At 71.5% G+C, this 54,938-nt stretch carries 55 protein-coding genes, 1 tRNA gene, 1 pseudogene and 1 CRISPR repeat array (1 of these 58 running past the window's edge); of the genes and pseudogenes, 18 read left to right on the forward strand and 39 right to left on the reverse strand.

What is annotated here, in order from left to right:
- The 6 genes from PUR26_RS13650 to PUR26_RS13675 all read right to left on the reverse strand — a co-directional run.
- Nucleotides 1–481 (reverse strand): glycoside hydrolase family 19 protein (locus PUR26_RS13650; protein WP_329872486.1); only part of this gene is annotated, 481 nt, incomplete at its 3' end.
- A gap of 142 nt (nt 482–623) precedes the next feature.
- On the reverse strand, nt 624–887 hold the full coding sequence (locus tag PUR26_RS13655) for a hypothetical protein (RefSeq protein ID WP_329872488.1): 264 nt from the start codon (nt 885–887) through the stop codon (nt 624–626).
- Complete coding sequence (locus tag PUR26_RS13660; RefSeq protein WP_329872489.1) at nt 887–1,225, reverse strand: hypothetical protein; 339 nt, start codon at nt 1,223–1,225, stop codon at nt 887–889. The genes PUR26_RS13655 and PUR26_RS13660 overlap by 1 nt, the downstream gene beginning before the upstream one ends.
- A 183-nt stretch (nt 1,226–1,408) precedes the next feature.
- A complete protein-coding gene (locus PUR26_RS13665) occupies nt 1,409–1,597 on the reverse strand; it encodes a DUF397 domain-containing protein (protein WP_329872490.1) in 189 nt (62 codons plus the stop codon).
- A gap of 13 nt (nt 1,598–1,610) precedes the next feature.
- Nucleotides 1,611–2,465: a helix-turn-helix domain-containing protein gene (locus PUR26_RS13670; protein WP_329872492.1), complete on the reverse strand. Its 855-nt coding sequence runs from the start codon at nt 2,463–2,465 to the stop codon at nt 1,611–1,613.
- A gap of 120 nt (nt 2,466–2,585) precedes the next feature.
- On the reverse strand, nt 2,586–3,869 hold the full coding sequence (locus PUR26_RS13675; RefSeq protein ID WP_329872493.1) for an adenylosuccinate synthase: 1,284 nt from the start codon (nt 3,867–3,869) through the stop codon (nt 2,586–2,588).
- Nucleotides 3,870–4,044: 175 nt separating this feature from the next.
- Here PUR26_RS13675 and PUR26_RS13680 point away from each other — a divergent pair, with 175 nt between their 5' ends.
- Nucleotides 4,045–4,860 carry a diacylglycerol kinase gene (locus tag PUR26_RS13680; RefSeq protein WP_443077068.1) on the forward strand — a complete coding sequence of 272 codons (816 nt, stop codon included), beginning with the start codon at nt 4,045–4,047 and terminating at the stop codon, nt 4,858–4,860.
- A 61-nt stretch (nt 4,861–4,921) separates the two neighbouring features.
- On the opposite strand, the gene PUR26_RS13685 is transcribed toward PUR26_RS13680, so the two are convergent.
- The gene (locus tag PUR26_RS13685) at nt 4,922–5,485 is read right to left on the reverse strand and encodes a GbsR/MarR family transcriptional regulator (RefSeq protein WP_329872495.1); all 564 of its coding nucleotides are present in this window, start codon (nt 5,483–5,485) and stop codon (nt 4,922–4,924) included.
- Between the two features lie 92 nt (nt 5,486–5,577).
- Here PUR26_RS13685 and PUR26_RS13690 point away from each other — a divergent pair, with 92 nt between their 5' ends.
- Complete coding sequence (locus tag PUR26_RS13690) at nt 5,578–6,486, forward strand: ABC transporter ATP-binding protein (RefSeq protein ID WP_329872496.1); 909 nt, start codon at nt 5,578–5,580, stop codon at nt 6,484–6,486.
- Nucleotides 6,483–8,090, forward strand: a complete 1,608-nt coding sequence (locus PUR26_RS13695) for an ABC transporter permease (protein ID WP_329872498.1) — start codon at nt 6,483–6,485, stop codon at nt 8,088–8,090. Before PUR26_RS13690 ends, PUR26_RS13695 begins: the two co-directional genes overlap by 4 nt.
- 103 nt (nt 8,091–8,193) lie before the next feature.
- Here the strand turns inward: PUR26_RS13695 and PUR26_RS13700 are convergent, their stop codons facing one another.
- From PUR26_RS13700 to PUR26_RS13775, 16 genes are all read right to left on the reverse strand, one after another.
- Nucleotides 8,194–9,399 (reverse strand): cytochrome P450, encoded by a 1,206-nt coding sequence (locus tag PUR26_RS13700; protein WP_329872500.1) that lies wholly within the window; start codon nt 9,397–9,399, stop codon nt 8,194–8,196.
- A gap of 33 nt (nt 9,400–9,432) precedes the next feature.
- Nucleotides 9,433–10,092 carry a response regulator transcription factor gene (locus tag PUR26_RS13705; protein ID WP_329872501.1) on the reverse strand — a complete coding sequence of 220 codons (660 nt, stop codon included), beginning with the start codon at nt 10,090–10,092 and terminating at the stop codon, nt 9,433–9,435.
- The gene (locus tag PUR26_RS13710) at nt 10,089–11,435 is read right to left on the reverse strand and encodes a sensor histidine kinase (RefSeq protein WP_329872673.1); all 1,347 of its coding nucleotides are present in this window, start codon (nt 11,433–11,435) and stop codon (nt 10,089–10,091) included. The genes PUR26_RS13705 and PUR26_RS13710 overlap by 4 nt, the downstream gene beginning before the upstream one ends.
- 182 nt (nt 11,436–11,617) lie before the next feature.
- Nucleotides 11,618–12,493 carry an alpha/beta hydrolase gene (locus PUR26_RS13715; protein WP_329872502.1) on the reverse strand — a complete coding sequence of 292 codons (876 nt, stop codon included), beginning with the start codon at nt 12,491–12,493 and terminating at the stop codon, nt 11,618–11,620.
- An 88-nt stretch (nt 12,494–12,581) separates the two neighbouring features.
- Entirely contained in the window at nt 12,582–13,895 is a 1,314-nt protein-coding gene (kynU, locus tag PUR26_RS13720) for a kynureninase (protein ID WP_329872503.1), read from the reverse strand.
- Entirely contained in the window at nt 13,888–14,733 is an 846-nt protein-coding gene (locus PUR26_RS13725) for a tryptophan 2,3-dioxygenase (protein ID WP_329872504.1), read from the reverse strand. The genes kynU and PUR26_RS13725 overlap by 8 nt, the downstream gene beginning before the upstream one ends.
- Before the next feature lie 105 nt (nt 14,734–14,838).
- Nucleotides 14,839–15,738 carry a DUF3152 domain-containing protein gene (locus tag PUR26_RS13730; protein ID WP_329872506.1) on the reverse strand — a complete coding sequence of 300 codons (900 nt, stop codon included), beginning with the start codon at nt 15,736–15,738 and terminating at the stop codon, nt 14,839–14,841.
- A 171-nt stretch (nt 15,739–15,909) separates the two neighbouring features.
- The gene (locus PUR26_RS13735; RefSeq protein WP_329872508.1) at nt 15,910–16,323 is read right to left on the reverse strand and encodes a DUF3151 domain-containing protein; all 414 of its coding nucleotides are present in this window, start codon (nt 16,321–16,323) and stop codon (nt 15,910–15,912) included.
- A gap of 157 nt (nt 16,324–16,480) precedes the next feature.
- Nucleotides 16,481–17,977, reverse strand: a complete 1,497-nt coding sequence (locus PUR26_RS13740) for an MFS transporter (protein WP_329872510.1) — start codon at nt 17,975–17,977, stop codon at nt 16,481–16,483.
- 128 nt (nt 17,978–18,105) lie between these two features.
- Complete coding sequence (locus PUR26_RS13745) at nt 18,106–19,284, reverse strand: MalY/PatB family protein (protein WP_329872512.1); 1,179 nt, start codon at nt 19,282–19,284, stop codon at nt 18,106–18,108.
- 54 nt (nt 19,285–19,338) lie between these two features.
- Nucleotides 19,339–20,481: a class II fructose-bisphosphate aldolase gene (fbaA, locus tag PUR26_RS13750; protein WP_329872513.1), complete on the reverse strand. Its 1,143-nt coding sequence runs from the start codon at nt 20,479–20,481 to the stop codon at nt 19,339–19,341.
- Nucleotides 20,482–20,553: 72 nt separating this feature from the next.
- On the reverse strand, nt 20,554–21,102 hold the full coding sequence (gene pyrE / locus PUR26_RS13755) for an orotate phosphoribosyltransferase (RefSeq protein ID WP_329872515.1): 549 nt from the start codon (nt 21,100–21,102) through the stop codon (nt 20,554–20,556).
- Between the two features lie 24 nt (nt 21,103–21,126).
- The gene (locus tag PUR26_RS13760; protein WP_329872675.1) at nt 21,127–21,885 is read right to left on the reverse strand and encodes an aldose epimerase family protein; all 759 of its coding nucleotides are present in this window, start codon (nt 21,883–21,885) and stop codon (nt 21,127–21,129) included.
- Between the two features lie 62 nt (nt 21,886–21,947).
- Nucleotides 21,948–22,955 carry an SRPBCC domain-containing protein gene (locus PUR26_RS13765; protein WP_329872517.1) on the reverse strand — a complete coding sequence of 336 codons (1,008 nt, stop codon included), beginning with the start codon at nt 22,953–22,955 and terminating at the stop codon, nt 21,948–21,950.
- Between the two features lie 60 nt (nt 22,956–23,015).
- Nucleotides 23,016–24,659 (reverse strand): polyamine aminopropyltransferase, encoded by a 1,644-nt coding sequence (locus PUR26_RS13770; protein WP_329872518.1) that lies wholly within the window; start codon nt 24,657–24,659, stop codon nt 23,016–23,018.
- A 50-nt stretch (nt 24,660–24,709) separates the two neighbouring features.
- The gene (locus tag PUR26_RS13775) at nt 24,710–25,231 is read right to left on the reverse strand and encodes a DUF2617 family protein (protein WP_329872519.1); all 522 of its coding nucleotides are present in this window, start codon (nt 25,229–25,231) and stop codon (nt 24,710–24,712) included.
- A gap of 774 nt (nt 25,232–26,005) precedes the next feature.
- Here PUR26_RS13775 and PUR26_RS13780 point away from each other — a divergent pair.
- Nucleotides 26,006–27,211 carry a pyridoxal phosphate-dependent aminotransferase gene (locus tag PUR26_RS13780; protein ID WP_443077069.1) on the forward strand — a complete coding sequence of 402 codons (1,206 nt, stop codon included), beginning with the start codon at nt 26,006–26,008 and terminating at the stop codon, nt 27,209–27,211.
- A gap of 78 nt (nt 27,212–27,289) precedes the next feature.
- On the opposite strand, the gene PUR26_RS13785 is transcribed toward PUR26_RS13780, so the two are convergent.
- Together PUR26_RS13785 and PUR26_RS13790 are read right to left on the reverse strand one after the other, a co-directional pair.
- Nucleotides 27,290–27,640 carry a hypothetical protein gene (locus PUR26_RS13785; protein WP_329872522.1) on the reverse strand — a complete coding sequence of 117 codons (351 nt, stop codon included), beginning with the start codon at nt 27,638–27,640 and terminating at the stop codon, nt 27,290–27,292.
- On the reverse strand, nt 27,637–28,122 hold the full coding sequence (locus PUR26_RS13790) for a prevent-host-death family protein (protein ID WP_329872523.1): 486 nt from the start codon (nt 28,120–28,122) through the stop codon (nt 27,637–27,639). The genes PUR26_RS13785 and PUR26_RS13790 overlap by 4 nt, the downstream gene beginning before the upstream one ends.
- A gap of 233 nt (nt 28,123–28,355) precedes the next feature.
- Between PUR26_RS13790 and PUR26_RS13795 the strand changes: the two genes are divergently transcribed.
- Nucleotides 28,356–29,606 carry a hypothetical protein gene (locus tag PUR26_RS13795; RefSeq protein WP_329872524.1) on the forward strand — a complete coding sequence of 417 codons (1,251 nt, stop codon included), beginning with the start codon at nt 28,356–28,358 and terminating at the stop codon, nt 29,604–29,606.
- Nucleotides 29,607–29,634: 28 nt separating this feature from the next.
- Here PUR26_RS13795 and PUR26_RS13800 read toward each other — a convergent pair whose 3' ends face one another.
- Nucleotides 29,635–30,183: a YbjN domain-containing protein gene (locus PUR26_RS13800; RefSeq protein ID WP_329872527.1), complete on the reverse strand. Its 549-nt coding sequence runs from the start codon at nt 30,181–30,183 to the stop codon at nt 29,635–29,637.
- A 91-nt stretch (nt 30,184–30,274) separates the two neighbouring features.
- Between PUR26_RS13800 and PUR26_RS13805 the strand changes: the two genes are divergently transcribed.
- Nucleotides 30,275–30,589, forward strand: coding sequence for a hypothetical protein (locus PUR26_RS13805; RefSeq protein WP_329872529.1), 315 nt, complete (start codon nt 30,275–30,277; stop codon nt 30,587–30,589).
- A gap of 112 nt (nt 30,590–30,701) precedes the next feature.
- On the opposite strand, the gene clpB is transcribed toward PUR26_RS13805, so the two are convergent.
- Nucleotides 30,702–33,311 carry an ATP-dependent chaperone ClpB gene (gene clpB / locus PUR26_RS13810; RefSeq protein ID WP_329872531.1) on the reverse strand — a complete coding sequence of 870 codons (2,610 nt, stop codon included), beginning with the start codon at nt 33,309–33,311 and terminating at the stop codon, nt 30,702–30,704.
- A 235-nt stretch (nt 33,312–33,546) separates the two neighbouring features.
- On the opposite strand from clpB, the gene PUR26_RS13815 reads away from it, so the two are divergent.
- Entirely contained in the window at nt 33,547–33,960 is a 414-nt protein-coding gene (locus tag PUR26_RS13815; RefSeq protein ID WP_329872533.1) for a pyridoxamine 5'-phosphate oxidase family protein, read from the forward strand.
- A 434-nt stretch (nt 33,961–34,394) separates the two neighbouring features.
- Here PUR26_RS13815 and PUR26_RS13820 read toward each other — a convergent pair whose 3' ends face one another.
- Entirely contained in the window at nt 34,395–34,712 is a 318-nt protein-coding gene (locus tag PUR26_RS13820) for a (2Fe-2S)-binding protein (protein ID WP_329872534.1), read from the reverse strand.
- Nucleotides 34,713–35,027: 315 nt separating this feature from the next.
- Here PUR26_RS13820 and PUR26_RS13825 point away from each other — a divergent pair, with 315 nt between their 5' ends.
- Nucleotides 35,028–36,014 carry a helix-turn-helix transcriptional regulator gene (locus PUR26_RS13825; RefSeq protein ID WP_329872536.1) on the forward strand — a complete coding sequence of 329 codons (987 nt, stop codon included), beginning with the start codon at nt 35,028–35,030 and terminating at the stop codon, nt 36,012–36,014.
- A 309-nt stretch (nt 36,015–36,323) separates the two neighbouring features.
- Here the strand turns inward: PUR26_RS13825 and PUR26_RS13830 are convergent, their stop codons facing one another.
- The 5 genes from PUR26_RS13830 to dnaK all read right to left on the reverse strand — a co-directional run bounded on the left by PUR26_RS13830 (nt 36,324) and on the right by dnaK (nt 41,295).
- Nucleotides 36,324–36,959 (reverse strand): DUF4232 domain-containing protein, encoded by a 636-nt coding sequence (locus tag PUR26_RS13830; RefSeq protein WP_329872538.1) that lies wholly within the window; start codon nt 36,957–36,959, stop codon nt 36,324–36,326.
- A gap of 169 nt (nt 36,960–37,128) precedes the next feature.
- Nucleotides 37,129–37,581 (reverse strand): heat shock protein transcriptional repressor HspR, encoded by a 453-nt coding sequence (locus PUR26_RS13835; RefSeq protein WP_329872540.1) that lies wholly within the window; start codon nt 37,579–37,581, stop codon nt 37,129–37,131.
- Between the two features lies 1 nt (nt 37,582).
- Nucleotides 37,583–38,770: a molecular chaperone DnaJ gene (gene dnaJ, locus PUR26_RS13840; RefSeq protein WP_329872542.1), complete on the reverse strand. Its 1,188-nt coding sequence runs from the start codon at nt 38,768–38,770 to the stop codon at nt 37,583–37,585.
- 30 nt (nt 38,771–38,800) lie between these two features.
- Nucleotides 38,801–39,454, reverse strand: a complete 654-nt coding sequence (gene grpE, locus PUR26_RS13845) for a nucleotide exchange factor GrpE (protein ID WP_329872544.1) — start codon at nt 39,452–39,454, stop codon at nt 38,801–38,803.
- Complete coding sequence (gene dnaK / locus PUR26_RS13850) at nt 39,451–41,295, reverse strand: molecular chaperone DnaK (protein WP_329872546.1); 1,845 nt, start codon at nt 41,293–41,295, stop codon at nt 39,451–39,453. The genes grpE and dnaK overlap by 4 nt, the downstream gene beginning before the upstream one ends.
- Nucleotides 41,296–41,796: 501 nt before the next feature.
- On the opposite strand from dnaK, the gene PUR26_RS13855 reads away from it, so the two are divergent.
- The 3 genes from PUR26_RS13855 to PUR26_RS13865 all read left to right on the forward strand — a co-directional run bounded on the left by PUR26_RS13855 (nt 41,797) and on the right by PUR26_RS13865 (nt 45,953).
- Complete coding sequence (locus PUR26_RS13855) at nt 41,797–42,324, forward strand: sugar transferase (protein WP_329872548.1); 528 nt, start codon at nt 41,797–41,799, stop codon at nt 42,322–42,324.
- Between the two features lie 80 nt (nt 42,325–42,404).
- A complete protein-coding gene (locus tag PUR26_RS13860; protein ID WP_329872550.1) occupies nt 42,405–44,663 on the forward strand; it encodes a (Fe-S)-binding protein in 2,259 nt (752 codons plus the stop codon).
- A gap of 345 nt (nt 44,664–45,008) precedes the next feature.
- Nucleotides 45,009–45,953, forward strand: coding sequence for a Yip1 family protein (locus PUR26_RS13865; RefSeq protein WP_329872552.1), 945 nt, complete (start codon nt 45,009–45,011; stop codon nt 45,951–45,953).
- 101 nt (nt 45,954–46,054) lie between these two features.
- Here PUR26_RS13865 and PUR26_RS13870 read toward each other — a convergent pair whose 3' ends face one another.
- The gene (locus PUR26_RS13870) at nt 46,055–46,552 is read right to left on the reverse strand and encodes a phosphoribosyltransferase (RefSeq protein ID WP_329872554.1); all 498 of its coding nucleotides are present in this window, start codon (nt 46,550–46,552) and stop codon (nt 46,055–46,057) included.
- Nucleotides 46,553–46,555: 3 nt separating this feature from the next.
- On the reverse strand, nt 46,556–47,131 hold the full coding sequence (dcd, locus tag PUR26_RS13875; RefSeq protein WP_329872556.1) for a dCTP deaminase: 576 nt from the start codon (nt 47,129–47,131) through the stop codon (nt 46,556–46,558).
- A gap of 468 nt (nt 47,132–47,599) precedes the next feature.
- Here dcd and PUR26_RS13880 point away from each other — a divergent pair.
- A tRNA-Gly gene (locus PUR26_RS13880) sits at nt 47,600–47,670 on the forward strand.
- A gap of 512 nt (nt 47,671–48,182) precedes the next feature.
- Here the strand turns inward: PUR26_RS13880 and PUR26_RS13885 are convergent.
- Nucleotides 48,183–48,620, reverse strand: a complete 438-nt coding sequence (locus PUR26_RS13885) for an NUDIX hydrolase (RefSeq protein ID WP_329872558.1) — start codon at nt 48,618–48,620, stop codon at nt 48,183–48,185.
- Nucleotides 48,621–49,043: 423 nt separating this feature from the next.
- Between PUR26_RS13885 and PUR26_RS13890 the strand changes: the two genes are divergently transcribed.
- Together PUR26_RS13890 and PUR26_RS13895 are read left to right on the forward strand one after the other, a co-directional pair.
- Nucleotides 49,044–49,292, forward strand: a complete 249-nt coding sequence (locus PUR26_RS13890; protein WP_329872560.1) for a type II toxin-antitoxin system CcdA family antitoxin — start codon at nt 49,044–49,046, stop codon at nt 49,290–49,292.
- A pseudogene (locus PUR26_RS13895) lies at nt 49,289–49,689 on the forward strand (PIN domain-containing protein). Before PUR26_RS13890 ends, PUR26_RS13895 begins: the two are co-directional and overlap by 4 nt.
- Before the next feature lie 392 nt (nt 49,690–50,081).
- On the opposite strand, the gene PUR26_RS13900 reads toward PUR26_RS13895, so the two are convergent.
- Nucleotides 50,082–50,297 (reverse strand): DUF6243 family protein, encoded by a 216-nt coding sequence (locus PUR26_RS13900; protein WP_329872561.1) that lies wholly within the window; start codon nt 50,295–50,297, stop codon nt 50,082–50,084.
- Between the two features lie 848 nt (nt 50,298–51,145).
- Entirely contained in the window at nt 51,146–51,640 is a 495-nt protein-coding gene (locus PUR26_RS13905; protein ID WP_329872563.1) for a DUF5994 family protein, read from the reverse strand.
- Between the two features lie 280 nt (nt 51,641–51,920).
- On the opposite strand from PUR26_RS13905, the gene PUR26_RS13910 reads away from it, so the two are divergent.
- From PUR26_RS13910 to PUR26_RS13925, 4 genes are all read left to right on the forward strand, one after another.
- The gene (locus PUR26_RS13910) at nt 51,921–52,475 is read left to right on the forward strand and encodes a DUF5994 family protein (RefSeq protein ID WP_329872565.1); all 555 of its coding nucleotides are present in this window, start codon (nt 51,921–51,923) and stop codon (nt 52,473–52,475) included.
- Between the two features lie 4 nt (nt 52,476–52,479).
- Nucleotides 52,480–52,683 carry a hypothetical protein gene (locus PUR26_RS13915; RefSeq protein ID WP_329872567.1) on the forward strand — a complete coding sequence of 68 codons (204 nt, stop codon included), beginning with the start codon at nt 52,480–52,482 and terminating at the stop codon, nt 52,681–52,683.
- Nucleotides 52,684–52,784: 101 nt separating this feature from the next.
- Nucleotides 52,785–53,036, forward strand: a complete 252-nt coding sequence (locus PUR26_RS13920) for a hypothetical protein (RefSeq protein ID WP_329872569.1) — start codon at nt 52,785–52,787, stop codon at nt 53,034–53,036.
- 75 nt (nt 53,037–53,111) lie between these two features.
- A complete protein-coding gene (locus PUR26_RS13925; protein WP_329872571.1) occupies nt 53,112–53,402 on the forward strand; it encodes a hypothetical protein in 291 nt (96 codons plus the stop codon).
- Between the two features lie 206 nt (nt 53,403–53,608).
- On the opposite strand, the gene PUR26_RS13930 is transcribed toward PUR26_RS13925, so the two are convergent.
- On the reverse strand, nt 53,609–54,439 hold the full coding sequence (locus tag PUR26_RS13930) for a hypothetical protein (protein WP_329872573.1): 831 nt from the start codon (nt 54,437–54,439) through the stop codon (nt 53,609–53,611).
- Between the two features lie 230 nt (nt 54,440–54,669).
- A CRISPR array of direct repeats spans nt 54,670–54,938; the repeat unit is 29 nt; unit sequence GGGGTCATCCCCGCATGCGCGGGGAGCGG (it continues 193 nt past the right edge of the window).

The raw sequence follows: 54,938 nt of genomic DNA on the forward strand, positions 1-54,938 counted from the left end.
GGTAGTTGGCGGTGTTCTGCTCGACGATGTGGACCAGGCCGCCCGTCTCGTGGTTGACGTTGGCGAGGAAGGCCGCGGCCTCCTGCTTCTTCACCGTGTCGCTGCCGGTCTTGGCGAAGCCCGGGTAGGCGCTCAGCGCCGCCGTCAGGCCGCTGTACGTGTAGAACGCGTTCCGGTTCGGGAACATCTGGTTGAACTGCGCCTCGCTCACCACGAAGTCGGGCGAGGGCCCGGGGCCGGTGCCGCCACCGCAGGTGCCCTGGTCGGACCAGACATCGGCCGCACCGGGCCGCTCGTTCTGGGTCCACCACTTCGCCAGCCAGTTGTGGCCGTTGTACGAGGCGGTCTTGCCGCCCGTGTAGACGGTGGAACTACTCCAGGCGGACGCGCAGTCGGCGGCGGACGCGGAGGCGGGGAGGAACACGGCGAGCCCGATGGCCGTGGAGAGCGCGGCGAAAAGTGTCAGCAGACGTCGAAGCATGGAGAGACAGCCCTTCGATGGGGGATGGTCCATACCAAAACGCGAATGGTCTGAACCTGTCAAGGTCTAGACCAAACTTGCCGACGGACGCGTCCGCGCCCTCCAACAGGGCTGGAGGGCGCGCGCGTCGGGAGACCGGCCGTCACGGCCGCCGGGGCGTGAGGACCGCCTTGCGGCAGTCCGGCACGTCGGAGGGCGGAATGATCAGCTCGGCGGTCGTGTCGTCCAGGGCGTAGCAGAGCTGGGCGTGCAGCACCTCCGCCTCGGCCGGGGAGAGACGCAGTGCGGCATCGGACTCGAAGGCGCCTTCACGACGGAGCCAGAGGTCGATGGCGATCGACCCGTCGGCCTCGCGCCGCACGGGCTTTCCGGGCACACGGCTCACCAGCACCTGGAACGCGCCCATCAGACCGCCACCCCCAGCGGCACACCGACGGTACGGCGATGGATGGCCCAGGGCCCGATGCCGATCCCGTCGAGCGCGCGGGCGAGGGCAACCCGCCGGCCGTACCGCTCATGCGAGACGGGATACGGGTGGACGCGCCGGCCCGGGCAGTGGAGCGGCGACACCGGAGCCAGGCCGGGGACGGGCGCCTCCACGGCCGGCGCCGGCGCCGGCGGCGCGGACGGCACGGGTCCGCACGGGGCCCGGAAGGGCCGGAACACACGCCGGACGAACACGGCGAGCCGGAGAACCGGGCGCACGACCGCGCGCACGAGGTCCGGCCGGATACGGTGGGACATGCTGACGCTCCTGGGTTGAGCCGTTGGCCATGCCCCGGGGTGCTGCTGACACCGCCGGGGCGTCTTGTGCCACACCGTGCTCGTCCAGCTACGGTGTGCTACCCCAGACTAGACGCAACGTAGCCAGCGCATCAACATTGATGCCGAATTGGTCCGTGCTGGCATATTCCGATATGACGCCCGTCAGACGAAGTCGTCGAACTCTCCGGCCCTGGCGCCGTCGAGGAAGGCTCGCAGCTTGGCCGGTGAGGTCCGGACGATCACTCCTGGATCGTCGCTCTCCCTGACCAGCACCTCGCCGTCCACCAGCGCCAGCTCGATGCAGTTGCCCCCCTCCCCGGAGAAGGACGACTTGCGCCACTCAATGTCCACGACCCTCACGCCTTCACAATTCGTGCAGCACGGTGCGAATGAAGTCACGCGAACTCCTCGGGTCCAGAGCTCTCGTCTCCATACGACCGAAAACGGCCTGGTAGTTGGTCAGGTGGGTTGACGAGTCCAGGAACGCGAGGCCGTTCGGTACATCGATCTGTACGGTATCGAGCTGCCGCACCGGCCCGCTGGCGTACAGGGTCGCACTGGCCGCGCTGGGGAAGCCACCGGCCGAGAAGGGAATGACGCGCAGGGTCACCGACTCCCGTTCCGCGTGGACAAGTACATGCTCCAGCTGGCGACGCATCACGGCACGGTCGCCGAACAGCATGCGCAGCGCCGCCTCGTGCAGGAGAAACGTGCACGGTGGAGGATTCGGACGGTCGAGCACTGTCCGTCGTCGCATCCGGAACTCCACCTGCAACGCCATGGCCTCAGGGGTCAGCGGCGGCATGGCCTCCCCGAAGACCGCCCGGGCGTAATCCGCCTGCTGCAACAGACCGGGCAGGTGTGTGATCTGCACGTGCCGCAGGGCTGCGGCATGGTGTTCCAGCTCGGCAAGGTCCAGCATGGACGTGGCGATGGAGTCGCGGAACTCGTCCCACCAGTTGGGTACCGCCCGCTCCCGGGCCATGGCGGCCAGGGCATCCACGTACGCCTGGTCGGGACAGGCGTAGTTGGCCGCCCAGACCCGTACCCGATCGGCACTGACCCCGAAGCGGGCGGACTCGGTGTTGCTGATGGCGGTCTTGTCCACGCGGTGCAACGCGGCGGCCTCGGTGGCGGACATCCCCACCTGCTCGCGCATGCGCCGGAGCTCGGCTCCAAGCCGCCGCTGCCTGGCGGTGGGCGGCTTCCTGACGGGCATGACGGCTCCCCATGGACCGATGGACGTGCGGAAACGCGTTCCGCCCCTCGCACCCACCCTAGTTCGCACGAAGGCGGCCGGTGGTCGTGAGACCACCGGCCGCCTTCGTGAACCCGGCTCCTAGAGGAAGGAGTTGATCTCGATCGTCTCGGTGCGGCCGGGGCCGACGCCGATCGCGGAGATCGGGGCGCCCGACATCTCCTCCAGCGCCTTCACGTACGCCTGCGCGTTCTTCGGCAGGTCGGAGAAGGTCTTCGCCTTGGAGATGTCCTCGGACCAGCCCGGCAGGTACTCGTAGACCGGCTTCGCGTGGTGGAAGTCCGTCTGGGAGTAGGGCAGCTCCTCGACGCGCTTGCCGTCGATCTCGTACGCGACGCAGACCGGGATCTGCTCCCAGCCGGTCAGCACGTCCAGCTTGGTGAGGAAGAAGTCGGTCAGACCGTTGACCCGGGTCGCGTAACGGGCGATGACCGCGTCGAACCAGCCGCAGCGGCGGTCGCGGCCGGTGGTGACGCCCCGCTCGCCGCCGATCCGGCGCAGCGCCTCGCCGTCCTCGTCGAAGAGCTCCGTCGGGAACGGGCCCGCGCCGACACGGGTCGTGTAGGCCTTGAGGATGCCGATGACCCGGCTGATCTTCGTCGGGCCCACTCCGGCGCCGGTGCAGGCGCCGCCCGCGGTCGGGTTGGAGGAGGTGACGAAGGGGTACGTGCCGTGGTCGACGTCGAGCAGCGTGCCCTGACCGCCCTCGAAGAGGACGACCTTGCCCTCGTCGATGGCGTCGTTGAGGATCAGCGTGGTGTCGGCGACGAACGGCCGGATCTGCTCCGCGTACTGGAGCATCTCCTCGACGATCTTGCCGGCCTCGATCGCGCGGCGGTTGAAGACCTTGGCGAGGAGCTGGTTCTTCTGCTCCAGGGCCGCCTCGACCTTCTGCTCCAGGATGGACTCGTCGTAGAGGTCCTGGACGCGGATGCCGACGCGGTTGATCTTGTCGGCGTACGTCGGGCCGATGCCCCGGCCGGTCGTGCCGATCTTGCGCTTGCCGAGGAACCGTTCCGTCACCTTGTCGAGCGTGACGTTGTACGGCGTGATGAGATGCGCGTTACCGCTGATCAGCAGCTTCGACGTGTCGACGCCGCGCTCGTTCAGTCCGCTCAGCTCGGAGAGCAGGACCGCCGGGTCGACGACGACACCGTTTCCGATCACCGGGGTGCACCCCGGCGAGAGGATTCCGGAAGGGAGAAGATGCAGCGCGTACTTCTGGTCGCCCACGACGACCGTGTGGCCGGCGTTGTTGCCGCCCTGGTATCGCACCACATAGTCAACAGATCCACCGAGGAGGTCGGTGGCCTTTCCCTTGCCCTCGTCACCCCACTGAGCACCGAGCAGCACAAGTGCGGGCACAGGCGTACACCCCTTCCGGGCGGGGCATGTCCAAGGCCAAAGGCAGTACAAACGTCGTACGTCGCTGTACGACACAACCTGAGCCGTCGAACCGGGTGCCCCGGAATAGACGAAGCCCCTGGCGCAATAGCGCAAGGGGCTCTTGCACAAAGATGCTACCCGAGGAAGGACCGAGGTGTCGGCTCCCGACCAGCTGATGGTGGTCATCGACCCGGTCGCGCGCCGCTGCGACGGCGAGTCCGTGAGGATCGCGAAGGACGTGCTGTGTGCCGGAGCGGCGGTGAAGGTGTGTCTTCCGGACAGCCCGGAGGAGTTCTCCCGGGCTCTCGCGCGACGCGGCTCGCGCCGTCCGGTCGTCATAGGCGACGACCGGGCTCTGCTGCGGGCGGTGGCCCAGCTGCACCGTGACCGGGAGCTGTCCGACGGCGCCGTGTCGCTGGTCCCGGTGGGGCCGCGCGGCTCGGTGGAGCTGGCCCGGTCGCTCGGTGTGCCGCCGGACGCGGTGGCGGCCGCGCGGGCCGTGCTGGACGGCGGGGAACGGCGGCTGGACCTGCTGGTCGACGACAGCGACGGCGTGGTGGTGGGCGGTCTGCGGGTTCCGGCGGGCCCCTCGCCCCTGTCGGCGGTGGAACCGCCGACCGTGTGGGACACCTGCCGGTCGCTGGTGCGCACCCTGGTCCGGCCCGCCCCCACCGTGCCCGCGATACGCACCCACCGGCTGCGGGTGGAGGCGGACGGGACCCTGCTGAGCGACCTGGACGACCCGGTGGAGGGCGTCACGGTGATCTCGCGCGGCGGGGTCGCCGAGGTGGTCGTACGCCCCCGCGCCGCCGCCCCGGTACGGGTGGACGCGTCGGCGGTCACGATCTCGGGCACCTCGTTCCGCTACCGGGCCGACGCCCTGGTGACGGGCCCGGTGTGGACGCGTACGTGGACGGTCCTGCCGTCGGCCTGGTCCCTGATGGTCCCGGTGCGGCCGGCGGGCCGCTGAGGCCGGGCGCCGGCCGCACGGGCCCCGGGCCCCCGGGCCCCCGGGCCCCCGGGCCCCCGGATCAGGACGCGTCCCGCGCCGCCCGGTGCTCCCGCCAGCGGTCCATCATCGCGACGATCTCCGTCTGGAGGAACTCGAAGAACTCGGCCGTCTCCGCGACCCGCGTCCCCGCCGCCGTGTTCTCCCCCAGTGTCTCCGCGCCGTCCCGCAAGGTGTTCCCCCAGCGGGAGAGGACCTGGTCACGGCGGGCGAAGGTCTCGTACCAGAGCTCGTTGTGCAGGACGTAGCGGTCCCGGCGGGAGCCCGGGTCGCGCTCGCGGCTGACCATGTTGACCTGGGTCAGGTACTGGATGGCGCCGGAGACGGCGGCCGGGCTGATCCGGAGCTGCTCGGCGAGCTCGGCCGAGGTCATCGCGGCGTCCTCGGAGGCGAGCAGGGCGGTGAAGACACGGGCGGCCATGCGCTGCATTCCGGCCGCGGTCAGCTCGCCGGCGAAACGCTCCACGAAGCGGCCGACCGCCTGCTCGTCGCGCTCGCCCCGCCCGCCGCCGCCGTCCCGCCCGGCCCCCGCGTCCGGCCCCTCCCGGTCCTCGCGGCCGCCCCCGGCGTGCCCGTTCGTCGCCATGCCCTCATCGTCTCCCGTCGTCCGCCGCACCCCCCGACTTTATACGGTTCCTTAACTTCACAAGTTTCTGAATTCCGCGTACGTTCTGAAACATGACGAAGGCAAACGTCGCTGTCGACGTATCCGGGCTGCACAAGACGTTCGGGCGGACGCGTGCGCTGGACGGCCTCGACCTGACGGTCGAGACCGGCGAGGTCCACGGCTTCCTCGGCCCCAACGGCGCCGGCAAGTCCACCACCATCCGGATCCTGCTCGGACTCCTGCGCGCCGGCTCCGGCACCGCCCGGCTCCTCGGCCGGGACCCCTGGCACGACGCCGTCGCACTGCACCGCCGCGTGGCGTACGTGCCGGGGGACGTGAGCCTGTGGCGCAACCTGTCCGGCGGCGAGGTCATCGACCTGTACGGCAGGCTGCGCGGCGGCCTCGACCGGACGCGGCGCGCACGGCTGACCGAGCGGTTCGAGCTCGACCCGACGAAGAAGGGCCGGACCTACTCCAAGGGCAACCGCCAGAAGGTCGCCCTCGTCGCGGCCTTCGCCTCGGACGTCGACCTGCTGATCCTGGACGAGCCGACGAGTGGCCTCGACCCTCTGATGGAAGAGGTCTTCCAGCAGTGCGTCGCCGAGGAACGCGACCGGGGGCGGACCGTGCTGCTCTCCAGCCACGTGCTGAGCGAGGTCGAGGCCCTGTGCGACCGGGTCAGCATCATCCGGCGGGGCCGGACGGTCGAGTCCGGCTCCCTGGCCGACCTGCGTCACCTCACCCGCACCAGCGTCACCGCCGAACTGGCCGGGCCGCCCGGCGGGCTGGCCCGCCTGCCCGGCGTCCACGACCTCGACGTCCGGGGCAACCGGGTCAGGCTCCAGGTGGACACCGGCGAACTGGACGCGGTGCTGCGCTCCCTCACCTCGTCCGGCGTGCGGTCGCTGACCAGCACCCCGCCCACCCTGGAGGAGCTCTTCCTGCGTCACTACACGGCGGACGAGGCGGTCGCGCGATGAGCACGCTCTCCCTCCCCCTCGCCGGGACCGCCGCCCTGACCCGGCTGTCCCTGCGCCGCGACCGGCTCGTGCTGCCCGTCTGGGTCCTGGTCGTGGGCGCCCTGGCCGCAGGGGGGACGAGTTCCCTGGACGCCCTGTACCCCACGCCCGCCCAGCGCGCCGAGGCCGCCGCCACGATGACCGCCAACAGCTCGATGAGGTCGCTCTACGGGCCGGTGTTCGGCGACTCGGCCGGCGCGCTCGCCGCCTGGCGGTACGGCACCCTCATGGCGGTGCTGGCCGCCGTGATGAGCCTGATCGTCGTCGTCCGGCACACCCGGGAGGAAGAGGAGACCGGCCGCCAGGAGATGCTCTCGGCCGCCGTGGTGGGCCGCCGCGCGCCACTGACCGCGGCGCTGCTCACCGCCCTGGTCGCCAACGCCGGCATCGCGCTCGTCGTCCTCGCCGGTCTGGCCGGCCGGGGTGCGGAGGGGGCACTCGCTCTGGGTCTCGCCGTCGGCGGGACCGGCATGGTCTTCGCCACGACGGCGGCGATCGCCGCGCAGCTCTCCGAGAGCGCGCGGCTCGCCAAGGGCATGACGGCCGCGGTGCTCGGGCTCGCGTTCGTCCTGCGGGCCGCGGGCGACGCGGGGCCGGCCGGGGACGCCCCGGGGGGAACCGGGGCCGCCGGCTCGTCGGTCCTCACCTGGCTGTCGCCCCTCGGCTGGGCCGAGAACGTGCGCGCCTTCGCCGGCGAGCGCTGGTGGGTGGTGGCGCTGATGACGGTGGTGGCCGGAGTGCAGGCCGCGGTGGCGTACGCGCTGGCCGGGCGGCGCGATGTCGCGATGAGTTTCCTGCCCGCCCGGCCGGGGCCCGCCGAGGGCCGGCTGGCGACGGCCGGGGCCCTGGCCCTGCGGCTCCAGCGCGGGGCGCTGCTCGGCTGGGCCCTCGGCTTCCTGGTCGCCGGACTCGCCTTCGGCGGCATGGCCGAGGGCGCGGCGGACCTGGTCGGAGACAACGAGCGGACCAGGGAGATCGTCGAGCGGATGGGCGGCCGGACCGGTCTGACCGACGCGTTCCTCGCCACCATGGTCGGCATGTTCGGGATGGTGGCCGGGCTGTACGTCGTCGGTTCGGTGCTGCGGCTGCACGGCGAGGAGACCTCCCAGCGCGCCGAACCCGTCCTGGCGAACGCGGTCGGCCGGCTGCGCTGGGCGGCGGGCCATCTGGTCGTCGCGTTCGGCGGCGCCGTCGTGATCATGGTCGCGGCGGCGGCCGGGCTCTCCCTCTCGTACGGGCAGGACCCCGGCCCGATCCTGGGCGCCGCGCTCGGCCGGCTCCCGGCGGTCTGGGTGCTCGGCGGTCTCGCGGTCCTGCTGCACGGGGCCGCCCCGAAGGCGGCGCCGGCCGCGTGGGGCGTGGCCGGGTCGGCGCTGGCCCTGGGCTGGATCGGCCCGGCGCTGGATCTGCCGCGAGCGGTGCTGAACCTGTCGCCCTTCGGGCATCTGCCGAACCTGCCGGGCGCGGAGATGGTGTGGGCCCCCGCGCTGCTGCTGACCTCCCTGGCGGTGGCACTCGTGGCGGCCGGCCTGGCCGCCCTCCGGCGGCGGGACATGACGGCCTGAGCGCCCGCGGCGGGGACCTGCGCCAAGGTCCGGGGCGCCGGGGCGCCGGGGTCCGGGGCCCGGGGCCCGGGGCCCGGGGCCCGGGGCGGCGGGGCGGCGGGGCTCACACCTCGACCAGCAGCTCCTTCAGTCCCCGGATCACATAGCCGGGCTGCCACCGGGGCTCCGCCACCGGCCCGAGCGTCGGGGCCCGGCGCAGCAGCTCGCCGAAGGACGCGGCCAGCTCGACCCGGGCGAGCGGGGCGCCCAGGCAGTAGTGGAGCCCCGCGCCGAAGGTGAGGTGCGGGTTCCGCGCCCGGGAGAGGTCCAGTTCGTCGGGGCGTTCGAAGCGGGCCGGGTCCCGGTTGGCCGAGCCGAGGAGCAGGGCCACCTCGGAGCCGCGCGGGACGACCGTCCCGCCGATCTCGATGTCGTCCAGGACCCACCGCTCGAACATCTGGAGCGGGGTGTCGTACCGCAGCAGTTCCTCCACAGCTGTGGACAACGCGGCCTGTCCGGCCCGCAGCGCGGCGAGCTGCCCGGGGTTGCGGAAGAGGGTCCACCATCCGTTGGCGGTGGTGTTGACGGTCGCCTCGTGGCCCGCGTTCAGCAGCAGGACGCAGGTGGAGATCATCTCCTGCTCACTGAGCCGGTCCCCCTCGTCGTGGGCCGCGATCAGCGCCGAGACCAGATCGTCGCCGGGCCGTGTCCGGCGCTCGGCGATCAGCGCCCGCAGGTACGCGGAGAACTCCACCGAGGCGGTGACGGCGCGGCGCGCGGTCTCCTCGTCCGGGTTCAGCTCGAACATCCCGCAGATCGCCGCCGACCAGGGCCGCAGCAGCGCCCGGTCGGACACCGGGATGCCGAGCGTCTCCGCGATGACCGCGACCGGCAGCGGCTCGGCGACATCGGCGAGCAGATCGCCCCCGCCCGCCGCGAGCAGCCCGTCGACCAGCTCACGGGCCAGCCGTTCCACGACCGGCACCAGCCGCTCGACCCTCCGGGGCGTGAACGCCTTCGACACCAGGCGCCGGATCCGGGTGTGGTCGGGTGCCTCCAGGTCGAGCATCCCGTGGTCGTTGAGGACGTGGAACGGCTCGTGCGCGGCGGGCGGAGGCGTCCGCCCGAACTCCTCGTGGGTGAAGCGGTGCAGATACGTCCGGCCCAGCCGCCGGTCCCGCAGCAGGGCCGACACATCGGCGTGGCCCGGCACCAGCCACTGGCCCGTCGGCTCGAACCGGTGCACCCGGCCGCGTGCCCGCAGCTCGGCGTAGGCGGGGTACGGGTCGGCGACGAAGTCCGGGTTCCACGGATCGAAGACGGCGTCCATGGGCGGACGCTACCGGCCGCCCGGGGAGCCGATCTACCCCGGCGTCACCAGCCGTGCCTCATAGGCGAACACGGCCGCCTGCGTCCTGTCGCGCAGGCCCAGCTTGACCAGGACGCGGCTGACGTGGGTCTTGATCGTGGACTCGGCGACCACGAGGTGCGAGGCGATCTCGGAGTTGGACAGGCCCTGGGCGATCAGCACCAGCACCTCCGTCTCCCGTTCGGTCAGGTCGCCGATCTGGGCCAGCGCCGGCGGGCGCGGGGACTCCGCCGCCTTAGCGAACTCCGTGATCAGACGCTTGGTGACGGTCGGCGCCAGCAGCGCCTCGCCGGCCGCCACCACCCTTACGCCCTCCGCGAGCTGCCGGGCGGAGGCGTCCTTCAGCAGGAAGCCGGAGGCACCGGCGCGCAGCGCCTGGTACACGTACTCGTCCAGGTCGAAGGTGGTCAGCACCAGCACCTTCGCCTCGCTGTCCGCCGCGACGATCTCCCGGGTGGCGTCGATGCCGTTCAGCTCCGGCATCCGGATGTCCATCAGGACGACGTCCGGCCGCAGGGCGGCGACCTGGACGACCGCCTCGCGGCCGTTCACGGCCTCCCCGACGACCTCGATGTCCGGCATCGCGTTCAGCAGGACGGAGAATCCCTCACGGACCATGATCTGGTCGTCGACGATCAGTACCCGGATGGTCATGCCCCGCCCTCCGCTGCCCCGGTGGCGGATCCGGCGGGCCCGGTGGACCCGGTGGACCCGGTGGACCCGGCGGGCCCGGAGGACCGTGCGGGGGCGGCCGGGGCGACGGTCGCCACGCTCGCGACGGGGAGGAACGCGGCGACCTCGTAGCCGCCGTCCGCCGTGGGCCCGGCCGTCATCTCGCCGTTCAGCATCGCCACCCGTTCCCGCATGCCGGTGATCCCGTGCCCGGCCCCCGGCGACGGCTTGACCAGCCCGCGCGCCGGGCCGTTGACGACCCGCAGGCCGAGCCCGCCCAGCACGTACGACACCTCGACCTTGGCGGCCGCCCCCGGCGCGTGCCGCAGTACGTTGCTGAGCGCCTCCTGGACGATCCGGTACGCCGACAGCTCCACACCCTGCGGAAGCTCCCGGACGGCACCGGTGACGGTGCTGTCCACGGTCAGCCCGGCGTCGCGGACGTTGCCCACCAGCCCGTCGAGGTCGGCGAGGGTCGGCTGCGGGGCGTCCGGTGCCTCGTAGTCCTCGGCCCGCACGACGCCGAGTATGCGCCGCAGCTCGGTCAGCGCGGCGACCGCGTTCTCCCGGATCGTGACGAACGCCTGCTCCAGCTCGGGCGGCGGGTTCTCGACCCGGTAGGGCGCGGCCTCGGCCTGGATGGCGACGACCGACATGTGGTGGGCGACCACGTCGTGCAGCTCGCGGGCGATGGTGGTGCGCTCCTCCAGGAGGGTCCGCCGGGAGCGCTCCCGCGCGGTGACGGACTGCTGGGCGGTGACCTCCTCCCTCGCCGCGCGCCGGGTGTGGAAGACGGTGACGCACAGCAGGACGAAGGCGGAGACGGCCAGCAGGGGGAAGGTGTGACCACCGCCGCCCCGGCTGACGAACACCTCGCAGAAGAAGCCGAACGCGCCTGTCAGCGTCCACATCCACGCGGCGGTGCGCGGACGGGTCCGGGCCGCGACCACGGTCATCACGGTGAGCTGGCCCAGGAAGCTGGTCGGGGCCCACGGCCAGCCGTCCCAGTAGCCGGACATGATGCTCACGAACGGGGCCGTCGCCAGGGACAGCCAGAACGCCGCGACCGGCCGGACCAGGGTCAGCAGGATCACGGCCGCCGGGATGATCCCGGCGACCGGCTGTCCGTCCGTATATCCCACGGACATCACGATCAGGGCGGCCCCGGCCACCAGGGCGTGCGGGAACCAGGTCACGTACTCATGGGTGAACCTCGGCAGCCGCCTGGTCACCGGCCCGTCGGTGCGCATGGGCGGGAGCGGCCGGTAGGCGAACACGTCGTCGAGGAGCTCGCGGCGCATGCCGTGGAACATGCCGCGGGCCATCCGGTACTCCGGGCTGCGGGTCTTGGTGTCGGTCACGCGATAAACCGTAGGCAACGGCCGGAGGGCGGTCGTCACCTTGGATGGGGATCCTTCCGCGTCCTCCTGGAGTACTACGCCGCCGACCCGGAGCGGAACGCTCCCGGCTGCCCGTGCCCCGCCCGTGCCCGCGCCCGTGGCCCCGGTCACCAGGCGAGCTGGGCGATCTCCTCCACGACCACCGCGCAGGCGTCCGCCACCGGGTCGATCAGCGGGAAGTGGCCCACGCCGTCCAGGAGGGTCAGTCCGACCATCTCGCCCGCCCTCGCCGCCGCGTCCGCGTACGCCTCCGCGACGGCCCCCGGGACGACCGTGTCCTGACGGCCCTGCACCACGGTCGTGGCGATCCCGGTCGGCAGCAGCACCGACGGATCGGCGCACCCCGCGCGGGCCTTCGCGTCCGCCCCCTCGCCGAGCAGCTGGGTCACCGCCCCGCCGCACACATCGAGCTCCACCGCCCGCTCGAAGTGCGCGATCGGCGCGAGCGCGACGACTCCGCGCAGCTCGGGAGGTGAAGCCAGGCGCCACGGCGACCCGGGCGGCAGCACATGGCGGGCGGCCGCCCACAGGGCCAGGTGCCCGCCCGCCGAGTGCCCGGTGACGACCATGCGCCGGGGGTCGCCCTGCGGGAGGTGGGCGGCCACCAGCGCGGGCAGCGCGTCCATCGCCGCGGCCACGTCGTCGAACGTCTCCGGCCATCGCCCGGCCACCGGACCCGCGGCGTCCGGGGCTCCGGGGGCGTCCCCGCCCCGGCGGTACTCCACGTTCGCGACGGCGAATCCGTGCCGTGCGAGAAAACCGGCGAAAGGGGTGATGTGGCGACGGTCGTACGGTGCCCGCCACGCCCCGCCGTGCAGGACGACGACGAGCGGGACCGGGCCGCCCCGGCCGTCGCGCGGGGCGTAGAAGTCGACGACCTGGTCCGGGTGCTCGCCGTACGCGGCGGTGGAATCCGGGTCGACGGCCGGATGCGACAGGGCGGACGCTTCTTCGGCGGCGTCGCGTGCGGCGGGGTCGGGCATGATGCTCAACCTTTCGGTGACGGGGCCGAATTGGCCTGACCTGCGGGGACGGTACCAGCACCGGCGCCCCCGCAGATCAAGCCGGACGTCACCGCGTCGGAGCCGCCGGCACGTCCGCCAGCACCTCCGCCAGCACGCGTGCCGCGCGCTCGGCGTCGGCGAAGCCGACGTACAGCGGGGTGAAGCCGAACCGCAGCACGTCGGGGCGGCGCAGATCACCCACGACACCGCGGGCGATCAGCTCCTTCATCACGGCCGGGGCGTCGGCGCAGCGCAGGGCCACCTGGCTGCCCCGCTGCCCGTGCTCCTCGGGCGTCAACGAGGTGACCAGGCCCTCGGGCACATACGCCCGTACGCACTCCAGGAAGAAGTCCGTCAGCGCCAGGCTCTTGGCCCGTACGGCGTCGATGGAGACCCCGTCCCAGACGTCCAGCGCCGATTCCAGCGCCAGCATCGAGAGGATGTCGGGCGTGCCGACCCGGCCGCGCGCCGCGCCGTCGGCCGGCGCGTAGCCGGGCGTCATGCCGAACGGGTCGGCGTGCGAGTTCCAGCCGGGCAGCGGGGAGTCGAAGCCCGCCTGGTGGCGCGCGGCGACGTACAGGTAGGCCGGCGCCCCGGGGCCGCCGTTCAGGTACTTGTACGTGCAGCCGACCGCCAGGTCCACGCCGTGCGCGTCCAGGCCCACCGGCAGCGCGCCCGCGCTGTGGCACAGGTCCCACACCGAGATCGCGCCGGCCGCCCGGACGGCCGCGGTGATGCCGGGCAGGTCGTGCAGCCGGCCCGTGCGGAAGTCGACGTGGTTGACGAGGACGGCGGCCGTGCGCGGACCGACCGCGGCCGGTACGTCCCCGGGCTCGACCGGCACCAGCCGCCTGCCGGTCAGACGGGCCGCCGACTGCGCGATGTACCCGTCCGTGGGGAACGTCGACACGTCGACGACGATCTCGTCCCTGACGGAGCCGTCACCCGCGCCCGGGGCGCCGCCGGGCCCCTGTCCGGCGTCGGCCAGCCGGACCGCCCCCACGAGCGCCTTGAACACGTTGACGCTCGTCGAGTCGCCGACCACGATCTGGCCCGGCGCCGCGCCGACGAGCGGCGCGATCCGGTCCCCGATCCGCTCCGGCGCGGTCCACCAGCCGCTCTCGTCCCACGAGCGGATGCGCAGCTCGCCCCACTCGCGGCCGATCACGTCGGCCATCCGGAGCGGGACCTGGCGGGGCAGCGCGCCCAGCGAGTTGCCGTCCAGGTAGACGCCCTCGTCGAGGGTGAAGAGCTCACGCGCGGAGGCGAGCGCGTCCTCGGCGTCCAGCGCCAGCGCGTCCTTCCTCAGCTGCTCGGCCCCGGCCGTCCCGCTCGCCGGCCGCCCGGCCCCGGCCGCCCGCTTCTCCAGCTGCTCAGACATGGCTGCGCGCCGTCCACAGCTCGGGGAAGACGTTCTTGCGGGCGCGCTTCTCCAGCCAGGCCACACCGGCCGAGCCGCCCGTACCGGTCTTGGAGCCCATCGCCCGCCGCGTGGCGACCAGGTGGTCGTTGCGCCAGCGCCAGACCAGCTCGCCCACGTCCGTCAGCGCCTCGCCGAGCCGGACCAGCTCGTCGCCCTGGTCGTCCCCGGCGTAGATCCCGGCCCAGATCTCCTCGATCTCGCGGGCCGGCTCGTACTTCTGCGCCAGGTCCCGCTGGAGGACCTCCGCCGGGACGGGGAACCCGCGCCGGGCGAGGAGCCGCAGCACCTCGTCGTACAGACTCGGCTCCTGGAGGGCCTTCTCCAGCTCCGCGTGGACGCGCGGCGCACCCCGGTGCGGGACCAGCATCGACGCCGACTTCTCGCCCAGCAGGAACTCCATCCGCCGGTACATCGCCGACTGGAATCCGGAGCCCTCGCCCAGGGCGCTGCGGTAGGCGTTGAACTGTGCGGGGGTGAGCTGGCCGAGCGGCTTCCAGGAGGCGTTCAGCGCCTCCAGCTCCCGTACGGACCGCTTCAGGGCGTCCATCGCGACCTGGACGCGGTCCTCGCGCAGGGCGCGGCTCGCCGTCTCCCACTCATGGACGATCACGGTGAACCACAGCTCCATGACCTGGGTGGTGACCAGGAAGACCATCTCTCCCGGATCGTCCGAGAGCGGGTGCTGGAGGTGGGTGAGGACGTCCGCCTGGACGTAGTCCTCGTACGGCGTCGTACCTGCGAAGTCCAGGTTCGGGGTGTCCGAACCGGCTGCGGAGGCATCGGGGTAAGTAGACATCGCTGTCTCCTCAATGCGTGCTACCGGGTAGCGGTCCGCTCCTTCCAGCCGGCTGTGGAGCCCCGGTCCCCTCGGGACCGCACGCGTGCGGTCCCGGTCGCATCATTACACGACTGGCCCCGTGATGTACCGGCCACTGGTGTCATACGGCCACGCGTTGGACTCGCAGCCGTCCAGTCCCTTGATCTGCTGCATCATCACCGGCGCGAGCTTGCCCGCACCGGAGCAGCCCATGTGCTCGCGGATGCCGATCTCGTGCCCGACCTCGTGGTTGATGATCAGGTGACGGTACTCGGCCGGGGTGCCGGAGAACGTCGGGGACCCCAGCATCCAGCGCTTGAGGTTCACCACCACGCCGTCGACCGTCTCGCAGTTCAACTCTCCTCCGGTGTCCAGCCCTTGGGCGAGGCAGAGCGCGTCGGCGGTCTTCGGCGTCGCGATACGGATGACGAAATCCGCGTCCTTGTCGACCAGTTGGAAGGACCCTCGGCCATTGGCCGCCCAACCCTGGGGATGGGCGAGGATCTTCTGGATCTCCTCCGCCGCCTGGCCGGCCGAGATGTCGATGCCGTCCTCCACCTGGACGCGGTAGCGGCGCGGGGTCCCCGAGCCGACCTTGCCGCCGGAGGTCCGCGCGGAGGTGAAGGTGCCGTCGCCCGAGGAGGGCACGGTCACCGGGGCCGGGTCCTTCACGGCCTCCCTGGGCGGGGCACTGCGGCCGGCCCGGGGCGACGCGGCGGCGGGGGGCGAGGGGGCGGGCGGCGGCTCTGCGACGGGTGTCCGCGCGGGGGGCGCGAGGGGACTCGCGGCGTTGCCGGGCCCGGTGGCGGTGGGCTCGCCCCTGCCGTGCCAGTGCGCGAGGGCGGCGCCGCCGCCCAGGCACAGGGCGATCAGGCCCAGGGCGAGCAGGAGTATCGGGCCGGCCGAACGGCGTCCGCCGCCGCGTCCACTGCTGCTGCTCCGACGGCGACGGCGTCCACGGGGTGCGGCGGCACGCTTGCCCAAAACAGACTTCTCCCCTGCTCCGGCCGGGTGGGGGGAAGAGCGCCGTGGGGGGACTCTGCGCCGGCTGCGATTCGATGGTGTGTGCGATCGTACCGGCCCGGTTGCCCGGAAACGGGTCGGCCCGCCGCGCCGGGCGTGCCGGGGGCGGGCCGTGCCGGGGCTGTGGGCGGATCAGCCGAGGGTGTCCGCGGCCAGCGGGGACGAGTCGCGCAGGAACGTCGAGCACCGCTCGGACTCCTCCTGCTCGCCGATGGCCTGGGCGGCGCGGGCGAGGGCGTTCAGGGCACGCAGGAAGCCGCGGTTGGGCTCGTGCTCCCACGGCACCGGGCCGTGCCCCTTCCAGCCGCTGCGGCGCAGGGAGTCCAGGCCGCGGTGGTAGCCGGTCCTGGCGTACGCGTACGACTCGACGACCCGGCCGCCCTGGAAGGCGTCGTCGGCGAGCTGGGCCCAGGCCAGGGAGGAGGTGGGGTACTTGGCGGCGACGTCGGCGGGGGCGGCCCCGCTCGCGAGCAGCTCGCGCGGCTCGGGATCGTCGGGCAGATGGGTGGGGGGCGGTCCCCCCAGCAGGTTCTCGTGGATGGCCATGCCCCCAGTGTCACAGGTCGCCGGGGCGGTTCCGGCCGGCGGGCCGGCGCCTGGGCACCGCCCGGGGGCAGGCCGGAGGGTTCTGGCACCGCCCGGGTGGCTCTGGCACCGCCCGGGGGGCAGAGCGGAGGGCTCGTAGCCCGGGGCCTGCCCGCGGCTAGGTGCCGGCCCGGGGGTCGGGGCGGGGGCCCTGCCGGTCCGGGGCCGTGCCCTCCGGTTCCAGCGCCGTGTCCGGCTCCAGGGGCGGCGAGGTGATCCCGCAGTTCACCCGGCATTCCGGATGGCAGCGCCCGGCCGCCCGGGGGGCCCGGATCGTCCACCAGGCGATCAGGGACCCCAGCACCAGCACCCCCGCGCACATCGGCATCGCCCTGCGGAACGTCGCCTCGAACTCCTGCGCCGAGCGGTAGGCCTCCGGACCCATCCCGGCCAGCAGCGGCAGCGCCGCCACGGCCAGCAGGCCCGCCGCGCGGGCGGCCGCGTTGTTGATGCCGCTGGCCAGCCCGGCCCGGCCGGTCTCGACCGACGCCAGGACCGTCGCGGTCAGCGGGGCCACCAGGACGACCATGCCGAGCCCCAGCACCACCAGGGCGGGCAGCACGTCGCGTACGTAGGAGGCGTCCGTACCGACCCGCAGCATCAGCAGCATCCCGGCGGCGCACAGCAGCGGCCCCACGGTCAGCGGAACGCGCGGACCCAGCCGCTGCCCCCACTCCCCCGACCTGGCCGAGAGCAGCAGCATGAGCACCGTGGTGGGCAGCAGCGCCGTGCCCGCCCCGAGCGCCGAGTACCCGGACACCACCTGCAGATGGAGGGTCGCCAGGAAGAAGAAGCCGCCGAACGCCGCGTACACGCACAACGTCACCAGGTTGACCGCCGTGAACAGGCGGGAAGCGAAGATCGAGGGCGGCAGCATCGGCTCGGACCGCCGGCGCTCGACCCCCACGAAGACCGCGCCGACGACCACGCCGGCCGCCCCCGTCCACCAGTTCTCGTCGATCAGCCCATAGGTGACCAGTGCGAGCGCCAGCGCGCCGAGGACCGCGCCCAGCACGTCGAACCGCCCGTGCGCCCGTTCGTCCCGCGATTCCGGTACGTGCCGCAGCGCGACCGGCACGCACAGCGCGGCCAGCGGCACGTTGATGAGGAAGACCCAGCGCCAGCCGGGCCCGTCGACCAGCCACCCGCCCACGAACGGGCCCACGGCCGCACCGACCCCGCCGAAGCCGGACCACAGCCCCACGGCGCGGGCCCGGTCGTCGGGGTGGAAACTCGCCTGGATCAACGCGAGCGAGCCGGGTGTGAGCAGGGCCCCGCCGACGCCCTGCAGCGCCCGGGCGATGATCAGTACGAGGGTGTTCGGCGCGAGCCCGCACAGCAGCGACGCCACGGCGAACCACACCACCCCCACCACGAACACCCGCCGCCGCCCGAAGCGGTCCCCCAGCGCCCCGCCCAGCAGGATCAGCCCGGCGAGGGTGAGCATGTAGGCGTTGACGGTCCACTGGAGGTCCGCCATGTCCGCGCCGAGATCCTCGCCGATGCGGGGCAGGGCGACGTTGACGACGGTCGAGTCCAGCAGGGCCATGCCGGATCCCAGCACGGTGGTGAGCACCACCCATCGGCCGGTCGCCGACGCCAGCCTGATGTCCATAGGGGCATCCTGCCGTCCCGGGCACACCCCGGCCACCGCATGGTCACCGCATGGCCGCGGCGGCCGGGGGCGGCCCACCGCGTCAGCCCCTGGGCGCCCACCGTGCCAGGGCCCGGGCACCCACCGCGTCAGCCTCCGGGCACCAACCGCGTCAGGGCCCGGATCAGGGCGTCCGTGCCCGCTTCGGCCTTGGCGCGCGGGCAGCCGAGGTTGAGGCGGACGAAACCGTCCGCCCCGTACACCCGGCCCGGCATGATCGCGACCTTCTCGTGCTCGACCAGCTCCCGCTGGAGCGCGTCGCCGTCCACCGCCAGCGGCCGCAGATCGACCCACGCGAGATAGCCGGCCTGCGGCGGCTCCCACCCCAGCTGCGGAAAGGCCGACGCCAGACGATCGGCGAGCATGCCCAGACTGCCCGCCACATACGCGCGCAGCTCGTCCAGCCAGGCCGCGCCCCGCCGGTAGGCCGCGATGTGGGCGGTGAGCGAGAGCACCGCCGGCGAGGCGAGCCCCTCGGCCGTCTCCATCCGGCGCAGGAACGCCGCCCGCTCGGCCGGATCGCCGATGATCCCGTACGAGCCGTTCAGCGCCGGGAAGTTGAACGCCTTCGACGCCGAGGTGATCACGGCCCAGCGGCCCGGGCCGCCATCCGCGACCGCGGTCCACGGCAGATGGCGCCGGCCGTCGTGCACCAGATCCGCGTGGATCTCGTCGCTGATGACGGCGGCACCGTGGTGGGCGGCCAGCCGCGCGAACGCGGCGAGCTCCGGCCGCGTCCACACCCGGCCCGTCGGGTTGTGCGGCGAGCACAGCAGCAGCACCTTGGAGTCCGGCCGCGCGAGCTGCCGCTCCAGCGCGGCCCCGTCGTCCACCGGCACGCCCCGCGGCTCCCGCCCGAGCCCCGACAGCACCTTGGTGAAGCCGTCGTACGTCGGGGTGTGCACGACCACCCCGTCCCCCGGCTCCGTCCACATACGGAGCAGCTGGGAGAGCTGGTTGAGGACGGACGGCGCGTACACGATCGACTCCGGGTCGAGCGCGGTGCCGAACCTCGTCCCGTACCAGTGGCGTATCGCCGCCCGGAAGTCCCCCAGCCGCCAGTCCGTGTAGCCGAAGACCCCGTGCGCGACGCGCTGCCGCAGGGCGTCCAGCACCTCGGGCGGAGAGGTGAAATCCATGTCGGAGATGGTGAACGGAAGCAGCCCGTCCACCCCGAAACGGTCCGCCACCCCGTCCCACTGGACGCATGAGGTACCGCGCCGGTCGATGGCCGTATCGAAGTCGTACGTCACGAAGCCTCCAGACATGACAGGGCCCGACACCGCGCACGCGATGCCGGGCCCGTCTTGGCTACCGCGTGCCTACTTCAGCTTGGTACCGGCCGAGCGCAGCGCGACACACGCCTCGGACACGCGCTTGGCCATGCCCGCCTCGGCCAGCTTGCCCCAGGTGCGCGGGTCGTAGGTCTTCTTCGAGCCGACCTCGCCGTCGACCTTCAGGACACCGTCGTAGTTCTTGAACATGTGGTCCGCGACCGGACGCGTGAAGGCATACTGCGTGTCCGTGTCGAGGTTCATCTTCACGACGCCGTTCTCCAGCGCCGTGGCGATCTCCTCGGCGGTCGATCCGGAGCCACCGTGGAAGACGAAGTCGAACGGCGACGCCTTGCCGTACTTCGCCGCCACGCCCTCCTGGAGGTCCTTGAGCAGCTCGGGACGGAGCACGACGTTGCCCGGCTTGTAGACACCGTGGACATTGCCGAAGGAGGCGGCCAGCAGGTAGCGGCCCTTCTCGCCCAGGCCGAGCGCCTCGGCGGTGCGCAGCGCGTCGTCGACGGTGGTGTACAGCTCGTCGTTGATCTCGTGGGTGACGCCGTCCTCCTCGCCACCGGTCGGGGTGATCTCGACCTCAAGGATGATCTTGGCGGCGGCGGCCTTGGCGAGCAGCTCCTTGCCGATGGCCAGGTTCTCCTCAAGGGTCTCGGCCGAGCCGTCCCACATGTGGGACTGGAAGAGCGGGTTGAGACCCTTGGCGACGCGCTCGGCGGAGATGTCGAGCAGCGGGCGGACGTAACCGTCCAGCTTGTCCTTCGGGCAGTGGTCCGTGTGCAGCGCGACCGTGATGTCGTACTTGTCGGCGACGACGTGCGCGAACTCGGCGAGCGCGACCGCGCCCGTCACCATGTCCTTGTTGTACTGGCCGCCCAGGAACTCAGCCCCACCGGTCGAGATCTGGATGATGCCGTCACTCTCGGCCTCCGCGAAACCGCGCAGCGCGGCGTGCAGGGTCTGGGTGGACGTGACGTTGATGGCCGGGTAGGCGAACTTGCCTGCCTTCGCCCGGTCGAGCATCTCGGCGTAGACCTCGGGGGTTGCGATGGGCATCTGTCCGCTCCTTGTGATCTGCGGTTGCGTTGCGTTTGCTGATCCCTGACCTGGGGGCGACGTCATCGTCGCACCTATCTTTCCAGATGGCCGCGTGGGCTCCACCCCTTGGATGCCCATGACAGGGGCGAGGGGCGGACGGTTTCACGTGAAACCATCCACCCCTCCAAGGAACCGCAGGTCACGCGTCTGTCAGGCGAGACCCAGCTCGTCCAGGGCGTAGGCGTAGAGGTACGGAACCCCCGCCGTTCCGCTGATCTTGTCGCCCGCGCCGGTCGCCCGGTCCACGATCGTCGCCACCGCGACGACCTCGGCGCCGGCCTCACGGGCCGCCTCGACGGCGGTGAGCGGCGAGCCGCCGGTGGTGGAGGTGTCCTCGACGATCAGGACCCGACGGCCCTTGATGTCCGGCCCCTCGACCCGGCGCTGCATGCCGTGCGCCTTGGCGGCCTTGCGTACGACGAACGCGTCGAGCGTCCGGCCGCGCGCGGCCGAGGCGTGCAGCATCGCCGTCGCGACCGGGTCGGCGCCGAGGGTCAGACCGCCCACCGCGTCGAAGTCGAGGCCGTCGGTCAGATCGAGCATGACCTGACCGACGAGCGGAGAGGCCGCGCCGTCCAGCGTGATCCGGCGAAGATCGACGTAGTAGTCGGCCTCCAGACCCGAGGAGAGGGTCACCTTGCCGTGCACCACGGCCTTGTCCTTGATCTGCTGCAGCAGATCGGCGCGTACGTCAGTCATGCCATTGAGCTTAAAGCCGGCGCCTCACAGCCGGCGCCACGTCCAGGTGGACGTCATCTCCAGCGGCTCCAGTGGCGTGACCAGGAGCGGATCGGTGTTGAGCCCGTTCGGCGGTCCCGACTGGGGCTCCACACAGACCGCGGCCTCCTGCTCGTCGTACACGACGGCCCAGGGCGCGGAGCTGGTGACCCTCAGCTCCAGCCGCCCCGGCCAGGTGAGGGTGACGTCCACGCCGTCGGGCATGCCGAAGCAGTCGTCCCACGGGCCGGGCCCGGGCGGGATGCGACGGCCGGTCGGCAGGTGGTCCTCACCGCGCACCTCCTGCCACTCGGGGGCGAAGGCGATCCGTACGCCCTCGCCCGCGTCCTCGTCCCCGAGGCGTCGGTTGAACCAGGGGTGCCAGCCCGCCTGCGCGGGGAACGAGTCGCCGTACGTCTCGACGCCGAGCTGGAGGGTGAGCGACTCCTCGGTCAGGGCGAAGGTCTGGGTGACCCGTCCGGGGTACGGCCAGGGTTCGGCGAGGTCGTAGTAGAGGACGGCCTCGTCCTTGTCGGCCCTGGCGGTGCGCCAGACGGTGTCGCGGCCGGTGCCGTGGATGGCGTGCGGCGGCGAGTTGAGCGGCATCGAATGCTCTGTCGCGCCATTACGGAAGCGGCCGTGCGCGAGCCGTCCGCACCAGGGCACCATCGGGAAACAGCCGTACCGCTCGCCCTGGCGCAGCAGTTCGGTCCCGGCCACACGAAGGCTGCCGATGCGGCCGCCGTTCGCCGGGACCACGGTCATGTCGACATCTCCGGCGGACAGCCGGATGTTCTCTTCGCTGCTCACATTCACACCGCCCGACACTACTTGCGACGGCGCAGCGCGCGTCCGACCACCACAGCCGATGCGAGCGCGAGTGCGGCGGCGGGAGCGAGCCAGCGCAGTGTGTCGGCGGCCGACGACCCCTCCGGACCGGGTGTGGGCGCGTAGCGGCCGCGCGGCGGCGCGTGGTCGACCTCTTCGGCACTGCGGCCGATCATGGTGCGCCGGGCGTGCGCGGCTTCGGCGGGCGGCGGGTCGGGCAGCGGCGGACCGCTGGGGACGGTGAACTCGGCGTCGGCGAAGGGCTCCGCGCCGAACGTGGGGGAAGGGTCCAGCGACGGCGGCGGCACGGGTGTGTCGAACACGGACGGGCTGTCCTCCTTGCCCTGTTCCACATCGTCGTCGAAGCCCTCGTCGGCCGCGATGGCCTCCGCCCCGGCGCCCGGGTCGCCCGCGCTCCCCTGTTGCTCCTCGCCGCCCTCGTCGCGGGGTTCGCGCCCGTCGGGGTCGTCCTGGCCGTCACGGCTCTCGCCACGATGGTTCTCATGGGCTTCGCCGCCCTCGCCCACCGGGCCGTCACCGGCGTCCGCCGGGCCGTCACCGGCGTCCGCCGCGCCGAGCGACGCGACCTCGGCCAGCGATTCGGCGAACCGGTCCAGCAGACGGTGGGCCGTGGAGGCCGCGGCGTCCGTGGAGAGTTCGGCCAGCCGGCCCTCCGCGCTCGACGTCCCCGTGAACGCGAGCGTCGTGCCGCCCTCCGCCGGGGCGGGGCGTACGGTCAGGGCCACCTTCACCGAGCCCGATCCGCGTGCCTCCGCGCCCTCGCCCGTCACGGCGTAGTCACCGTCCTCCTGCTCGACGACGCGCAGATGGCCCCGGTAGGTGATCGTGTGGCCGTCGACGCGCGCCTTCAGGCGCCCGGACAGCGGGTCGGCCGTCGCGTCGGCGTCCTGGGTGAACCCCGGTACGCAACGGGCGACGCGGGCGGGATCCGCCAGCACCCGACGCAGGGTCTGTACGGCAACCGGAACGAACACCTCATGCTCCATGGGAACCGAGCCTACCCACGCCCGGCCGCCACGTCTCCCACGCGCACGAGGCCGAAGGGGTCACCCGCCGTACCGGGGGTGCACCAGGGTCGAGGGCGGCAGGTCGTCCAGCCGGGCCCGCTCCGCCCGGCGGGCACCGGCCGCGAGGGCCCCGCCGGCCAGCGCACGCGCCTGCGGGGCGTCCGGCGAGAGCCCGAGCTCCGGCGGGGTGGCGCCCGGCGCGGCGAGGAGGAACCCCCAGTCGCGCGGTACGGCGTCGCCGTCGGTGGACCGGCCGGGATCCGCGGCGAACCCGGACATGCGCCCGGTCGCGCAGTAGGGCCGGGACGCGAGTCCGGCAGCCCGCAGGGTGGCGTCCACCGTCCAGTAGGTGTGCGGGCGGCTCTCGACCGGCCCCGCGTGCACCACGAGCCGGCCGCCGGGCGCCAGCACGCGCACGGCCAGGCCGTAGAACTCCTCCGAGTAGAGCTTGGTGCTGCGGGTGATGCCGGGGTCGGGCAGATCGGAGATCACGACGTCGTGGACGCCCAGCGCGCCCGGGCCGCCCGGCGCCCCCGCCGACTCCCGCAGCCGCCGGAAGGCGTCCCCGTACACCACCCGGACCCTCGGGTCCTCGTAGGCGTGGTCGTTGAGGCGGGTCAGTTCCGGGTCGGTACGGGCCAGCCGCACGAGCCCGGGGTCCAGTTCGACGACGGTCACCGACTCGACCCCGTCGTAGCGCAGGGCCTCCCGCAGGGCCAGCCCGTCACCCCCGCCCAGGATCAGTACGCGCGCGTGCGGGCCGCGCATCGCGGGGTGCACCAGCGCCTGGTGGTACCGGCGCTCGTCGCGCCCGCTGACCTTCAGCCGCCCGTCGAGGAACAGCTCGGGCGGCCCTCCGCGCTCCCCGGTCACCACGACCTCCTGCACGTCCGTACGGACGGCGACCCGCACGCGCTCGCCGTACACCGCCCGGCGCGCGGCCCGCTCGAAGTCGTCGGCCAGCACGGTCGCGGTGGCGATCACCGTCAGAACCGTCACGTTGGCGACGATCACCAGCCATCGCTCGCGACGCGTCAGGTCCCCCGCGAACAGCCAGAGCACCAGCACGCCTCCGGCCATCGTGTTGACCGCCCCGGTGAGCAGGGAACTGGTCAACTGCCCGAGCCACGGCAGCAGCAGGAACGGAAAGGCCAGCCCTCCGACGAGCGCGCCCACGTAGTCGGCGGCGAACAGATCGGCCACCGTCCCGCCCGCGTCCTGCTCGGCCCGTCGCGAGACGCGCTGGATCAGGATCATCAGAAGCGGTATCTCCGCGCCGATCAGCACTCCGATGGCAAGGGAGAACCCCACCAGCGCGTACCTCGACTCGCCCACCCACGCGAACGCGGCGTACAGCGCGAGAGCCGAACAGCCGCCGATCAGCGCCAGCGCCGCCTCGACCATCCCGAAGCCGACGGCCGCCCGGCAGCGCAGCCGCTTGGCGAGCAGCGATCCGACGCCCATCGCGAAGACCATCACCGACAGGACGACGGACGCCTGGGTGACGGAGTCACCGATCAGATAGGAGGCGAGGGCGACCAGTTCCAGTTCGTAGACCAGTCCGCACGCGGCACAGACGAAGACCGCGGCCAGCACCAGGCACCGTCCCGCCCGCACCCGCACGGGCAGTGGCGCCGCGCCCTGCGCGGGCGTCCGGGAGACGGAGACGGGCGCTTCAATCATGCAGCAACGTTACGTCACTCGACTGTAACCAAGAGTCACCCACACGAGTGCTACTGAAGCGCCGCGGGCATACGGACACCCACCCTCGTCCTGGTCACCACGAGCTGCCCCTCCTGGGGGTACGCGTGCCAGGTGCGCCATCTGACCTGGCCCTCGTGGCGCTGCGCCAGCATCGCGGTGAACGCGTACGGCGAGCCGGGGAAGGTGCCCGCCAGGCCGTGCGGGTGGTCGGACACGAGCGCCAGCAACTCCTGCGCGCGGCCGGCGAAGGAGCCCTGCGAGAGGGTCTCGACCCGCGCGGCGAATTCGTACTCCCATTCGCCGATCCGTTTCGCCACCCCGAGGGGAAGCGGCGTGCTGCTGCCGGGGATACAGGCGACGGTCTCGGAGCATCTGCCCCGCTCCTCCTCCAGCAGCACCTGGTGGGACGCGCCGAGGAGTCTCAGCTGGAGTATGGCACCGGACAGTTCGAGGTCGAGTACGGCAAGGGCGGGGAGGGCCTCGCGGCCCAGCGCCCAGGCCAGGTCGGCGGCGCGCGTATCGGTGTAGGCGGTCTGGAGGGTCGTGAGCATGGGTCGGCTCCGCAAACACGGTTCGACGGGTGGACCGGGGGTGCCCCGGAGGAGTCATTGAGGAAGAGGTCTCGGGAAGCGCCTGCTCGGGTCCGCATACGAGGTCCGAGGGCCGGATTTTCCCCACAGCGAGGGAAGCATGAACGAGGGGACACTCATAGTGTTTTTACCCAACTTGCCGTGGTTTCCATCCCCTCGGGGGCCCCACGGTTCAACTGTTCAACAAAAAAAGGCAAGTCGAGCGTCTTGCGACCACAACAGAAGGGCGCCCGGCGGGAGTTGCACCCGCCAGGGCGCCTTCAGTGGTCGCGGGCCAGCTGCCCCGTGTCAGCTGCCGCCGCCACCACACCCACCCCCGCCACCGCAGGAGGAACCCCCACCACAGGAGGACCCGCCCCCGCAGGACGAACCACCGCCGCTGCCGGCCCACCAGCTGCCGCTGCTCGAAGAACCCGAGCGGCTGCGGCGCTTGCGTCCCCCGCCCCGCGAGGCTGATACCGCCATGAAAGCCGCGATCACTGCGATCCCGGCAAACACCAGAGCGAACTCCATCCGATCCACCATCCCCCGTGTCGTACGTGAGAGGGGGATGCCCCCGCCGTCACCGGTCCTAATCCGAATTGAGCAAGTCCAGAGCTTCGGCCCCGCGTTCCGCCGTTCAGCCGCGGAGCCGCCCCGCCGGAGGAGCCGGAGCACGAGGAGCCGGAGCGGGGAGATCCCCCTGGGGGACGGGCGTCGAAGCACACTTGAGGAACCCCGGAGCTTCGGCCCAGGATGGCCGCCATGACACGACCGCTGCTCAACCGCCGCCTCGCGGAGTTCGGCACGACGATCTTCGCCGAGATGTCCGCGCTGGCCGTCAGGACCGGTGCGATCAACCTGGGCCAGGGCTTTCCCGACACCGACGGACCCGACGAGATCCGGGAGGCGGCGGTACGGGCCCTGCGCGACGGCCGCGGCAACCAGTACCCGCCGGGCCCCGGGGTCCCCGAACTGCGTACCGCGATCGCCGAGCACCAGCTCAAGCGGTACGGCCTGGCGTACGACCCCGACACCGAGGTCCTCGTCACGGCCGGCGCCACCGAGGCGATCGCCGCGTCGCTGCTCGCACTCGTCGAACCGGGTGACGAGGTGATCGCGCTGGAGCCGTACTACGACTCGTACGCCGCCTCCATCGCGATGGCCGGCGGTGCCCGCGTCCCGGTCACCCTGCGGCCGCAGGAGGGGCCCGGCGGCGGAGCCGCGGGCGGACGCTTCGTCCTCGACCTGGACGAGTTGCGTGCCGCCGTCACCGACCGCACCCGGCTCATCCTGCTCAACACGCCGCACAACCCCACCGGCACCGTCCTGACCCGCGAGGAACTCACCGCCGTCGCGGAGCTCGCCGTCGAACGCGATCTGCTGGTGGTCACCGACGAGGTCTACGAGCACCTGGTCTTCGGCGGCGCCGAGCACGTACCGATCGCCTCGCTCCCCGGCATGCGCGAGCGCACGGTCACCATCTCGTCCGCGGGAAAAACGTATTCGTTCACCGGTTGGAAGATCGGGTGGGTGACCGCGAGCCCCGAGCTGACCACCGCCGTGCGCTCCGCCAAGCAGTTCCTGACGTTCGTCTCCGGCGGACCGTTCCAGTACGCGATCGCCGAGGCGCTGCGTCTGCCGGACACCTACTACGACGATCTGCGAGCCGGTCTGGAGGCCAGGCGGAACCTGCTGAGCGACGGGCTGGCCGAGGCCGGCTTCGGGGTCCACCGCCCCGCCGGCACGTACTTCGTCACGGCCGACATCCGTCCGCTGGGCGCGAGCGACGGCATCGCGTTCTGCCGGGAGCTGCCCGAGCGGTGCGGGGTGGTCGCCATCCCCACGGCGGTCTTCTACGACCACCGCGCCCAGGGCGCTCCGTTCGTGCGCTTCGCGTTCTGCAAGCGGAGGGGTGTGTTGGATGAGGCGGTGAGCCGCCTCAAGCGGTTGGCGGTCTGACGGAGCGCGTGGAAGGCGGTCCGCCGAGGTGCAGGGTCGGGGCCTGCTCGCGGGCCCCGGCCAAGAAACGGCTCAGGCTCAGTCGGTGTCTTTCGGATGCCGCGGCGAGGCATACACGAGGATCACCGTGGAAGTCTCCGCGCTGACCAGGTAGCGCACTCGACCACCGCTGGTGACCTCGTACTCCCACTGTTCGAGGTCGGACCCCTTCCACACCTTGGTCGCGTGCCTGCCCCGTAGCTGATGCTGGCGATTCCAGTTGGACCGGGACACGGGGTCGCTTCGAAGGGCGTCCAGGCACCGATGTGCGCTCGGCAACGCGACACGGCACAGTTCCTCCCAGCCGGTCACCGCCTCTGTGGTCCCGAAGACGACGTTCCACCCGCTGAGGGGCGGAACACTGACCCGGTCCCCCTTCTTCGGACTCACCCACGCACCTCGACCGGGCCGAGGTCGTCACCGCCGAGCGGGCGCAGCGACTCTCTGAGCTGCTCGGGATCAGCATTGATGCGAGCCGTGGCGCGCCAGGAGACGATCGCGCGATGCACGGCCTCTCCCGCCCCTAGTTCGGCAGCATCCGACAGTGCTTCGAGAAGCTCGACGGTGAAGGCCCGAACCTCTTCCGCGTCCAGGTGCCGCGCCCAGGGAAACACCTCAGGCAGTGCGAGGAGGAGTGCTCTGGCACCGTCATCCTGCTTCATCAGTGCGAGGAAAAGCCGCGACGCGGTGGTCAAATTCTCCTCCGCACCCTCCGCGCGCACCGCTGTGGTCAGGACCATGTCCGGCGCGTCCCGATGCGTGATCCGAAGCCGCCCCAAGGCAGCAGCCCTAGCCGCGACACCCTTGGGGTTGCGGGAGAGGTCGGTGAAGGAGACGGATTCCGTTTCTGCTGCCAGACGTGCGGTAGACATAATCAGAGCTTACTCAGATCACGATCTGATTTCAAGAGGAAGGCAGTCCGGCTTTCGATGCGCTCACCTTGACCCTCTGCAAACGCCCCGAGGTGCTGCGGGACGCCGTGGGCCGGCTGAAGGGACTCGCCGGCGGCTGAGCCGGTAGCGGCTGAGCCGGGCGCTGTCACGGCGACACGCGAGCCCGGGCCCGTCACGGGGACCAACCACCCGGGCGGGCCCTCAGCACTCGCGTGGCCGTCGCGTGCCGCCGAAGGTCGGGGGGAACGATCACGCGCGCACGGAGGTGCACCCTGTCCGCCGAGACCTTCGACCACGCGGCGCCCGCCGGCGCCGGGCCGGTCCCCCGCTGGCGTGCCGCGCTGCACCGCGCCGCCCCGGCCCTGGGACTGTTCGCCGCGGCCCGGCTCACGGGGATGGCCGTCATGGCGCTGTGGGCCTGGCACATCGGCCGCTCGCCGCGGGCGCTGCTGGCCATGTCCTGGGACTCCGACTGGTACCTGCGGATCGCCGCGCACGGCTACGGCAAGGTCCTGCACTGGCCGGGCGGCGTGGTCCAGTCCGACCTGGCGTTCTTCCCGCTCTACCCGGGGCTGGTACGGGGGGTGTCGACGGTGCTGCCGGTCGCGGGCGGCACCGCGGGGCTGCTGGTCTCCTGGACCGCCGCCGGGGCGGCGGCCTGGGGGATCCATCTGATCGGTGAGCGGCTGCACGGGCGGGCCGTCGCGACGGCCCTGGTGCTGCTGTGGGGGCTGCTGCCGCACTCGATCGTGCTCTCCATGGCGTACACCGAGCCGTTGCTGACGGCGTTCGCCGCCTGGTCGCTGTACGCGGTGCTGACCCGGCGCTGGCTGTCGGCGGGCGTGCTGGCGGCGCTCGCGGGCGCCTCCCGGCCGAACGGCATCGCGGTGGCGGCGGCGGTCGTCGCGGCGGCCGCGTACGAGGGGTACCTGCTGCTGCGGCGGCGCCGGGAGCCCCTGCGGTCCGACCGCCGGATCTGGGCGGCGGCCGCGCTGGCCCCCGCCGGCTGGCTGGGCTACGTGCTGTGGGTGGGGACGCGCGAGGGCGATCCGCTGGGCGGCTACTTCGCGGTGCAGAAGGGCTGGACCTCGCGGTTCGACTTCGGCGCCGGCACCCTGCGCTTCGTCCGGACGATCGTGACCAGGCCCATGGACCTCGGTTTCACGATGGCGCTGCTCCTCACGGGAGCCGGGGTACTGCTGTTCGCGCTGTTCCTGCTGGACCGGCCGCCGCTGCCGCTGCTCGTCTACACGGCGGTGCTGGTGCTGATCGCGGTGGGCGGGTCGGGGTTCTTCGAGTCGAAGCCGCGCTTCCTGCTGCCGGCCTTCCCGCTGCTGCTGCCCCTGGCGTGCGCGCTGCGAAAAGCCCGGCCCAGGGCGGCGGTCATGGTGATCGCCGCCCTGGCCGGGCTGTCGTTCGCGTACGGGACCTATGTGCTGACCGTCGCCGAGATGGCGCTGTAGCGGCGGCCCCGGGCGAGGGAGGCCCTGGTCAGACCGCCTCGTCGCCGGGCTTCTCCTCGCCCTCGGCGCCCTCGGCCGGCTCCAGGCCGAACTGCTCGACCAGCCACTTGTCGAACTCGATCGAGGCGCGCACCCAGCTGACCGTCGACTGCACGAAGTGCTCCAGGCTGACGCCCGTTCCGATCAGCATCTGGGCCTCGCCGATGAGCCGTACGGTCGCGCCGCCCTGCTCGTCCTCGTGGAGGTGCGTGTAGACCTTGGGCCACAGGGTGCGGCGGTTCCAGTCGTCGATCGTGTCGAGGATCTTGGACCGGTCGTGGACCGGGTGCGGCCGGTCGTAGAACGTCCGCACCGAGAAGACCTGCTGGTCCTCCTCGCCACGGAACATGAAGTAGGTGCGGAACTCCTCCCACGGCGCCGCGAGGTCACCCTCGTCGTCGACGACGTACTTCAGCTCCATCTGTTCGAGGAGCTGCTTGACCAGGTCCTGGTCGGGGACGACGGGGCCCGCCGGTCCTGCGGCCTGAGGCTGGGGCTGGCCCCCGAAATTCGGAATCGAGGACGGGTCGATGCTCACCGTGTTTTTCCCTTCGTACGGATGCCGCCATCCTCCCCCATCGCGGGCGGGGGGTGGCAAGCCCAACCGAGGCGATCAGCTGCGGGCTGACATGATCTCGCGCGCGGCGGAGGCGGAACAGGAGCCGGCCCGGCGCGCGCGGCCGCGCCCGTGGCTCCGGATCGCGCCGGGCGTCACGCCCGCCGTCTGCCCGGCCTTCGCCGCCCGGATCGCGTGGGGGCCCGCGCGCCGACGGAGCGCGGCCGGGGCCCGGACCAGCACCGGGTCCCGCTCCGGCGGCGATCCCCGCGTGGACGCGGGATACGGCGGGCCGGGGGGGCCGGACGGGCTCGCCGGTGCCGATGTGACGGTGCCGTACGAGGACGGCGGGACCGCCCTCGTACGGCACCCGGCGCTCACGACGTGACCGCCGGGCGGCCGGACACCCGGCGCTCACCACCACCCGGACGGCTCACCGGCGACCGGGTCACGGGCGGACGGGCCACCGGGCACCCGGCGTGGTACGCCGCCCGGTCCCGTCAGGTGGCGGGGCCGACGAGCAGGCCGCCCTCGACACGGTCCACCCGGACCGTGTCGCCGTCCTTGACCTCGCCCGAAAGGATCTCCTTGGCGAGCTGGTCGCCGATCGCCGTCTGGACCAGACGCCGCAGGGGCCGCGCTCCGTACGCCGGGTCGTTGCCCTCGTCCGCCAGCCACTCCAGGGCGTCTGGCGTGACGTCCAGGGTGAGCCGGCGTTCGGCCAGGCGCTTGGCGAGCCGGTCGATCTGGAGCCTCGCGATGTGCGCGAGCTCGTCGCGGCTCAGGGCCGAGAAGACCACCAGGTCGTCGAGCCGGTTGAGGAACTCCGGCTTGAAGGAGGCCCGGACCACCTCCAGCACCTGCTGCTTCTTCTCCTCCTCGCTGGTGAGCGGCTCGACCAGGTACTGACTGCCGAGGTTGGAGGTGAGGACGAGGATCGTGTTGCGGAAGTCGACCGTGCGTCCCTGACCGTCGGTGAGGCGGCCGTCGTCCAGCACCTGGAGCAGGACGTCGAAGACCTCCGGGTGCGCCTTCTCCACCTCGTCGAGCAGGACGACGCTGTACGGGCGCCGGCGCACGGCCTCCGTCAGCTGGCCGCCCTCCTCGTATCCGACGTAACCGGGAGGGGCGCCGACCAGCCGGGCCACGGAGTGCTTCTCGCCGTACTCGCTCATGTCGATGCGGACCATCGCCCGCTCGTCGTCGAAGAGGAAGTCGGCGAGCGCCTTGGCCAGCTCGGTCTTGCCGACACCGGTCGGACCGAGGAAGAGGAAGGAGCCGGTGGGCCGGTCGGGGTCGGCGATCCCCGCCCGGGTGCGCCGCACGGCGTCCGACACCGCGCGGACGGCCTCGCCCTGTCCGATCAGCCGCTTGCCGAGCTCGTCCTCCATGCGCAGCAGCTTCTGCGTCTCGCCCTCCAGGAGGCGCCCGGCGGGGATGCCGGTCCAGGAGCCGACCACATCGGCGATGTCGTCGGGGCCGACCTCCTCCTTCACCATGGTGCTCTTGGCGTCGGCGCTCTTGGCGGCCTCCTCCTCGGCCTCGCTGGCCTCCTCCAGCTCCCGCTCGACCGCCGGGATCTCCCCGTACAGCAGCTTGGAGGCGGTGTCGAAGTCGCCGTCGCGCTGGGCGCGCTCGGCGGTGCCGCGCAGTTCGTCGAGCTTCTCCTTCAGCTCACCGACGCGGTTGAGGCCCTGCTTCTCCTTCTCCCAGCGGGCGGTGAGGCCGCGCAGCTCCTCCTCCTTGTCGGCGAGGTCGCGGCGCAGCTTCTCCAGGCGCTGCACGGAACCGGCGTCCGTCTCGTTCTTCAGCGCCAGTTCCTCCATGCGCAGGCGGTCGACGGCCCGCTGGAGCTCGTCGATCTCGACGGGCGAGGAGTCGATCTCCATACGGAGGCGGGAGGCGGCCTCGTCGACGAGGTCGATCGCCTTGTCGGGCAGGAAGCGGGAGGTGATGTACCGGTCGGAGAGCGTGGCGGCGGCCACCAGCGCGGAGTCGGCGATCTGGACCTTGTGGTGGGCCTCGTAGCGGCCCTTGAGTCCGCGCAGGATCGCGATGGTGTCCTCGACGCTCGGCTCGGCGACCAGCACCTGCTGGAAGCGCCGCTCCAGGGCGGCGTCCTTCTCGATGCGCTCGCGGTACTCGTCGAGGGTCGTCGCGCCGACCATGCGCAGCTCACCCCGGGCGAGCATGGGCTTGAGCATGTTGCCCGCGTCCATGGCGGAGTCGCCGCCGGCGCCGGCGCCGACGACCGTGTGCAGCTCGTCGATGAAGGTGATGATCTGGCCGTCACTGGCCTTGATCTCGGAGAGGACGGTCTTGAGCCGCTCCTCGAACTCACCGCGGTACTTGGCGCCCGCGACCATCGCACCGAGGTCCAGCGAGACCAGCCGCTTGTCGCGCAGGCTCTCGGGGACGTCGCCCTTCACGATCCGCTGGGCGAGGCCCTCGACGACGGCGGTCTTGCCGACGCCGGGCTCACCGATCAGCACCGGGTTGTTCTTCGTCCGGCGCGAGAGCACCTGGACGACACGGCGGATCTCCTGGTCACGTCCGATGACCGGGTCGAGCTTGCCTTCCCTGGCCGCGGCCGTGAAATCCGTGCCGAACTTCTCCAGAGCCTTGTACTGACCCTCCGGGTCGGGTGTGGTCACCCGGCGCCCTCCCCTTGCCTTCTCGAACGCGTCCAGCAGCTTCTTGGCCGTGGCACCCTGCTGGGCCAGGACCTCTCCGGCCTGGCCGCCCTTGGCGGCGATGCCGATGAGCAGGTGCTCGGTCGAAAGGTATTCGTCGCCGAGCTCCTTGGCCCGCTGGGAGGCGTCGGCGATGACGGCGAGCAGCTCGCGGTTGGGCTGCGGCGGGGCGACGGTGGAGCCGGTGACGCTGGGCAGGGCGGCGAGCAGGCGCTCGGTCCCTGAGCGTACGACGGCCTGGTCGGCCTCGACGGCGGCGAGCAGGTCGGTGATGTTGTCCGCGGCCTGTCGTCCCTGTCCCTCCAGCAGCGCCAGCAGCAGGTGCACGGGGGTCAGATCCGGGTGGCCGTCGGACACGGCCCGGTTGGTGGCCGCGTTGATCGCGTCCCGGCTCTTGTTGGTCAGCTCGGCGTCCACGTGCGTTCTCTCCTCCTTCTTCGGTCCATCCGGTCGGTTCGGCGGGCTCTACGGCTTCTACGGTTCCGCGGGCTCTCCGGTTCGGCGCGTTCCCCCGCCGGCCGCCCGACCGCCCGGCCCCTCGGGTTCCCCTCTTCCCTGAACCCCACCAGCCATGACTCATTCAACATACGCAAAGTTGAGTCTATTCCACTCAAGGTGGTGGGTGTCGGCAACCGCCGGTAGGTTCCGGAACATGGCCATGGACCTACGCAACCCCGACCCGTCGTACGTCGACTTCTGGCGCGGGTACCACATGTGCACCCTGACGACTCCCCGCCCGGACGGCAGTCCCCATGTCGTCGCGGTGGGCGTCACCTACGACCCGGAGGGCGGCGAGAAGGGCATCGCCCGGGTCATCACCAACAAGAACAGCCGCAAGGTGGCCAATGTGCTGGCCGCCGGCCCGGAGGGCGCGCGGGTGGCGGTCTGCCAGGTCGACAAGGGCCGGTGGGCGACGCTGGAAGGGCGCGCGACCATCCGCACCGAACCGGAGGCCGTCGCGGACGCGGTCGCCCGCTACGCGGAGCGCTACGGACGCACGCCGACGCCGAACCCCGACCGCGTGGTCATCGAGATCGCCCTGACCCGGGCGATGGGACGGGCCTAGGGAGTGTCCTCACCATGGCGTCGTCCGCCCGAAGGGCGGGGCCGGCGGCAACGGGTGCGGGCGATCGCGAGGCGGAGGAAAGAGCCACCGCGGTGGGGGTACCGCCCGTGCCCGTAGGGCTATGGGGGACATGGGCGACCGGAGCGGTGAGCGGTGTCCGGTGCCGGGGCGGGTACCCCCGGTTGGGTCCGCGTCGCGCGCCCGTCCCTCAACGGCCGCCCGCCCCTCGAAGGCCGCCCGGCACGGAGGCCCGGGCGGGAGCGGAGCCGCACGCTCCGCAGTTCACCGCGCGCGGGACCGGCGGGCGGGCGCCGGGCCCCTGCCGGGCCGCGACCGGACGCGGACAGCACAGCGGCACCATCGCGTTTCAGGTCCGCGATGGTGCCGCTGTGTGGGGGAAGCACCTGAGCGATCTACAACGACGGGGGAACCGCTCAGGCGCTGCGGGGGGTGGCGGTGGTGGTCTCGGGCTCGACCAGCTGGTGATCACGCTGATCGAGATTGACGAAGATCATGCCGTACCGGATGGCACAGCGAACGGGCTGCGGGGCACCTCGGGGCCGACGGAGGCACCGGTAGGCGCGAATATCCTCGTCGTCTCCTCGCGTGATGACGATCGGCTCTCCGAAGAGGGTGACCATCAACGAATCGCCACTGTGCGGCACCGCCGTGACGAGGTCGATGAAATGCCACCCGGATCGATAGGCGGACGCCATCTCGCGCCGGAAACGGGGATCTTCGGGAACCGTCATGCCCCCACGGACCCCCATCCGGGATCGCCCGCCGGAGCGACCGCGCCCCATCCGGGATCCTTGGCCTCGACGACATGCTGCGTCCCCGCGCCCCAGCCTGGATCCTCGGCTGACGCCACTGCCCCCACCGCGGCAGCGGCGATGAGTGCGACACCAACTACGGTGCGTATGAGCTTCTTGGCCATGACCGAGCAACCTCACTTGAAGGTGATACATCCCGCTCCCCCGCAGCCACGACGATGGCCCACTCCTCACGTTTTCACCACTGGCTCAATGCATCATGTTCCTGAATCGGAAAAGCCTGGGGGTGTACATATGCGATCGGATCGGGATGAACAGGGACATCCTCACAGTCACGTAGAGCTCTGTGAAACCGGCTCCCAGCTCTACGTGGACGCCCTTCGCGCTGGGCGAATAGCCCGTGCCGAGGTCGCGCAGGCCCCCTGCCTCCTCGACCTGGACCTGCTGCGACCGGATCCCGACGATCCGCGGTGGCTCCGCCCGGTGCCGCCCTCCGCCGCACTGGCGCAACTGATACTCCCCATCGAGAAGGAGATCCAGGACCGGAGGCGGCTGACCATCGCCCTCGCCGACGCCTTTGAGCCATTCATGGCCGTCAGTGCCCAGGATGCCTCCACCACCCACGCCATCAGCGTGCTGGAAGGCCTGAAACGGATCAACGCGAGCCTCGACCGGGCCGTCGCGGAGTGCTCCTTCGAGCTGCTCACCGTCCAGCCCGGCAGCGGCCGCAGCGCCGCCACCTTCGGTGAGGCCCTGCGCCGGGTCCGGCCGCTGCTCGGCCGGGGCATCAAGATGCGGACGCTGTACCAGCACACCGCTCGCCACCAGCCCATAACGTTGGCGTATTTGGAGCGCATCGGCCCCGAGGTCGACGTGCGGACCCTTGAGGAGATCATCGACCGGCTGATCATCGTCGACCGCAAGGTCGCCTTCGTACCCGCCAGCCGCGACCGCCAGGTCGCCCTGGAACTGCGCCACCCCGGGCTGGTGGAGTACCTGGTCGGCGTCTTCGAGCAGTTCTGGCTCCAGGCGATCCCGCTCGACGACCCGGTCACCTACGAGCCCCATCCGCACGGCATCAGCGGCGTCCAGCGCTCGATAGCCAAGCTCCTGGTGGAGGGCCATGTCGACGAGGCCATCGCCCGCCGGCTCGGCATGAACGTCCGCACCTGCCGGGCCCACATCGCCAAGCTCGCCTCCGCGCTGGGCAGCGGCAGCCGGGCGCAGCTGGGCTATCTCATCGCCCAGTCCGGGATCCTGGAGCAGGACCAGTGCTCGTGAACCGCCCCGGCCCGCCGCCCCGGCCGCCCGCCCCGGCGGCGAGGCGGGCCTTGTCGGCGTCCGCGGGGACGGCCCGCCGCGCGCGTCCCGCGTCCGTACGCCCGGCACGCGGGACGCGGCGGCCGGCACCGCGCCGGACGCCGGCCTGACCGGCGACCTGGTCCCGTAGGCCGCGTCCGTCCCCGCGCGGGGCGGCGCCCCGGCCGCGGGCGGGCACCAGGGCCTTGCCGCCCGGACCGGTCCGGAGCCCGCACGACCCCGACGAGGGGCGGTGCCAGGCGTCGCCGGCCGGACGGGATGGTGAGGACGCTAACTCGCCGAGGCCTTCCACGCGGTGACCTCGACCGTGTCCGTGTTGCCCAGGTCGAGCGGGCTCCGCGGGGCGACCGTCTGTGCCTCGGCGCCGCCCGCGGGGGTCACCCGCAGATACGCGCCGCTCGTCGCCACGACATCCGTCCGGGTCACGGTGTTGCGCCAGATCAGCGACGCGAAGGCCTGCTTGCCGGGGCCGAGGACGAACGTCGAGCGGGCCGCGGTGCCGCCCACCGAGTCGGTGCCGAGCCGGACGGCGATGTCGAGCTTCTCGCCCCGCTCGTCGAGGACTTCGAGGTCCGGGTAGCCGCTCACCTCGTACGGCCGCGTGCCGCAGTTGAGCAGATTGACCGCCATACCCCGCACCCCCATCGCCGCGTCGACCGGGCCGGTCGACACCCGCACCCCGGACGCCGGACAGGCCCGGGGGTCGGTCTCTCCCGGGGGCCCGGACGCCGTGGCGGGCGCCGAGGGCGCCGCAGGCACGGCGGAGGCGGAGGGGACGCCGGGGGCCCGCGGTGCGGAGGACACCGTTTCCCCGCCGTCACAGGCCACCGCCGAGGCCGCGAGTGCCAACAGGGCGGTCAGCGCGAGGCCGTTGCGCGCCACCCGGCCGTTCGATCTCGTACGCATGTGCGGATCATCGCACGCCCCGGCGCGGCCCCTCCCCCGTACGAACACGCCTGCGACGGGGCCCGGGCGGGCGCGCACACGGAAGAGCCCCCTCCGCCACGGCGGAAGGGGCTCTGCACGCGCTACGGGCACCCTCGCGGGGCCCACGCGCATCTCACTGGTCGACGTCTCACTGGTCGACGCCGCGCGGCTTGGGGCGCCAGACGACGAGGGCGCTCGTCTGCTGCACGTCCTGGTACGGCACCAGATCACGACGGTACGAGGCGTGCACCTGCGCCTCGCGCTGGCGCATCGCGGCGGCGGCCCCCTCGACCGCCGAGCCCAGCTCGGCGACACGGGCCTGGAGCGCGGCGACCTGGTTCTCCAGCTCGATGATCCGCTTGATGCCCGCCAGGTTGATGCCCTCGTCCTGCGACAGCTGCTGCACCTGTCGCAGCAGTTCGATGTCGCGGGCCGAGTACCGCCTGCCGCGTCCCGCCGTACGGTCCGGCGAGACCAGGCCCAGCCGGTCGTACTGCCGCAGCGTCTGCGGGTGCAGACCGCTCAGCTGGGCCGCCACCGAGATGACGTACACCGGCGTCTCGTCGGTCAGCTCGTACGGGTTGCGCCGACGTCCGTCCATCTCAAGCCCCCTCAACGGCCTGGAACAGCTCCGCCCGCGGGTCCTCGCCCGCGGTCGCCTCGCGGTACGTCTCCAGCGCTTCACGCGCCTTCTCGCTCAGGTCCTTCGGCACGGCCACCTCGAAGGTGACCAGCAGGTCGCCGCGCGTCCCGTCCTTGCGGACCGCGCCCTTGCCGCGGGCCCGCATCGTACGGCCGTTGGGGGTACCCGCGGGGATCTTGAGCGTGACCGCGGGGCCGCCGAGCGTCGGGACCTTGATCTCGCCGCCCAGCGCCGCCTCGTCGAACGAGACCGGCACGGAGACGGTGAGGTTGTCGTCCTTGCGGCCGAAGACCGGGTGGGCGTCGACGTGCACGACCACGTACAGGTCACCGGCCGGCCCGCCCCGCTCGCCGGGCGCGCCCTTGCCGCGCAGCCGGATGCGCTGCCCGTCCGAGACGCCCGCCGGGATGCGGACCTGCATGGTGCGCGAGGACTTCGCCCGGCCGCTGCCGTGGCAGACGTCGCAGGGGTCCTGGGCGATGAGCCCGCGGCCCTTGCAGTCCACGCACGGGTCGGTGAGCGAGAAGCCGCCGCCCGTGCCGCGCGAGACCTGTCCGGTGCCGACACAGGTGGGGCAGACCCGGGGGGTGCCGTTCTTGTCGCCCGTGCCCGAACACGCCTTGCAGGGCTGCTGGCTGGACATCCGCAGCGGGACCGTGGCCCCGTCGACGGCCTCGGTGAAGCTGAGCGTCACCTCGGACTCGATGTCCTGACCGCGGCGCGGCTGCGTCCGGGTGCCCGGTCCGGTGCCCCGGTTGAACAGACCGCCGAACACGTCCCCGAGGCCGCCGCCGAACCCACCGGCCCCACCGGCGCCGCCCGCCCCGCCCTGGGCGCCTCCGAAGAGGTCGCCCAGGTCGAAGTTGAACGTTCCGCCGGCGCCGCCGGGCCCGGCCCGGAAGCCGCCGTTGCCGAAGAGGGCGCGAGCGTCGTCGTACTCCTTGCGCTTCTTCGGGTCGCCGAGGATGTCGTTGGCCTCGGAGATCTCCTTGAAGCGCTCCTCGGCCCTGGTGTCACCCTTGTTGGCGTCCGGGTGGTTCTCGCGGGCGAGCTTCCGGTACGCCTTCTTGATCTCAGCCTCGGTGGCGTCCTTGGGGACGCCGAGAACCTTGTAGTAGTCCTTCTCGACGAAGTCCTTCGTACTCATCGACGTCCCTCCTTCCGGACGATCATTGCGTCACCCCTCGTCGGGGGCACCGCTCTCCTCGTCGGCCGACTTCTCTTCCTTCGTCGTCGTGGACGCCGCGCCCGGCTGGGGCTCGGCGACCGCGACACGGGCGGGCCTGATGGTCCGCTCGCCGATCCGGTACCCCGGCTGCAGGATCGCGACGCACGTCGTCTCGGTGACGTCCGGCGCGTACGAGTGCATCAGGGCCTCGTGGATCGTCGGGTCGAAGGGCTCGCCCTCCTTGCCGAACTGCTGGAGGCCCATCTTCGCGGCGACCGTCTCCAGCGACTCGGCGACCGACTTGAACCCGCCCACCAGCTCGCCGTGTTCACGGGCGCGGCCGATGTCGTCGAGCACCGGCAGGAGCTCGGTCAGGAGGTTCGCGACGGCGATCTCCTTGACCGTGACCCGGTCGCGCTCGACCCGGCGGCGGTAGTTCTGGTACTCGGCCTGAAGCCGCTGGAGGTCCCCGGTGCGCTCGCTGAGCGCGCTGCGGGCCTGGTCCAGCTGGGCGGTCAGACCGGTGATCTGGCTTGCGTCCCCGGCCGGGGCCGCCGAACCCTCCTCGGTGGAGGGGGACTCGGCGGCATCGGCGGCGTCGTCAGGGGTGGCGCCGGAGGGGACGTCGGGCTTCTCCTCGAAGCCCGGAGTCTCCTCGGTCACGCGGCACCGTCCTTCTTCGGCTTCTCGTCGTCGACGATCTCGGCGTCGATGACGTCGTCGTCGGCCTTGGCGTCACCCTGGGGGGCGTCACCGGCGGCCTGGGCGGCCTGGGCGTCGGCGTACATCGCCTGGCCGAGCTTCTGGGAGACGGCCGCGACCTTCTCGGTGGCGGTGCGGATCTCCGCGGTGTCCTCGCCCTTCAGCTTCTCCTTGAGCTCGGTCACCGCCGTCTCGACCTCGGTCTTGACGTCGCCCGGGACCTTGTCCTCGTTGTCCTTGAGGAACTTCTCGGTCTGGTAGACGAGCTGCTCGCCCTGGTTGCGGGTCTCGGCGGCCTCGCGGCGACGGTGGTCCTCGTCCGCGTACTGCTCGGCCTCCTGGCGCATCCGGTCGACCTCGTCCTTCGGCAGCGAGGAGCCGCCGGTGACGGTCATCTTCTGCTCCTTGCCCGTGCCCAGGTCCTTCGCGGTCACGTGCATGATGCCGTTGGCGTCGATGTCGAAGGCGACCTCGATCTGCGGGACCCCGCGGGGGGCCGGCGGCAGACCGGTCAGCTCGAACATCCCGAGCTTCTTGTTGTACGCCGCGATCTCGCGCTCGCCCTGGTAGACCTGGATCTGCACGGACGGCTGGTTGTCCTCGGCCGTCGTGAAGATCTCGGACCGCTTGGTCGGGATCGTGGTGTTGCGCTCGATCAGCTTGGTCATGATGCCGCCCTTGGTCTCGATACCGAGGGACAGCGGGGTCACGTCGAGGAGCAGGACGTCCTTGACCTCACCCTTGAGGACACCGGCCTGCAGGGCGGCGCCGATGGCGACGACCTCGTCCGGGTTGACGCCCTTGTTGGCGTCCTGACCGCCGGTCAGCTCCTTGACGAGCTCGGCGACGGCCGGCATACGGGTCGAGCCACCGACGAGAACGACGTGGTCGATCTCCGAGAGCTGGATGCCCGCGTCCTTGATGACGTTGTGGAACGGCGTCTTGCAGCGCTCCAGCAGGTCGGCCGTCAGCTGCTGGAACTGAGCGCGGGTGAGCTTCTCGTCCAGGTGCAGCGGGCCCTCGGCGGACGCCGTGATGTACGGGAGGTTGATCGTCGTCTCGGTCGAGGACGACAGCTCGATCTTCGCCTTCTCCGCGGCCTCGCGCAGACGCTGGAGAGCCATCTTGTCCTTGGACAGGTCCACGCCGTGACCGTTGGCGAACTGCTTCACCAGGTAGTCGACGACACGCTGGTCCCAGTCGTCACCACCGAGGTGGTTGTCGCCGTTGGTGGCCTTCACCTCGACGACGCCGTCGCCGATCTCCAGCAGCGAGACGTCGAAGGTGCCGCCACCGAGGTCGAAGACCAGGATGGTCTGGTCGTCCTTGTCGAGTCCGTAGGCCAGGGCCGCGGCGGTGGGCTCGTTGACGATGCGCAGGACGTTGAGGCCCGCGATCTCACCGGCCTCCTTGGTGGCCTGACGCTCGGAGTCGTTGAAGTACGCCGGAACGGTGATGACCGCGTCGACGACCTTCTCGCCCAGGTAGGCCTCGGCGTCGCGCTTCAGCTTCTGCAGGATGAAGGCGCTCATCTGCTGCGGGTTGAAGTTCTTGCCGTCGATCTCGATCTTCCAGTCGGTGCCCATGTGGCGCTTGACCGACCGGATGGTCCTGTCGACATTGGTGACCGCCTGGCGCTTCGCGACCTCGCCGACGAGCACCTCGCCGTTCTTGGCGAAGGCGACGACGGACGGCGTGGTCCTGGCGCCCTCGGCGTTGGTGATGACGGTGGGCTCGCCGCCTTCGAGAACGCTGACGACGGAGTTAGTCGTGCCCAGGTCGATGCCGACCGCACGTGCCATTTCGATTCCTCCAGCTGACTTGAGTGGAACAGGCTCAAGGATGCACGACCCGCACTCCTGAGTCAACAGACCTGAGTCGACCCCGCTCAACTTTTATCCGGCCCTTATGCGCAATGGGGTGGCGCGACCGGCACCTGCCCACCCGTTCCGGCGGGCAAACGGGCCGGCCCTCCCCTTCACCCGACCGCCGCGGCCTGCCGCCGGAAGGCAATGGGCCCCGACCGGCGGCCGCCCCGGTGGGCCGACGCCCGCGCTCACCCCCGGGCCGGCACCCCTGCCCGTACCGCCCCCGCGCAGACCCGCGCCCCCGCCGCGACCCGCCGCAGAGCGGCATACGCCACACGCCCCATCCACCATGCGATCGTTCTGCGCGGGTGACAAATGCCGCACCGATGCAGCGTTCCCCACAAAGAGCAGCACCAGAGCGGCGGCACAGGAACAACGGCAAGAGCCACAGCAGCAGCAAGAGCAGCGTTCTCTACGGAAGGGTCAGGTGCGCCCATGCGTCCGCAGCCCAAGCGCGTCCTGGATCTGGTCCTCGGCTCGGTGCTGCTGGTCCTGGCCGGCCTCCCGCTCATCGGCGGCCTGGTCGCCACCGCGCTGCGGCGGCCGCGCGGAGGCGTCGTCGTACGGGAGACGGTGACCGGCCTCGGCGGGCGCCCCTTCACCCTGTACACGCTGAACACCCGCCGCTGCCGGCTCGACCTGCTCTCATGGCTGCCGCACGTCCTGCGCGGGCAGATGTCGCTCGTCGGCCCCGCGCCGCTGCCGCCCGGCACCCCCGGCGCGGAGCTCGGCTGGCGCCGGCACATGAGACCGGGCCTGACCGGGCTCGCGCAGATCAGACGGGGATCGGCGCTGCCCTGGGACGAGCCCCTGCTGCTGGACCAGCACTATGTGGAGCACCATTGGATGGGGCTGGACGTAGCCCTTCTCCTCCGTACCCCGGCGACGCTGCGGACCGTGCCCGGTCAGGCTCACCTGAGCGACGCAGATCACCGCCTGCGCGGCTACAGTGCGGCGGAATAAGTGGGTACGCTCAGCACGGACTGAATAAGTTACCGCTTAGTAGTGCTGAATCCTCCACCTCGCAGGCCCGAGGAGCCCCCATGCAACTCGCCGCGATCATCGTGTCGCTGGTCATCACGGTGGTAGCCGTCGCGCTGTTCGGCCGTGCCATCGCGCAGATCTACCGCTTCGTGCGGCTCGGCCAGCCCGTCCCCGCGGGCACCCGCACCGGCGACCCCACGCAGCGCACCATCACCGTGGTCAGGGAGTTCCTCGGCCACACCCGAATGAACCGCTGGGGCGTCGTCGGCGTGGCCCACTGGTTCGTGGCGGTGGGCTTCTTCTCGCTGCTGCTGACGATCGTCAACGCCTTCGGCCAGCTCTTCCAGGCCGACTGGCTGATCCCGATCATCGGCGACTGGCTGCCGTACGAGATCTTCACCGAGTTCCTCGGTCTGATGACGGTGCTCGGCATCGTGACGCTGATCGTCATCCGCCAGCTGAGCAGGCCGGGCAAGGCGGGCCGCAAGTCCCGCTTCGCCGGCTCGAAGACCGGCCAGGCGTACTTCGTCGAGGCCGTCATCCTGATCGTCGGCGTCTGCATCATGACGCTGCGCGCCCTCGAGGGCGCCCAGCACCATGTCACCAGCTGGGAGCCGGGCTTCTTCGCCTCGTACCCGCTGATCGCGGCGCTCGACGGACTGAGCCTGAGCACGCTCCAGCACCTCACCTACTTCTTCGCGGCGCTGAAGATCGTCACGTCCTTCACCTGGATGATCACGGTCTCGCTCAACACCAACATGGGCGTGGCCTGGCACCGTTTCCTCGGTTTCCCGAACATCTGGTTCAAGCGCAACGCGACGGGTGAGACCGCGCTGGGCGCGCTGCTGCCGATGACGTCGGGCGGCAAGGAGATCGACTTCGAGGACCCGGGCGAGGACGACGTCTTCGGCGTCTCCCAGGTCGAGCAGTTCTCCTGGAAGGGCATCCTCGACTTCTCCACCTGCACCGAGTGCGGACGCTGCCAGTCGCAGTGCCCCGCCTGGAACACCGGCAAGCCGCTGTCGCCCAAGCTGCTGATCATGTCGCTGCGCGACCACGCGCACGCCAAGGCGCCGTACCTGCTGGCCGGCGGCGGCAAGACCATGGAGGGCGAGGAGAAGGCCTCCGAGGAGCAGCTGAAGGACGTCCCGGCCGCGGCGCTGGCCGAGGCCGAGCGGCCGCTGATCGGGACGCTGGAGGAGAACGGCGTCATCGACCCGGACGTGCTGTGGTCCTGCACGACCTGCGGCGCCTGCGTCGAGCAGTGCCCGGTCGACATCGAGCACATCGACCACATCGTCGACATGCGCCGCTACCAGGTGATGATCGAGTCCGCCTTCCCCTCCGAGGCGGGCACGATGCTCAAGAACCTGGAGAAGAAGGGCAACCCCTGGGGCCTGGCCAAGAAGCAGCGGGTCGAGTGGACCAAGGAGGTCGACTTCGAGGTCCCGGTCGTCGGCAAGGACATCGAGGACCTCACCGAGGTCGACTACCTGTACTGGGTCGGCTGCGCCGGCGCCCTGGAGGACCGGGCGAAGAAGACCACCAAGGCCTTCGCGGAGCTGCTGCACATCGCGGGCGTGAAGTTCGCGATCATGGGCGGCGACGAGAAGTGCACCGGTGACTCCGCCCGCCGCCTGGGCAACGAGCCGCTGTTCCAGCAGCTCGGCCAGGAGAACGTCGCGATGCTGAACATGGCGTACGGCGAGGACGACGAGGACGAGTCGACCAGGAAGCCCAAGTCGGCCAAGAAGATCGTCGCCACCTGCCCGCACTGCTTCAACACCATCGCCAACGAGTACCCGCAGCTCGGCGGCGAGTTCGAGGTCATCCACCACACCCAGCTGCTGCAGCACCTCATCGACGAGGGCAAGCTCATCCCGGTGACCCCGGTCGAGGGCCTCATCACCTACCACGACCCCTGCTACCTGGGCCGTCACAACAAGGTCTACACGCCGCCGCGCGAGATCATGTCGGCCGTCCCGGGCCTGCGCCAGCAGGAGATGCACCGCCACAAGGAACGCGGCTTCTGCTGCGGCGCCGGTGGTGCCCGGATGTGGATGGAGGAGCGGATCGGCAAGCGCATCAACACCGAGCGCGTCGACGAGGCCCTGTCCCTCAACCCGGACATCGTCTCCACCGCCTGCCCCTTCTGCCTCGTCATGCTCACGGACTCCGTGAACGGCAAGAAGAACGACGGCAAGGCGAAGGAGTCCCTCCAGGTCGTCGACGTCGCCCAGCTGCTGCTGGACTCCGTCAAGACGCCGGTGGAGGACGCCCCGGCGGAGGACGCCCCGGAGCCGGAGCCGGTGAAGTGACGCCGTAACACCCGCTGCCGCGAAACGGCCGGACCTGCCTCGGGGGCGGGACCGGCCGTTTCGCGTCTCATCACGACTCGCGTCGCGCGTCGCGCGATGTACGGGGGCCGGCCGGCGACGACCGCCATTCGGCGTAAGGCCGCCCACGGGCGTCGGCCCGCCCCCGGCCGGCTGCGACGGACGGCACTCCCCCGGACCCCGGACCCAAACCCGGACCCCGGCGGAGCCTCGCCCCTGGGGAAGACCCGTCGGGGTCCCCTTAGGGGATGTCACAGCTCGGCAGCAAAGGGCCCCCGTTCCCAGGGCCCGGACGCCGCGAACGGCAGGACCGGGTACGTTCGTGACGTGGCTGGATTCAGGATCGGACGCGGCCGGGACAACCGCACCCCGCAACAACAACCGCAGCGGGCGCCGTACGGCGGCGCCGCAGCGCCACCCCCGTATGCCCAACAGCAGCAGGGCTGGCCCCAGGCGCAGCAGCCGTACGGGGAGCCGGAGTACTTCGGCGACCCCTACCAGCAGCAGCACCAGGGCGGCCGCCCGCCGCAGGCGCCGCACGGGGGCCACGGCGGCCATGGGGGCCATGGGGGCGGCTCCCACGGGCACGGCGGCCATGGGGGATACCCGCAGCAGCCCGATCCGTACGCGGCGAACAACCCGGGCCACACCCAGGCCTTCACCGTCGACGACGACCGGTACGGCGATGGCGCCACCTACCGGGCCGGCGCGGCGCCGGCCGCGCCCACCGGGGCCCGGCTGCCCTGGAAGCAGCTCCTCAGCGGCATCGTGATGCGCCCGGGCCCGACGTTCTGGCAGATGCGCGACCACGCCGTGTGGGGCCCCGCGCTGGTCATCACGTTCCTCTACGGTCTGCTCGCGCTCTTCGGCTTCGACCAGGCCCGCGAGGAGGCGATCAACGCGACGATCTCCTCGGCCATCCCGTACGTCCTGCTGACCGGCGCCATGTTCGTGGTCGGCGGTCTGATCCTGGGCGCGGTGACGCACACCCTGGCGCGGCAGCTCGGCGGCGACGGCGCGTGGCAGCCGACCGTCGGCCTGTCCATGCTGATCATGTCGATGACGGACGCTCCGCGTCTGGTGTTCGCCCTCTTCCTGGGCGGCGAGAACCCGCTGGTGCAGATCGTCGGCTGGCTGTCCTGGCTGGCGGCGGGTGCCCTGTTCACTTCGATGGTGAGCAAGTCGCACGACCTGCCGTGGCCGAAGGCGCTGGGCGCCTCGGCGATCCAGCTGGTCGCGCTGCTGTCGCTGATCAAGCTGGGCACGATCTGACGTCCGCGCCCCGCACACGCGAGAAGGGCCCCCACCGTGCCGGTGGGGGCCCTTCGTGACGTGCGGGGGGCCGTGGGGGCCCCTGGTGCCGCGTGGAGCGGTCAGGCGTCCAGGACCTGACCGGTCCGCCTCACCACGGGCTTCTCGACGCTCCACGGGAAGTTGATCCAGTCGTCCGTGCGCTTCCACACGTACTCGCACTTCACGAGCGAGTGGGACTTCTCGTAGACGACCGCGCTGCGCACCTCGGCGACGGTACCGACGCAGAAGTCGTGCACCAGCTTCAGCGTCTTGCCGGTGTCGGCCACGTCATCGGCGATGAGGACCTTCTTGTCGGAGAAGTCGATGGCGTTGGGGACCGGGGCCAGCATGACCGGCATCTCCAGCGTGGTCCCGACACCGGTGTAGAACTCGACGTTCACCAGGTGGATGTTCTTGCAGTCGAGCGCGTACGCCAGGCCGCCGGCCACGAACACCCCGCCGCGGGCGATGGAGAGCACGATGTCCGGCTCGTACCCGTCGTCCGCGATGGTCTGCGCGAGCTCCCGCACCGCCCGGCCGAAGCCCTCGTATGTCAGGTTCTCTCGTACGTCACTCATTGCTCACACCTGTGTCCGATGGAAGTTCTGGAACGACCGGGAGGCCGTCGGCCCACGCTGCCCCTGGTAACGGGAGCCGTACTTCTCGGATCCGTACGGGTGCTCCGCCGGCGAGCTCAGCCGGAACATGCACAGCTGCCCGATCTTCATGCCCGGCCAGAGCTTGATCGGCAGCGTGGCGACGTTCGACAGCTCCAGGGTCACGTGCCCGGAGAACCCGGGATCGATGAACCCGGCGGTGGAGTGCGTGACCAGCCCGAGCCGGCCGAGGGAGCTCTTGCCCTCCAGCCGGGACGCGAGGTCGTCGGGGAGCGTGATGACCTCGTACGTGGAGGCGAGCACGAACTCCCCGGGGTGCAGGACGAACGCCTCGTCGCCCTCCGGCTCGACGAGCCGCGTGAGGTCCGCCTGCTCGACGGCGGGGTCGATGTGGGGGTAGCGGTGATTCTCGAACACCCTGAAGTAGCGGTCGAGCCGCACGTCGATGCTCGAGGGCTGCACCATCGAATCGTCGAACGGGTCGATACGCACCCGTCCCGCGTCGATCTCGGTCCGGATGTCCATGTCTGAGAGAAGCACGTCCCGAGGATACGCAGAGCGCGCGGGCCCGCCCCAATCGGACGGACTCCGCGCGCCTCGGACCACCGTCCGTTAACGCTGTTCGAGCACCACGGGCACGGCATGCCGCAGCCGCGCGCACCGCGGGCACCGAAGGAGCCGCCCGGGCCCGATCCGGCCGGCACCGAGCTGCTGCAGCGGGAACGAAGCGGTATTGAACACGTGCCCCTCGGCACAGCGGACGAGGGTGCGCTCCATGGAGTCCATCAAGTCCCTTCCCCAGGAAAGCGTGGGCGAGACAGCCACATTAGGGGATCAACAGGACACCGCTCCAGGCGGCACTCCGCCCCCACACGGTACGCCCCAACTCCCGCCCGCCGCACCGCGATACCTCCCCCACGAACCACGAAAACCCCGCGGCGCGATACACCCGGGGGTCACGATGGGGTACAGTGAGCGACGATGCGGCAGAGATCCTCTGGCCGCTTCGCGGGTGTAGTTTAATGGTAGAACATGAGCTTCCCAAGCTCAGAGCGCGAGTTCGATTCTCGTCACCCGCTCTTGTGAGAAGGCCCAGGTCAGCGACCTGGGCCTTGTTTGTTGTCTGGACCTCTTGTGACGGTCGTGCCCTCCGCGTGCGCCAACGACCAAGAATGCCCAGGCCCAGCGCGCCGCGGCGCACCACATGCGCCACCGGCGCACCGCGCCTGTGGCGCCCGCCACGCAGCTGGAGGCCACGGCAGCGAGCAATTCAATCCGCCGGCGCTGACCTCGCGCCGAATGTGAAGAGTTTGCGGCACAGCACACTCGCTACATGGATACAAGCGGACGCTGGAGGAAGCCCCGAAAGCCTTCCAGCGGCTCCCCGCCCCGTTCATGGAGCAGCTCACCAGGAAGACCCTCGGCAACGCCGTCGATCTCATGACCGAGAACGAGAGGGCCGAATCGAGCGGCTGCTTGGCCTCATGATCGAGCCGCCTCGCTCCTTCGTCCCGTACACCTTCTGACCGACGCCGACGGAGCCAACACATTTCAGCGCTGGCCCCGGCGGCGTATCCGCATGGTCGTACTGCTAAGCCACGTCCCCGGCCCCGAGGGTGCCGACGCCGATGGCACCCCGCAGAACGTGGGCGATCTCCTCGGGCTTGAGGTCGATGCCCTCAAGCCCCTCCACGGTCAGCGGGATCTCCTCCAGCGCGTATTCGCCGCGGCCCTCGGCGCTGAATTCGGGGCCGGTGCGGTCGTCGAAAGACCAGGTCGTGATGCGGGCGAGGTAGAAGAGCTGGCGCTCGTCGTCGGACTCCATCGTGTGGAGGAGGCGGACGATGTCGGCCTGCCCCGCGATCTCCTCGCGGATCTCCCGGTGGAGGGCGGCCTCCCTGGACTCGTCGCCGGGTTCGACGCCGCCGCCGGGCAGCACCCAGTACTCAGGGATGCCGGGCCTGGTACGGCGGATGACCAGCATCGTGTCGTCGGCGGTGACGAGGACGGCGCGGACTCGTTCGTTCATTTCGCTCTGCTTCCTCCCCCGGGTTCAGGGCGAACCCGATGGTGGCCGCCCGCTGCGGTTCCGTCGCCAGGCGCGCGTAGCCGATCAGCCGGTGTGCACCGCGTGGCGCGTGGGGTGATGGCCAGACAGTACTCGGTCCGCGGAGTGTCCTTCGCGGAGCCGATGGACCGGTCGACGATCGCCTGGACCTGGTCGGGGGTGGGGCTCGAAGCCGAGGTGCCGGGTGGCCTCGGGGTCGCCGTAGATGGCCAGGAGGGCGGCCGTGTCCTCAAGTTCGACTTCACGCAGCGCCAGGCGGGGGCCGACCAGGAGGACCGGGGTCATGGCTGCGGAGCCTACCGGCGGGGTCACCGGACGAGGACGGACCACTCCAGGAACAGGAACATGAGCCCGCATCTATGCATACTCCAGCATGCTTGCCGCATGTCCTCGACTACCCGCATCACCGTCACACTCCCCAGCGATCAGGTGGCCGAGCTCCGCAAGCTCACGGACAACATCTCGGGCTACATCGCGGAAGCCGTAGCCCGCCAGGGCCGGCACCGGCTTCTGGGCGACGACCTTCGCCACCACGTGGAAGAACACGGACGCTTCAGCGACGAAGAGCTCACCGAAGCCCACGCGAAGATCTTCGGTACTGCCGACTCCACCAAGAACGCCGATGCCGCGTGAGCGAGCGCATCGAAACCGTCGTCCTGGACTCGGAGGGACTCTCCGCCTGGATCGCGCAGGACCGCAAATTCCTCGCTATCTGCAGGTTTTCCACGGCATGGGAGCCGACCTCGTGATCGGGGCGAGCACCATCGTGGAAGTCAGCCACTCCCGTACCAGCATTCCCCGCCTGAACCGGGTCCTGTCCCGTATCAAGGTGGAACCGGTCACCGAGCAAGCAGCCAGGGCGGCAGCAGAACTCCTCAAAAGCGCCGGGCTGCACGGGCACAAGTACGCCCTCGACGCCACGGTCGCCGAGGTCGCCCTGCGCCAGCCAAGACCCGTCGCTCTGCTGACGTCCGACAGCGACGACATGGCCAAGCTCTGCGGCCGCCAGGTCCGCATCATCCCTCTCTGACCTGCCGGCCCCCGGAGCATGCACGTCGGCGGATCGTGTTGCACTGCCGCCACCCGTGCCCCATCCGTGCCCAGCGGAGCGGACAACAGCGGTTACGTACGGCGTCCGCAGTCCACTCCAACCTCCAACCTCTCACGCCTCGGGCAAACATACAGTTCAGAGCCGCTATAGCCGTTCAAGCACGTTGATTCCCAAGCTCAGAGCGCGAGTCCGGCTCTCGTCACCCGCTCATCTACGAAAGCCCCAGGCCAGAGACCTGAGGCTTTGTCGTTGGGTCATCTTGTTCCGGAGTTCCGCACCGCTTGCGCACCACCGCGAGGGCGACCAGGTGCTCGGGCATCCTGGGCGGTTTCGAGCCTGACCCGTGCGGCGCCGCCCTGCGGCGCCGGTGGTCAGCTCTGTGTGGTGTCGTCGCCCGTCTGTCCGGCACCTTCAGCCGCGCCTGTCTTCTCGCGCATCTTGCGCACCAGCTCCGCCTTCCGGTCGGCGGCATCCTGGCGGTCGAGGTTGCGGTGCGGACCGTTGTTCTGGCGTTCGGCCCGGGACAGCTTCTTGCGCTTGCCGCCGCCCTGGCCCACGGGGTTGTTGATGTTCTTGCTATCGGTCACGGGTTCTCCCAATGATGGAGGTGAAATGATCTACGCATTCATCCGCGGAGAACGCGCGACAACGTCGAAGGACGTCAGCAGGGCTCCTCACGCGCTCACTCGTCGCTCGGCGTCTGGAAGAACCTGACAAAGACGTTACCCGGTTCCGTCGACCCCGCACACCAGTGCTCTCGCCGTCCCGGCGTCCGCCGGGAGCCTCGGGCCCCCGGGAGTCGGGCGCATGCGGAACCAGCGTCCTTACGCATACTCCAGCCTGCCTGCCGCATGCCCTCGACGACTCGCATCACGGTGACGCTGCCCAGCGACCAGGTGGCAGAGCTCCGCAAGCTCACGGACAAGGCTCCGGCTAGGTGGCGGAAGCGGGCGCCCGCCAGATGCGGCACCGACTGCTGGGCGATCCTCCTCCTCCGAGGCGGGCCTCTCGTCCATGGCCGGACAACGCACCCTCACCGCCCCGGCTCCTCGGCGGCCGGAGGGCACGAGAGAGGAGGGCCGTGCAACGCACCGGAGGCTGCCTGGGGTTCGAGCCCCCGCGGCGAGGACCTCGTGGGCGGCACAGCCGCGTCCTCGTACCCATCAGGACGCCGCCGGGCACCTGGATATTGCCTTCCCCCACCCCTCTGCGCCCCAGCCGGCCCCGCTACGGCTCCGAAGCAGGACGAACCCGCGCCCCCGGCGGGCGCGTTCACCGAGCGCAGAGCACAACAGCCCCGGGGCGTGAGCACAGCGGGGGCGACCACGTGGGACGCAACGGATACTCGGCGTCCTGCGCGCTCATCGAGTGCCAGGCCTCGCGGCAACACCTCCCGGGTCCCGGGCTCGCCGCTCACGGAGGTCCGCCCTCCGGGTCAGGTCGGCTCCTCGCGCTCGGGCACAGGTTCGGGAAGCGTGGCGACAAGGATCTCGGCGGCCTGGGTGACGTTGTCGGCGCGGACCGCCCGGGCCATGGCGTCACGTGCCGCGTCGGGTGTCGTGTCCGGAGGCACCACCAACAGGGCGAAGTGGTCCTTGTCGCCGCGAGTGATGAGGACGGTGCCGTCTCCGACGGGGAAGGAGTCGAGGTGGACGACCCGGTCGTCGACGACCACACGGGTCGGGACCTTTTCCCAGGCGGCGGTGTCCAGGCCGACCCGCGTGACCGGGCCGAGGTGTCCGGTGAGCACCTGGATCAGGGCGGGCAGCTCGGCCGTGATGTCCCGGGACCGGGGCCACCACGCGCCGTCGAGGACGCCTTCGCGCACGGGCGTCGTCGCCAACCGGAGCAGGGCCGTGCCGGGTTTCACCGCTCGGTGGATCTCGTCCGGAAGGAGCTTCGCGGGGGTGGGGGTGTCTGGTTCGGCCATGGAGGTTCCGCCTGACTGCGCGGGGCCGCCGACACCTCACGGCCGACGAGATACCGCCGTGGTTCTCACGGTACCCGCGTGCCCGCGGTCACGCCCGTGCCCAGCGGCCGGGCCGTGTTCCCGGCGGAAATCAGCCGGCCGGTTGCCGCCCGTCCGGCCACGGGACGGAGTAGGCTGCAGATACCGGGAGTAACTCGAACACCCGCTCCCACGCGGACGTCGTTTCCGGCGATCAATACACTGGGCCGCCCACGGGCGGCCCGGGGACGGGTCCGCGATCATGAGCACCCCGACCGTTCCCCTTCTTTCGGCGCGCCTGTCGCTGACCCCGGACACCACGCTCGCCGGCCTGTTGGACGGCGCCTGGTGGCCGTACACACGTGACCTCGAAGCCGAGCTTCCAGCCCTGGTCGACTCGCTGGAGGGCCGCTTCGGACGCACCACTCGCGTGATGGTGAACCCCGCGCACTGGCCCGTGGTCCCGCGCAAGTTTCGTATCGCCGGGCACACCGTGCACGTGGGCCGGTTCGCCGAACAGGATGCCGACAAGATGATCCTGCTCTCCTACGCCGTCGGCCGCTGCGACCTGCTGGTGATCCCGCCCGAGACCGAACCCGCCACAGCCGCCCGCCTCATGGACGCCGCCGCCGTCCCCGGCAGCCTCCTCACCGCCGGTGCCCTGATGTCCGACGAAGCCGCGACCGGCCGCCGTATCCGGGACGCCCGGAGCAGGGAGGACGCCTGGGAGACCGACGGCGGGCCCGCCGTACCGCCCCTCCGGCACCCGGTCGTCGGCGCACGGATGATCCCCCTGCCGGGGAAGACGCGGAGGTGACGACATGGAGACCCTGATCATGCTCGCGGCGGGCACCCTCCTGATCGCGCTCGGCATGCGGTTGATCCACCGGCTCAACGCCCAGCACGACGCACGCATCGCGGCCTACCGCTTCAGCGACCCCTACCCGGTCATCGCCCGTCCGCCCGGCCACCGCCACCACGGGCCGGCAGACCGGGCCCCCGGCCGCACAGGCACCTGGCCCTGACCTCAGACCACTCCTCCGACCGAAGGCGGCGGGTGGGGCACCCGACACCCGGGACAACCCACCCGCCGGCCTCTCGCTTCGCACGAAGGGAACACACCGTCTTGCACCCCGCCGAGAACGACGTGGCCCTGCCGCAGGCAGGGCACGCCGACATCCGTATCGTCGCCGCCACCCCCGAAGTCGCTCGCGTGGTCGCCGAAATGATCCGCCGCTGCTTCCCCTCGACGGAACAGCGCAGCTACCCCGTCGCCGGGGGCGGTACCCGGCTCCACCTCACCGCGGCACCCGCTCTCCCCCGGCACACCGCCGGCAGACCGCTCGCTCCCACCGGCGCCCATGGCGACGAGGTCTGAGAAGCGCCGGACCTCCGCCCGAACGGGCCGAACGGGCCGAACGGGCCGAACGGGGCCGAACGAAAGGACTCGATCATGGCGACCCTCCGTGAGCGGCAGGTCTACCGCGAGCGGGTCCTGACCGCCCTCTACGAAGCCACCGAGGGCAACCGGCTCCTCGGAGTCCCCGGGCGGAAACTGCGGAACGACCTGCGCGTCCCGGAGGAGGACCTGGCCGCCGCCTGCACCTACCTGGCCGGCGAGGAGCTGATCACCGTCGACTGGGGACCGGGCAACACACCCTCGATGGTCTCCCTCACCCACCAGGGAATCCGCCGCATGGAGGCGGAAGAGGAACGCGGCTCGGCCGGACTGTCCGAGGGCTGACCCGCCCACCGCTCAGCCCGGCATTCACGGCCTACCTGCGCGGCTCCACTCGCGCACGCGACGAGGCTGCCGATCCGGTACAGAGTCGTACAATTGGACGTGGATCGAGCACGCTCACGTGTGACGATCCGGAAGGGCGGCCCCGGCGGAGTGAATGCGCTGGGGCCGTTGTGACGACCGCCGCCGCTACGCCCACGCCTCCGACGTCAGGTGGCCGCCGGGCGCTGGTGGCCCACCTCGCGCGCGAGATCCAGGCCGAGGACGCGGTCGAGCAAGGCGAACGTCTCGAACCTGGCACCCGCCGGTACGTCGGCGCGTGCCGCCACGGCGACCAGCGCGTCCAGGACGGCGGGGACACCGAGATCATCAGCGAGCACGGCGTGGGCGTGTCGCAGCACATCGGCGGGGACCGGCCTCGACGGCTCCTGCGCCCAGTCGGCCACCATCTGCCGCCACCGCCCCAGCGTCCGCCGGGCCTCTTCGAGCGCGGTACCGGTGACCGTGACCGGCGCGCGGTAGGCGTGGCCGAGCAGCAGCATCCGCACAGCCAGCGGATCGGTCCCCTCCGGGGCCGCAGCATCCAGGGGCCCCGGCGCGAGGAGGCGGGCACGGTCCGGATCACCCCCTTCCCCGGCCACCGGGCCGACCCGGCCCACCTCGACGCGGACCCCGTCGCCCGCGTCCCGGGCCGCGCTCCCGTACGCGTGGACGTGCACGTCGGCGGCGGCGCAGGGCGTTCCGTTCGTATGACGGGCACCGGCGGTGAGGGGCGGATGGACGCCAAGAGCGGACATGGCGCGCTCAAGCTCCCGGGCCCGCTCATGCGACAGGTCCGGCGTGGTGAGGAACGTGCGGGACTCCAGACCGTGCAGCTCCGCCGTACGCGCCAGGACGTCACCGACCAGGAGCACCCGCACGTCCGTCATGCCGATCCCGGCGTCGCCGACCGGCGGGTGGACGCAGACGCTCAGCACATGCCGACTCACGGAGGGGATCTCCACCAGGTGGCCGGTACGGGTGTCGACGATACGCAGCATGGTGCGGAGGCTAGTCGTGGACATCCCCGGTATCGGGGACCAGGCTCTCGACATCGGCAAGGCGGCGCGAGCATGCCCCCAGCCGTGCCCTCAACGGCTGACAGCCGTCGGTACGGACGCCGTCGAGCCCTCGCGCAAGTCGCCTGACAGGCCCACTCCGCATGCAAGAGGAGCAGTCGGCCACCAGCGGGGAACGGGCGGACGCGGGCGTTCCTGAGCGGCTCGCGGACGGGGTAATCCCCGCATGCGCGGGGAGCGGGGAGCGGAGATCGGCATGTCGGTCCTTCCTGGTGCCGGGGGGTCATCCCCGCATGCGCGGGGAGCGGCTGGAGCCGGGTGGCGAACGCGTGGAGGTCGCGGGGTCATCCCCGCATGCGCGGGGAGCGGACGTCCGTGATCACGCAGGGAACGCCGGCCTCGGGGTCATCCCCGCATGCGCGGGGAGCGGCCGCCTCTGCCGTCTCGGCCGCCGCCTCTGCCGGGGTCATCCCCGCATGCG

This window comes from Streptomyces sp. SP18CS02 (assembly GCF_036322365.1).
Taxonomy (GTDB): Bacteria; Actinomycetota; Actinomycetes; order Streptomycetales; family Streptomycetaceae; genus Streptomyces.

What these genes read in the sequence shown, in the direction of transcription:
- PUR26_RS13855 (WP_329872548.1), top strand. Translation starts at nt 41,797, where the DNA reads ATGCGTCCGCAGCCCAAGCGCGTCCTGGATCTGGTCCTCGGCTCGGTG.
- PUR26_RS13860 (WP_329872550.1), top strand. Translation starts at nt 42,405, where the DNA reads ATGCAACTCGCCGCGATCATCGTGTCGCTGGTCATCACGGTGGTAGCC.
- PUR26_RS13890 (WP_329872560.1), top strand. Translation starts at nt 49,044, where the DNA reads ATGTCCTCGACTACCCGCATCACCGTCACACTCCCCAGCGATCAGGTG.
- PUR26_RS13745 (WP_329872512.1), bottom strand. Translation starts at nt 19,284, where the DNA reads ATGTCTGGAGGCTTCGTGACGTACGACTTCGATACGGCCATCGACCGG.
- PUR26_RS13885 (WP_329872558.1), bottom strand. Translation starts at nt 48,620, where the DNA reads ATGAACGAACGAGTCCGCGCCGTCCTCGTCACCGCCGACGACACGATG.
- PUR26_RS13655 (WP_329872488.1), bottom strand. Translation starts at nt 887, where the DNA reads ATGGGCGCGTTCCAGGTGCTGGTGAGCCGTGTGCCCGGAAAGCCCGTG.
- PUR26_RS13905 (WP_329872563.1), bottom strand. Translation starts at nt 51,640, where the DNA reads ATGGCCGAACCAGACACCCCCACCCCCGCGAAGCTCCTTCCGGACGAG.
- PUR26_RS13930 (WP_329872573.1), bottom strand. Translation starts at nt 54,439, where the DNA reads ATGCTGCGTATCGTCGACACCCGTACCGGCCACCTGGTGGAGATCCCC.
- PUR26_RS13740 (WP_329872510.1), bottom strand. Translation starts at nt 17,977, where the DNA reads ATGGACATCAGGCTGGCGTCGGCGACCGGCCGATGGGTGGTGCTCACC.
- PUR26_RS13760 (WP_329872675.1), bottom strand. Translation starts at nt 21,885, where the DNA reads ATGACCGTGGTCCCGGCGAACGGCGGCCGCATCGGCAGCCTTCGTGTG.
- kynU (WP_329872503.1), bottom strand. Translation starts at nt 13,895, where the DNA reads ATGTCTGAGCAGCTGGAGAAGCGGGCGGCCGGGGCCGGGCGGCCGGCG.
- PUR26_RS13835 (WP_329872540.1), bottom strand. Translation starts at nt 37,581, where the DNA reads ATGGACGGACGTCGGCGCAACCCGTACGAGCTGACCGACGAGACGCCG.
- PUR26_RS13670 (WP_329872492.1), bottom strand. Translation starts at nt 2,465, where the DNA reads ATGCCCGTCAGGAAGCCGCCCACCGCCAGGCAGCGGCGGCTTGGAGCC.
- PUR26_RS13915 (WP_329872567.1), top strand. Translation starts at nt 52,480, where the DNA reads ATGGAGACCCTGATCATGCTCGCGGCGGGCACCCTCCTGATCGCGCTC.
- pyrE (WP_329872515.1), bottom strand. Translation starts at nt 21,102, where the DNA reads ATGACTGACGTACGCGCCGATCTGCTGCAGCAGATCAAGGACAAGGCC.
- PUR26_RS13710 (WP_329872673.1), bottom strand. Translation starts at nt 11,435, where the DNA reads ATGGCCCGCGGCATGTTCCACGGCATGCGCCGCGAGCTCCTCGACGAC.
- PUR26_RS13765 (WP_329872517.1), bottom strand. Translation starts at nt 22,955, where the DNA reads ATGGAGCATGAGGTGTTCGTTCCGGTTGCCGTACAGACCCTGCGTCGG.
- PUR26_RS13830 (WP_329872538.1), bottom strand. Translation starts at nt 36,959, where the DNA reads ATGCGTACGAGATCGAACGGCCGGGTGGCGCGCAACGGCCTCGCGCTG.
- PUR26_RS13780 (WP_443077069.1), top strand. Translation starts at nt 26,006, where the DNA reads ATGGCCGCCATGACACGACCGCTGCTCAACCGCCGCCTCGCGGAGTTC.
- PUR26_RS13700 (WP_329872500.1), bottom strand. Translation starts at nt 9,399, where the DNA reads ATGGACGCCGTCTTCGATCCGTGGAACCCGGACTTCGTCGCCGACCCG.
- PUR26_RS13770 (WP_329872518.1), bottom strand. Translation starts at nt 24,659, where the DNA reads ATGATTGAAGCGCCCGTCTCCGTCTCCCGGACGCCCGCGCAGGGCGCG.
- PUR26_RS13910 (WP_329872565.1), top strand. Translation starts at nt 51,921, where the DNA reads ATGAGCACCCCGACCGTTCCCCTTCTTTCGGCGCGCCTGTCGCTGACC.
- PUR26_RS13695 (WP_329872498.1), top strand. Translation starts at nt 6,483, where the DNA reads ATGAGCACGCTCTCCCTCCCCCTCGCCGGGACCGCCGCCCTGACCCGG.
- PUR26_RS13775 (WP_329872519.1), bottom strand. Translation starts at nt 25,231, where the DNA reads ATGCTCACGACCCTCCAGACCGCCTACACCGATACGCGCGCCGCCGAC.
- PUR26_RS13725 (WP_329872504.1), bottom strand. Translation starts at nt 14,733, where the DNA reads ATGTCTACTTACCCCGATGCCTCCGCAGCCGGTTCGGACACCCCGAAC.
- dnaK (WP_329872546.1), bottom strand. Translation starts at nt 41,295, where the DNA reads ATGGCACGTGCGGTCGGCATCGACCTGGGCACGACTAACTCCGTCGTC.
- PUR26_RS13825 (WP_329872536.1), top strand. Translation starts at nt 35,028, where the DNA reads ATGCGATCGGATCGGGATGAACAGGGACATCCTCACAGTCACGTAGAG.
- PUR26_RS13805 (WP_329872529.1), top strand. Translation starts at nt 30,275, where the DNA reads ATGATCTCGCGCGCGGCGGAGGCGGAACAGGAGCCGGCCCGGCGCGCG.
- PUR26_RS13735 (WP_329872508.1), bottom strand. Translation starts at nt 16,323, where the DNA reads ATGGCCATCCACGAGAACCTGCTGGGGGGACCGCCCCCCACCCATCTG.
- PUR26_RS13690 (WP_329872496.1), top strand. Translation starts at nt 5,578, where the DNA reads ATGACGAAGGCAAACGTCGCTGTCGACGTATCCGGGCTGCACAAGACG.
- PUR26_RS13820 (WP_329872534.1), bottom strand. Translation starts at nt 34,712, where the DNA reads ATGACGGTTCCCGAAGATCCCCGTTTCCGGCGCGAGATGGCGTCCGCC.
- dnaJ (WP_329872542.1), bottom strand. Translation starts at nt 38,770, where the DNA reads ATGAGTACGAAGGACTTCGTCGAGAAGGACTACTACAAGGTTCTCGGC.
- PUR26_RS13870 (WP_329872554.1), bottom strand. Translation starts at nt 46,552, where the DNA reads ATGAGTGACGTACGAGAGAACCTGACATACGAGGGCTTCGGCCGGGCG.
- PUR26_RS13925 (WP_329872571.1), top strand. Translation starts at nt 53,112, where the DNA reads ATGGCGACCCTCCGTGAGCGGCAGGTCTACCGCGAGCGGGTCCTGACC.
- PUR26_RS13660 (WP_329872489.1), bottom strand. Translation starts at nt 1,225, where the DNA reads ATGTCCCACCGTATCCGGCCGGACCTCGTGCGCGCGGTCGTGCGCCCG.
- fbaA (WP_329872513.1), bottom strand. Translation starts at nt 20,481, where the DNA reads ATGGGCATCCAAGGGGTGGAGCCCACGCGGCCATCTGGAAAGATAGGT.
- PUR26_RS13815 (WP_329872533.1), top strand. Translation starts at nt 33,547, where the DNA reads ATGGCCATGGACCTACGCAACCCCGACCCGTCGTACGTCGACTTCTGG.
- PUR26_RS13715 (WP_329872502.1), bottom strand. Translation starts at nt 12,493, where the DNA reads ATGCCCGACCCCGCCGCACGCGACGCCGCCGAAGAAGCGTCCGCCCTG.
- PUR26_RS13705 (WP_329872501.1), bottom strand. Translation starts at nt 10,092, where the DNA reads ATGACCATCCGGGTACTGATCGTCGACGACCAGATCATGGTCCGTGAG.
- PUR26_RS13790 (WP_329872523.1), bottom strand. Translation starts at nt 28,122, where the DNA reads ATGTCTACCGCACGTCTGGCAGCAGAAACGGAATCCGTCTCCTTCACC.
- PUR26_RS13685 (WP_329872495.1), bottom strand. Translation starts at nt 5,485, where the DNA reads ATGGCGACGAACGGGCACGCCGGGGGCGGCCGCGAGGACCGGGAGGGG.